At 67.1% G+C, this 52,921-nt stretch carries 48 protein-coding genes, 1 tRNA gene and 1 pseudogene; 27 read left to right on the forward strand and 23 right to left on the reverse strand.

What is annotated here, in order from left to right; translation table 11 throughout:
* Positions 1–194: 194 nt before the first annotated feature.
* Positions 195–1,340 carry a LuxR C-terminal-related transcriptional regulator gene (locus tag F3J14_RS12885; RefSeq protein ID WP_166723312.1) on the reverse strand — a complete coding sequence of 382 codons (1,146 nt, stop codon included), beginning with the start codon at positions 1,338–1,340 and terminating at the stop codon, positions 195–197.
* Positions 1,341–1,642: 302 nt separating this feature from the next.
* Between F3J14_RS12885 and F3J14_RS12890 the strand changes: the two genes are divergently transcribed.
* The 5 genes from F3J14_RS12890 to F3J14_RS12910 all read left to right on the forward strand — a co-directional run bounded on the left by F3J14_RS12890 (position 1,643) and on the right by F3J14_RS12910 (position 6,725).
* Positions 1,643–2,689 carry a porin gene (locus F3J14_RS12890; RefSeq protein ID WP_166723313.1) on the forward strand — a complete coding sequence of 349 codons (1,047 nt, stop codon included), beginning with the start codon at positions 1,643–1,645 and terminating at the stop codon, positions 2,687–2,689.
* 22 nt (positions 2,690–2,711) lie between these two features.
* Positions 2,712–3,929 (forward strand): MFS transporter, encoded by a 1,218-nt coding sequence (locus F3J14_RS12895; RefSeq protein WP_166723314.1) that lies wholly within the window; start codon positions 2,712–2,714, stop codon positions 3,927–3,929.
* Positions 3,930–3,945: 16 nt separating this feature from the next.
* Entirely contained in the window at positions 3,946–5,055 is a 1,110-nt protein-coding gene (locus tag F3J14_RS12900; protein WP_166723315.1) for a class II histone deacetylase, read from the forward strand.
* Between the two features lie 101 nt (positions 5,056–5,156).
* The gene (locus F3J14_RS12905; protein ID WP_006752038.1) at positions 5,157–5,387 is read left to right on the forward strand and encodes a hypothetical protein; all 231 of its coding nucleotides are present in this window, start codon (positions 5,157–5,159) and stop codon (positions 5,385–5,387) included.
* 231 nt (positions 5,388–5,618) lie between these two features.
* Positions 5,619–6,725 (forward strand): acyltransferase, encoded by a 1,107-nt coding sequence (locus tag F3J14_RS12910; RefSeq protein ID WP_166723316.1) that lies wholly within the window; start codon positions 5,619–5,621, stop codon positions 6,723–6,725.
* Between the two features lie 227 nt (positions 6,726–6,952).
* On the opposite strand, the gene F3J14_RS12915 is transcribed toward F3J14_RS12910, so the two are convergent.
* A tRNA-Leu gene (locus F3J14_RS12915) sits at positions 6,953–7,039 on the reverse strand.
* A gap of 237 nt (positions 7,040–7,276) precedes the next feature.
* Between F3J14_RS12915 and hpnD the strand changes: the two genes are divergently transcribed.
* The gene (hpnD, locus tag F3J14_RS12920; protein WP_166723317.1) at positions 7,277–8,110 is read left to right on the forward strand and encodes a presqualene diphosphate synthase HpnD; all 834 of its coding nucleotides are present in this window, start codon (positions 7,277–7,279) and stop codon (positions 8,108–8,110) included.
* Positions 8,111–8,135: 25 nt separating this feature from the next.
* Here hpnD and F3J14_RS12925 read toward each other — a convergent pair whose 3' ends face one another.
* From F3J14_RS12925 to F3J14_RS12935, 3 genes are all read right to left on the reverse strand, one after another.
* Positions 8,136–9,347, reverse strand: coding sequence for a DUF1501 domain-containing protein (locus F3J14_RS12925; protein ID WP_166723318.1), 1,212 nt, complete (start codon positions 9,345–9,347; stop codon positions 8,136–8,138).
* 67 nt (positions 9,348–9,414) lie between these two features.
* Positions 9,415–10,947 carry a DUF1800 domain-containing protein gene (locus F3J14_RS12930; protein WP_166723319.1) on the reverse strand — a complete coding sequence of 511 codons (1,533 nt, stop codon included), beginning with the start codon at positions 10,945–10,947 and terminating at the stop codon, positions 9,415–9,417.
* A 120-nt stretch (positions 10,948–11,067) separates the two neighbouring features.
* Positions 11,068–11,346, reverse strand: coding sequence for a hypothetical protein (locus F3J14_RS12935; protein ID WP_166723320.1), 279 nt, complete (start codon positions 11,344–11,346; stop codon positions 11,068–11,070).
* Positions 11,347–11,613: 267 nt separating this feature from the next.
* On the opposite strand from F3J14_RS12935, the gene ompR reads away from it, so the two are divergent.
* The 4 genes from ompR (at position 11,614) to F3J14_RS12955 (ending at position 15,082) form a co-directional block, all read left to right on the forward strand.
* Positions 11,614–12,339, forward strand: a complete 726-nt coding sequence (ompR, locus tag F3J14_RS12940) for a two-component system response regulator OmpR (protein WP_004199523.1) — start codon at positions 11,614–11,616, stop codon at positions 12,337–12,339.
* Positions 12,340–12,379: 40 nt separating this feature from the next.
* Positions 12,380–13,741 carry an ATP-binding protein gene (locus F3J14_RS12945; RefSeq protein ID WP_105785532.1) on the forward strand — a complete coding sequence of 454 codons (1,362 nt, stop codon included), beginning with the start codon at positions 12,380–12,382 and terminating at the stop codon, positions 13,739–13,741.
* 188 nt (positions 13,742–13,929) lie between these two features.
* Positions 13,930–14,478: a peroxiredoxin gene (locus tag F3J14_RS12950; RefSeq protein WP_006478563.1), complete on the forward strand. Its 549-nt coding sequence runs from the start codon at positions 13,930–13,932 to the stop codon at positions 14,476–14,478.
* A gap of 76 nt (positions 14,479–14,554) precedes the next feature.
* Positions 14,555–15,082 (forward strand): carboxymuconolactone decarboxylase family protein, encoded by a 528-nt coding sequence (locus F3J14_RS12955; RefSeq protein WP_006752031.1) that lies wholly within the window; start codon positions 14,555–14,557, stop codon positions 15,080–15,082.
* Positions 15,083–15,250: 168 nt separating this feature from the next.
* On the opposite strand, the gene ispF is transcribed toward F3J14_RS12955, so the two are convergent.
* Both ispF and ispD read right to left on the reverse strand, forming a co-directional pair.
* Positions 15,251–15,736 (reverse strand): 2-C-methyl-D-erythritol 2,4-cyclodiphosphate synthase, encoded by a 486-nt coding sequence (gene ispF, locus F3J14_RS12960; protein ID WP_166723321.1) that lies wholly within the window; start codon positions 15,734–15,736, stop codon positions 15,251–15,253.
* A 29-nt stretch (positions 15,737–15,765) separates the two neighbouring features.
* Complete coding sequence (gene ispD / locus F3J14_RS12965; protein ID WP_105785531.1) at positions 15,766–16,476, reverse strand: 2-C-methyl-D-erythritol 4-phosphate cytidylyltransferase; 711 nt, start codon at positions 16,474–16,476, stop codon at positions 15,766–15,768.
* A 108-nt stretch (positions 16,477–16,584) separates the two neighbouring features.
* On the opposite strand from ispD, the gene mfd reads away from it, so the two are divergent.
* The 4 genes and pseudogenes from mfd to F3J14_RS35655 form a co-directional block, all read left to right on the forward strand.
* Positions 16,585–20,055, forward strand: coding sequence for a transcription-repair coupling factor (gene mfd / locus F3J14_RS12970; RefSeq protein WP_166723322.1), 3,471 nt, complete (start codon positions 16,585–16,587; stop codon positions 20,053–20,055).
* Positions 20,056–20,151: 96 nt separating this feature from the next.
* Entirely contained in the window at positions 20,152–21,372 is a 1,221-nt protein-coding gene (gene argE / locus F3J14_RS12975) for an acetylornithine deacetylase (RefSeq protein WP_166723323.1), read from the forward strand.
* A 62-nt stretch (positions 21,373–21,434) separates the two neighbouring features.
* Positions 21,435–22,454 (forward strand): threonine/serine dehydratase, encoded by a 1,020-nt coding sequence (locus F3J14_RS12980; protein ID WP_166723324.1) that lies wholly within the window; start codon positions 21,435–21,437, stop codon positions 22,452–22,454.
* 190 nt (positions 22,455–22,644) lie between these two features.
* Positions 22,645–22,830, forward strand: a pseudogene (locus F3J14_RS35655) (DUF3574 domain-containing protein); the annotation flags it as partial.
* Positions 22,831–22,898: 68 nt separating this feature from the next.
* On the opposite strand, the gene F3J14_RS12990 reads toward F3J14_RS35655, so the two are convergent.
* Positions 22,899–25,418 carry a penicillin-binding protein 1A gene (locus F3J14_RS12990; RefSeq protein WP_166723326.1) on the reverse strand — a complete coding sequence of 840 codons (2,520 nt, stop codon included), beginning with the start codon at positions 25,416–25,418 and terminating at the stop codon, positions 22,899–22,901.
* Between the two features lie 437 nt (positions 25,419–25,855).
* On the opposite strand from F3J14_RS12990, the gene F3J14_RS12995 reads away from it, so the two are divergent.
* From F3J14_RS12995 to F3J14_RS13010, 4 genes are all read left to right on the forward strand, one after another.
* Positions 25,856–26,536: a PspA/IM30 family protein gene (locus F3J14_RS12995; protein WP_006752024.1), complete on the forward strand. Its 681-nt coding sequence runs from the start codon at positions 25,856–25,858 to the stop codon at positions 26,534–26,536.
* Between the two features lie 78 nt (positions 26,537–26,614).
* The gene (locus F3J14_RS13000; RefSeq protein WP_166723327.1) at positions 26,615–27,808 is read left to right on the forward strand and encodes a tetratricopeptide repeat protein; all 1,194 of its coding nucleotides are present in this window, start codon (positions 26,615–26,617) and stop codon (positions 27,806–27,808) included.
* Between the two features lie 249 nt (positions 27,809–28,057).
* Positions 28,058–28,489 carry a large conductance mechanosensitive channel protein MscL gene (mscL, locus tag F3J14_RS13005; RefSeq protein WP_006752022.1) on the forward strand — a complete coding sequence of 144 codons (432 nt, stop codon included), beginning with the start codon at positions 28,058–28,060 and terminating at the stop codon, positions 28,487–28,489.
* 346 nt (positions 28,490–28,835) lie between these two features.
* Positions 28,836–29,282: a hypothetical protein gene (locus F3J14_RS13010; RefSeq protein WP_027784713.1), complete on the forward strand. Its 447-nt coding sequence runs from the start codon at positions 28,836–28,838 to the stop codon at positions 29,280–29,282.
* A gap of 77 nt (positions 29,283–29,359) precedes the next feature.
* Here F3J14_RS13010 and F3J14_RS13015 read toward each other — a convergent pair whose 3' ends face one another.
* Entirely contained in the window at positions 29,360–30,253 is an 894-nt protein-coding gene (locus tag F3J14_RS13015; RefSeq protein WP_166723328.1) for an NAD(P)-dependent oxidoreductase, read from the reverse strand.
* A 142-nt stretch (positions 30,254–30,395) separates the two neighbouring features.
* On the opposite strand from F3J14_RS13015, the gene F3J14_RS13020 reads away from it, so the two are divergent.
* Both F3J14_RS13020 and F3J14_RS13025 read left to right on the forward strand, forming a co-directional pair.
* On the forward strand, positions 30,396–30,605 hold the full coding sequence (locus tag F3J14_RS13020) for a dodecin (protein WP_006755984.1): 210 nt from the start codon (positions 30,396–30,398) through the stop codon (positions 30,603–30,605).
* 215 nt (positions 30,606–30,820) lie between these two features.
* Positions 30,821–31,750, forward strand: coding sequence for a LysR substrate-binding domain-containing protein (locus F3J14_RS13025; RefSeq protein ID WP_006478550.1), 930 nt, complete (start codon positions 30,821–30,823; stop codon positions 31,748–31,750).
* 104 nt (positions 31,751–31,854) lie between these two features.
* On the opposite strand, the gene F3J14_RS13030 is transcribed toward F3J14_RS13025, so the two are convergent.
* On the reverse strand, positions 31,855–33,267 hold the full coding sequence (locus F3J14_RS13030) for an 8-oxoguanine deaminase (RefSeq protein WP_166723329.1): 1,413 nt from the start codon (positions 33,265–33,267) through the stop codon (positions 31,855–31,857).
* Between the two features lie 510 nt (positions 33,268–33,777).
* Here F3J14_RS13030 and uraH point away from each other — a divergent pair.
* Together uraH and F3J14_RS13040 are read left to right on the forward strand one after the other, a co-directional pair.
* Positions 33,778–34,131 carry a hydroxyisourate hydrolase gene (uraH, locus tag F3J14_RS13035; protein WP_012364099.1) on the forward strand — a complete coding sequence of 118 codons (354 nt, stop codon included), beginning with the start codon at positions 33,778–33,780 and terminating at the stop codon, positions 34,129–34,131.
* A 53-nt stretch (positions 34,132–34,184) separates the two neighbouring features.
* On the forward strand, positions 34,185–35,378 hold the full coding sequence (locus tag F3J14_RS13040) for a urate hydroxylase PuuD (RefSeq protein WP_006754395.1): 1,194 nt from the start codon (positions 34,185–34,187) through the stop codon (positions 35,376–35,378).
* Positions 35,379–35,475: 97 nt separating this feature from the next.
* On the opposite strand, the gene F3J14_RS13045 is transcribed toward F3J14_RS13040, so the two are convergent.
* The 12 genes from F3J14_RS13045 to F3J14_RS13100 form a co-directional block, all read right to left on the reverse strand.
* On the reverse strand, positions 35,476–35,886 hold the full coding sequence (locus F3J14_RS13045) for an ACT domain-containing protein (RefSeq protein ID WP_166723330.1): 411 nt from the start codon (positions 35,884–35,886) through the stop codon (positions 35,476–35,478).
* A 317-nt stretch (positions 35,887–36,203) separates the two neighbouring features.
* Positions 36,204–36,716 (reverse strand): ureidoglycolate lyase, encoded by a 513-nt coding sequence (locus tag F3J14_RS13050; RefSeq protein ID WP_166723331.1) that lies wholly within the window; start codon positions 36,714–36,716, stop codon positions 36,204–36,206.
* On the reverse strand, positions 36,713–37,726 hold the full coding sequence (gene alc, locus F3J14_RS13055) for an allantoicase (protein ID WP_166723332.1): 1,014 nt from the start codon (positions 37,724–37,726) through the stop codon (positions 36,713–36,715). Before alc ends, F3J14_RS13050 begins: the two co-directional genes overlap by 4 nt.
* Before the next feature lie 61 nt (positions 37,727–37,787).
* A complete protein-coding gene (uraD, locus tag F3J14_RS13060; RefSeq protein ID WP_166723333.1) occupies positions 37,788–38,309 on the reverse strand; it encodes a 2-oxo-4-hydroxy-4-carboxy-5-ureidoimidazoline decarboxylase in 522 nt (173 codons plus the stop codon).
* A complete protein-coding gene (puuE, locus tag F3J14_RS13065; RefSeq protein ID WP_166723334.1) occupies positions 38,306–39,259 on the reverse strand; it encodes an allantoinase PuuE in 954 nt (317 codons plus the stop codon). The genes uraD and puuE overlap by 4 nt, the downstream gene beginning before the upstream one ends.
* Before the next feature lie 150 nt (positions 39,260–39,409).
* Positions 39,410–40,237 (reverse strand): aspartate/glutamate racemase family protein, encoded by an 828-nt coding sequence (locus F3J14_RS13070; RefSeq protein ID WP_166723335.1) that lies wholly within the window; start codon positions 40,235–40,237, stop codon positions 39,410–39,412.
* 10 nt (positions 40,238–40,247) lie between these two features.
* A complete protein-coding gene (locus F3J14_RS13075; RefSeq protein WP_166723336.1) occupies positions 40,248–41,732 on the reverse strand; it encodes an NCS1 family nucleobase:cation symporter-1 in 1,485 nt (494 codons plus the stop codon).
* A gap of 149 nt (positions 41,733–41,881) precedes the next feature.
* Positions 41,882–42,586 carry a GntR family transcriptional regulator gene (locus tag F3J14_RS13080; RefSeq protein ID WP_166723337.1) on the reverse strand — a complete coding sequence of 235 codons (705 nt, stop codon included), beginning with the start codon at positions 42,584–42,586 and terminating at the stop codon, positions 41,882–41,884.
* A gap of 308 nt (positions 42,587–42,894) precedes the next feature.
* Positions 42,895–43,833, reverse strand: a complete 939-nt coding sequence (ldcA, locus tag F3J14_RS13085; protein WP_166723338.1) for a muramoyltetrapeptide carboxypeptidase — start codon at positions 43,831–43,833, stop codon at positions 42,895–42,897.
* Between the two features lie 109 nt (positions 43,834–43,942).
* Positions 43,943–44,524: a tRNA adenosine(34) deaminase TadA gene (gene tadA / locus F3J14_RS13090; protein ID WP_011657199.1), complete on the reverse strand. Its 582-nt coding sequence runs from the start codon at positions 44,522–44,524 to the stop codon at positions 43,943–43,945.
* Positions 44,521–44,922: a DnaJ family domain-containing protein gene (locus F3J14_RS13095; protein WP_006760552.1), complete on the reverse strand. Its 402-nt coding sequence runs from the start codon at positions 44,920–44,922 to the stop codon at positions 44,521–44,523. The genes tadA and F3J14_RS13095 overlap by 4 nt, the downstream gene beginning before the upstream one ends.
* 282 nt (positions 44,923–45,204) lie before the next feature.
* Entirely contained in the window at positions 45,205–46,434 is a 1,230-nt protein-coding gene (locus tag F3J14_RS13100; RefSeq protein ID WP_166723339.1) for an MFS transporter, read from the reverse strand.
* 307 nt (positions 46,435–46,741) lie between these two features.
* Between F3J14_RS13100 and F3J14_RS13105 the strand changes: the two genes are divergently transcribed.
* The 5 genes from F3J14_RS13105 (at position 46,742) to F3J14_RS13125 (ending at position 50,965) form a co-directional block, all read left to right on the forward strand.
* Positions 46,742–47,512 carry a GntR family transcriptional regulator gene (locus F3J14_RS13105; RefSeq protein ID WP_166723340.1) on the forward strand — a complete coding sequence of 257 codons (771 nt, stop codon included), beginning with the start codon at positions 46,742–46,744 and terminating at the stop codon, positions 47,510–47,512.
* Positions 47,509–49,248 carry a fumarate reductase/succinate dehydrogenase flavoprotein subunit gene (locus F3J14_RS13110; RefSeq protein WP_166723341.1) on the forward strand — a complete coding sequence of 580 codons (1,740 nt, stop codon included), beginning with the start codon at positions 47,509–47,511 and terminating at the stop codon, positions 49,246–49,248. The genes F3J14_RS13105 and F3J14_RS13110 overlap by 4 nt, the downstream gene beginning before the upstream one ends.
* A 16-nt stretch (positions 49,249–49,264) precedes the next feature.
* Positions 49,265–49,510 carry a ferredoxin family protein gene (locus tag F3J14_RS13115; protein WP_006755644.1) on the forward strand — a complete coding sequence of 82 codons (246 nt, stop codon included), beginning with the start codon at positions 49,265–49,267 and terminating at the stop codon, positions 49,508–49,510.
* Between the two features lie 142 nt (positions 49,511–49,652).
* Positions 49,653–50,648, forward strand: a complete 996-nt coding sequence (locus tag F3J14_RS13120; protein WP_166723342.1) for a HEAT repeat domain-containing protein — start codon at positions 49,653–49,655, stop codon at positions 50,646–50,648.
* On the forward strand, positions 50,645–50,965 hold the full coding sequence (locus tag F3J14_RS13125; protein ID WP_166723343.1) for a gamma-butyrobetaine hydroxylase-like domain-containing protein: 321 nt from the start codon (positions 50,645–50,647) through the stop codon (positions 50,963–50,965). Before F3J14_RS13120 ends, F3J14_RS13125 begins: the two co-directional genes overlap by 4 nt.
* Positions 50,966–51,074: 109 nt before the next feature.
* Here the strand turns inward: F3J14_RS13125 and guaA are convergent, their stop codons facing one another.
* Positions 51,075–52,694, reverse strand: coding sequence for a glutamine-hydrolyzing GMP synthase (gene guaA, locus F3J14_RS13130; protein ID WP_166723344.1), 1,620 nt, complete (start codon positions 52,692–52,694; stop codon positions 51,075–51,077).
* Between the last annotated feature and the right edge of the window lie 227 nt (positions 52,695–52,921).

Below are 52,921 nucleotides of genomic sequence, written 5' to 3' on the forward strand. Positions count from 1 at the left end.
TGCCGGCGCGCGACAGCGCAGCCGCGAGCAATCCGCCGATCGCGCCGACACCGACCACCGCGGCGCGCACCGACCCTGAATTTGTGTCGTTCATGATGGAATTCCGTCTCCTGGGAGCTGACGAGCATAACGCTCAATGGTTGCGGGAACAACCATTTGCGCAAGCACCCGCAGCATCGATTCGCCCGAGCGATTCAGCGCGCCGCGCCGCCCGCCTCCGGCGGCTCGTCGACGCTCGGGCCGCCGGCCGCGCCGAGCACGCCGGCGATCTGGCTCTTGTCGTGCATGCCGAGCTTGCGGTACGCGCAGCGCAGGTAGTGGCGCACGGTCGTCGGCGAAATCGCCATCTGCTGGGCGACCTCCTTGTGCGAGCGCCCGGTGCCGTAATAGCGGATCGCCGCCAGTTCGCGCGGACTCAGCCGGTCGAGCAGCGAGCGCGGCCGCGCCTCGATCTGGAACAGCCCCGCGACGGGCACGCACTGGATGCGCAACGCATCGCCGATGAACGGCTGGCCCGACTGGCGCCGCCCATGCGCGACCAGCGGCTCCGGGACGCGCGGGCCCGTCCACGTCGGCCATTCGGTGCGCAGCACGTCGTCGAAGCCGTGATCGGCGTGATGCAGCACGCCGAAGTTATCGCACAGCGCGCGTGCCGCCGGCGCAACCGCGTCGTCGCGCTCGCGCGTGAGCTGTGCTGCGCGGTTGATCGTCAGCGCGGCCGCCAGATGCGGGATCACTTCCTCGAAGCGGCTCGCGTCGTCGTCGCTGAACGGACGATTCAGGCCCTGGCGGTAGATCGACATGAAGGTCGTCAACCCGAAGCGGTGATCGAGCGTACACACGCACATCAACTGTGCCAGCCCGTACTTCACGCACCAGTCGCGAAACCGCGCGTCGAACCCAGGTTCGACGACCGACAGGCGCACCGCTCGACCGTGTGCGCCGAGCAGCGTGCGTTGCGCGAGCGGATCGCAGTCGCGCACGCGCTTCCAGTCGCTGAAGAACGCGTGCGGAAGGCGATACAGGAAGCTGTTGTGCATCACGGGGCCGGTCGGCACGTGCGTTGCGACGCCGGTCCACGCGGCGTCGAAGGGGATGAGCGCCTGCAGCAGCGAAAAGAAGCGGCACTCGAATTCGCCGATGCCCGACTGCGCGGCGACCGCGTACAGGTCGAGCAGCATCAGGCCGAGTTCGCGCTGCGCCGCATCGCCGCGCGTCACGCCGTCGAAATCGGCCCGCCGTGACGGCAACGCCGGCCATGCGGATTCGTCGAGCACGATCGCGGCCGGCACGTCGCGCAGCGCATCGAGATCCTGCCCGATATCCGTCGTGATCCTCACTTTCCGCTCCCCCGCCCGACCGGGCCGCTGATGCGCGCAACGCAGACCGGCCGATTATAGCGACCGGCATTTTTGGCGGGCGTCGCTGCCGGAACACACGCCAGCCCCATCCATTTGAACGGTACGCCACCCGTTGCTGCCTCGCAGCACGCCGCAGCGCGGCGTCGCGGCACGTCCACGCCGTGCACCGCGGGTTTTCCACACCGTTCATCTGCACGACTGTTCGCCCGCTTTCCCGCTACGGACACTGCGTCGCGACAACACCGGCGACACACGATGCAGGACGGTATGGAGAACCCCACGTGATGACACCCCGCTTCATCCGCACGGCCACGGCCGCCGCGGCGCTCGCCGCGTGCAGCGTTGCCGCGCACGCGCAATCGACCCTCACGCTGTACGGCGCGCTCGACGGCGGCGTGCAGTACCTGACGCATGCCGACGGACGGCACGCGGCCGTGCAACTGCAGAACTACGGGATCCTGCCTTCGCAGATCGGACTGAAGGGCCACGAGGATCTCGGCGGCGGCTGGCGCGCGCTGTTCAAGCTCGAACAGGGCCTCAACCTCAACGACGGCACCGCGACCGCCCCCGGCTATGCCTTCTTCCGCGGCGCGTACGTGGGTGTCGCGGGCCCGGCCGGCACCGTCACGCTCGGCCGGCAATTCAGCGTGCTGTTCGACAAGACGCTGTTCTACGACCCGCTGTGGTACGCGTCGTACAGCGGCCAGGGCGTGATCGTGCCGATGACGGCGAACTTCATCGACCACTCGATCAAGTATCAGTCGCCGACGTTCGCCGGCTTCGATGTCGAAGCCCTCGCGGCAACGGCCGGCGTCGCGGGCAACGCGCGCGCCGGGCGCGTGCTCGAACTCGGCGGCCAGTACACGAGCAACGGGTTGTCGGTCAGCGCGGTGCTGCATCAGGCGCACGGCGACGCATCCGCCGCGGACGACGCGTCCGCGCGCCGCCGCGAGCTCGGCACGCTCGCCGCACGTTATGCATTCGCGTCACTGCCGCTCACCGTCTATGCGGGCGTCGAACGCCTGAGCGGCGACCTCGATGCGGCGCGCACGATCGTCTGGGGCGGCGCGCGCTACCTGACCGCGAGCGGAATCGGACTGAACGCGGGCGTCTACCACACCGATTCGCACACGCCGGCGATCGGCCACCCGACGCTGTTCATCGCGAGCACCACCTACGCGCTGTCGAAACGCACCGTCGCCTACGTGAACCTCGGCTATGCGCGCAACAGCGGCCAGAGCTCGCAGACCGTCTACGAATACGACCCGACGCCGCTTGCCGGCGCATCGCAGTTCGGCGCGATGGTCGGCATGTACCACCTGTTCTGATTCCGTCCAGCGAGATCCCGCCATGAAAACCCTTTGCTCCGATGCCGCACCGCCGTCCGACGGCCGCGCAGCGCCCTTCGCGCGCTCGACACTCGTCGCACTCGTCGTGTTCGCGGACATCACGCCGCTGCTGCTGCTCGTCGCGCCGGCCGTCGCCGCTCAGTTGGCGACGCAGCTCGGGCTGTCCGCATCGCAGATCGGCACCTACTTCTTCGTCGAACTCGGCGCGTTCAGCCTCGCCACCGTACCGGCGTACCTGTGGCTCGGCCGCGTCGACGCGCGCCGCGTCGCTGCGTGCGCGATCGCCCTGTTCGGTATCGGCAACCTGCTGACCGCGCTGTGGATGCCGGGCTTCAGCGCGCTGCTCGCGCTGCGTGCCGTCACCGCGCTCGGCGGCGGCTCGCTGATGGTGCTCTGCATGACCAGCGCGGCCACGAGCGAGAACAGCGATCGCGTGTACGGGCTGTGGGTCGTCGGCCAGTTGACCGCCGGCGCGATCGGCCTGTTCGTGCTGCCTCACGTGTTCGCCGCGTTCGGGCTGCGCGCGCTGTATGTCGCGCTGGCCGTGCTTGCGCTGCTCGCAGCGCCGCTGTCGCGCGGCTTTCCGGCGACGCTCGGTGCACGGACCGCGTCGGCGCAGGCCGCGCGCGGCGCCGCGGCGGATGCGTCACGACGTTTCGTCGTGCTCGCGATCGGCGCGGTGCTGATGTTCTATCTCGCGATCGGCAGCGTGTGGACGTTCGCGAGCCGCGCGGCGGCGCAAGCCGGACTCGATCCGCAGTCGACCGGCAACGTGCTCGCGATCGCGAGCGTAATGGGGATTGCCGGCGCAGCGCTCGCATCGTGCGCGGGCGGGCGGCTTGCCCGGCGCGCGATGCTGGCCGCGGGTTATGCGCTGCTCGCGGCATCGCTCGTCGCACTCGCCGCGCTGCCGCATGCGAGCGGCTACAGCGCCGCGATCTTCGCGTTCAAGTTCGCATGGACGTTCGTGCTGCCGTTCATTCTCGCGACCGTCGCGCAGATCGATACGTCCGGGCGCCTCGTCGCGACGCTCAATTTCGTGATCGGTGCGGGCCTCGCAGCCGGCCCGCTGCTCGCCGGGCTGTTGCTCGATGCCGGCGGCACGATGCATGCGCTGTTCGCGGCCGCCACCGCCGGCGCGATCGCGTCGTTCGCCGCGCTGCGCCATATCGATCGCCGCGCGCGCACGCCCATGACTTCCGTTTCTTCCCAACCGTGACAGGTCAAGCTCATCCATGAACCGCACTGCCTTCTTCACCGACGAACGCACCTTCTGGCATACCGGCGGCACGCACGCGCTGTTCTTCCCGGTCGGCGGCTGGGTCCAGCCGCCATCGAGCGCCGGTTACGCGGAGTCTCCCGATTCGAAGCGCCGCTTTCTGTCGCTCGTGCAGGCGTCAGGCCTTGCCGCTCACCTCGACATGCGCAGCGCCGCGCCCGCCACCACCGGCGATCTGCTGCGCATCCATCCGGCGAGCTATCTCGACGCGTTCCGCGCGCTCAGCGATGCGCACGGCGGCGACCTCGGCGATCTCGCGCCGTTCGGCAAGGGCAGCTACGAGATCGCCACGCTGTCCGCGGGCCTCGCGATCGCGGCGATCGACACCGTCGTCGCCGAGCATGCGGCCAACGCGTTCTCGCTGTCGCGGCCGCCCGGCCATCACTGCCTGCGCGATCGCCCGATGGGCTTCTGCCTGCTCGCGAACATTCCGATCGCGATCGAGGCCGCGCGCGCGAAGCACGGCATCGGCCGCGTCGCGGTGATCGACTGGGACGTGCATCACGGCAACGGCACGCAGTCGATCTACTACGACGATCCGGACACGCTGACGATCTCGCTGCATCAGGACCGCTGCTTTCCGCCCGGCTACAGCGGCGGCGGCGACCGCGGCGAAGGCGCGGGCGTCGGGGCGAACCTGAACGTGCCGTTGCTGGCAGGCAGCGGCGACGACGCGTATCCGTATGCGTTCGAGCGGATCGTGCTGCCGGCGCTGGAACGGTTCCGGCCGGAACTGATCGTCGTCGCGAGCGGCCTCGATGCGAGCGCGGTCGATCCGCTCGCGCGCATGCTGCTGCATACCGACAGCTACCGGTTCATGACGCGGGCGGTGAAGGACGCAGCACAGCGCCACTGCGGCGGGCGGCTCGTGATCGTCCATGAAGGCGGGTATTCGGAGGCGTACGTGCCGTTCTGCGGGCTCGCGATCGTCGAGGAACTGGCCGGCATGCGCACCGAGGTCGCCGATCCGATGCTCGACCTCGCGATCGCGCAACAGCCGGGCGAGCGGTTCGTCGCGTTCCAGCGCGAGCTGCTCGACGAACTGGCGGCGTCGTTCGGGTTGTAACGGGCCTTCACACAAGATACGGGGCCGGCATGCGCCGGCCCTTGCGCGATCGGTGCGGATGGGGTTTCCTGTGCTTTTACACCTGCCAGGCCCCTCGTCAGATGAAATCGTCTCCGCGCGAACCCGACACCAACGACAAAGCGCGCCGCCAGCCTTCGAAGCTGGCTCTGAATATCGCCGCCGTGCTGGTCGGCCTCATTACGTTCGCGATCGGCGTGGCGTGGTTGATCTATAGCTGGATCGTCGATCGCGAAGCGCAGTATTTCGCGATTCCGCTGGTGTTTTCGGTGCCGGTGATCGTGGCGGTCGCGGTGCGGAGTTTCTGGGACTAGACGCGTCAAACGACAAAGCGCTGCGGTTGGGCGACGCGCGACGCTTTCTTTTGTCAGGTGCGGCGCGCTTATCGGGACAAGCAGCAAGCCGGTCGGTTCGGCCGGAAAGCGTTCACAGGCTCCGCGGGCGCATGGTTTCGGGATCGCACCCTGGTAGCCGCGGGTTTGCGCTCCAGAGATTAATCCTCTCTCGGATACAATCGCGCAAATTCAACATCAGTCCATAGTGCGATGAGCGGAAACGAACGGCTACACGAACTAGATAGCCTTAGGGCATTGGCAGCGATCGGCGTAATCGCCTGGCATTACACGAACCACTTTCATGCGTCTCCGTTTCCCAGCCTGATGGCCCCGTTCTATGGCCACGGGCTGCTGCTCGTCGACTTCTTCTTCGTGCTCTCCGGGTTCGTGCTCGCTCGCACCTACTGGAATGACAAGCGATCACCGAATTTCTCGTCGAATCTTCGTGATCGAATCGCTCGCCTGTATCCATTGCACTTCGTCATGCTGTGCCTTGTCGCGGTCATGCAATGGGCGTTGGTGCACCGCCTCAGCTCGCCACCTTTTACCTACATCTACAACGACAAGCGGGAATTTGTTCTCAACCTGCTGCTGCTCAACAGAACCGGACTCGAGCGGGGCTTCTCGTTCAACGCGCCATCGTGGTCAATTTCTGCCGAGTTCGTAGTGAACATCGCCTTCCTTGCGGCCATTTCGACCCGGAAAAGGCTGTCCGCCATTCTGGTGGGAACTGGATTCGTGGTCGCGCTCGCAGCCATCTTTCGCAACGGCCTGATCAGCGACACGACCCTGTTCGGCATCGACAATGACATTTTCCGCGCGACGTTCGGCTTCTGTATCGGCGTCGCACTGTTACGCATCAACGACGTGTTCGACAAGATCTCGATTCCGAAACCCGTCTATGACCTCCTTGCAGTTGCGTCGACCGCGTGCTTCCTTTACTACTGCGCCAGCTCCAGATTTTCGAGTGGTCTGGACATCGTGGTTACGCTGGTTTGCTTCCCGACATTGATTGTCGGGTCGATGCGAGGGACGGTCGTCAACAAGGTGCTCAAACTTGCTCCCCTCGTGTTCCTCGGCTCCATTTCATATTCGATCTATTTGGTGCATTTTCCGATGCAACTCGCTGTGCACATCCTGGGCGTCGCATCCGGACACGAGTTGCCATATAGCAGCCGCAGCTTCTTCGTCGCCTTTTTCGTCGCGACGATCGCGCTGTCGTGGTTGACATACAGGACGATCGAACTCCCCGGCAAGAATATCTTGAGGACGCTGATGGGCCACCGAAGCGCGTCTGCGCCGGCGCATCAACGTTAATGTACGAATCAGTTGCGATGGGTTGATAACGGATTCCCACGGCCATCCGTTTCTCCCTGCCGTGGATGCGATACCCCCCCAAGGGGCGTCCGGGCATGCGGGTATTTCGATGTCCCCGATTCCGTGGGCATCAATCGAACGCCAGGCAACGCTGGAAACAAAAAGCCCCGTCAGTACTTGACTGACGGGGCTTTCTTTCCAAACCTGAACCTGCTTGGGAGGATATGTGGTGCGTGAGGCCGGACTCGAACCGGCACACCCTTGCGGGCGTCAGGACCTAAACCTGGTGCGTCTACCAATTTCGCCACTCACGCGTATTGTCCGTCACCTGACCGCGCGGCACGCAAGATGCATTCTCCACGCGCCCCGGACTTCATGCCGGCCCGAAAACCGGCACGCCCGATCAGGCGAGCGCGAGATTCTACCCGATCTGTGCGGCGTTGTCTCGCCCCGCCGGCGCCCGCCGGACAGCGGTGCTAGAATGCCGCGCTCGACGTGCCGGCCACGCGCCGGCACGCGCCCCCGAACCCGCCTCCGCCACGATCCCACCCGTGAACTTCGACGACTACTGTCAGCAAAAGGCCGCCCCCGCGGGCTCCAGCGTCTACTACGCGCTGCGCCAGGCGCCGCTCGCCGCCGAACCGCGCCTGACCGCCCTGTTCGCGCTGCGCCGCGAACTCGAGGAAACCGTCAAGGAAACCAGCGACCCGACCGTCGGACACACGAAGCTCGCGTGGTGGCACAAGGAACTCGCGGCGCTCGCCGCCGGCGAACCGTCGCACCCGGTCACGAAGGCACTCGCGCAGCATCACCCGGCGATCGCGGCCGAAGCCGATGCGCTGCGCACGCTGGTCAACGGTTACGGGATGGATCTCGAACAGGCGCGCTACCTGGATTTCGCGAACCTGCAGCGCTACATCGCGCAGGTCGGCAGCACCTTCGCGTCGCTGGTCGCGCGCGCAAGCGCCGCGAATCCGGCCGAGCCGCAGCCGTGGGCCGCGGATGCCGGCCGCGCGCTGATGCTCGCGCAATTCGTGCAGGAGCTCGGCAACGATGCGCGCCATGGCCGCATCTATCTGCCGATCGACGAACTGCAACGCTACAACGTGACCGCGGCCGACCTGCTGAACCGCCGCTACAGCCCGGCCTTCACCGAGCTGCTGCAGTTTCAGACGGCCCGCGCGCGCGAAGCGCTCGCCGCCGCCGACGCAGCGATCCCCGCCTCCGAACGCCGCGCGCAACGCACGCTGCGTGCGCAGATCGCACTGGCCGGCGCGCTGCTCGACGAAATCGAGCGCGACGGCTACCAGGTGCTGCACCAGCGCATCGCGCTGACGCCGATCCGCAAGCTGTGGATCGCATGGCGCGCCGCGCGCCGCCGCTGACCCGCGCTGCAACGCACGACCCCCATCACACCTTCAGCAGCGGCAGCGTGTCGAAGCGCTGCTGCAGCACGCGCGTCGTATCGAGCCCCCACCACGGCCCGAGCACGGTCGCATACAGCTGACGGAAATCGACCGCGACCGGCAGGTTGCCGTTGCCGTCGAGGTGCCCGAGCGCGGGCGCCGCACCGTACAGCCCGCCGGCCACGCGGCCGCCCATCACGAAGTGCGGCGCGGCGGTACCGTGATCGGTGCCGTTACTCTGGTTCTCGCGCACGCGCCGCCCGAATTCCGCATACGTCATCACGAGCGTCTGGTTCCAGCGCCCGAGCTCGATCAGCGCGTCGCGCATCGCACCCATCCCTTCCGCGAACTGCTTGAGCAGCGCGGCGTGCTGTCCCGACTGGTTCTGGTGCGTGTCGAACCCGTTGAGCGTGAGCCGCAGCACCGCGACGCCGTCCTGCGCGCCGGGCCCCGACGCTTCGCATGCCGCGAGCACCTGCATGGCGGTCTTCACCGACGTACCGAACGTACCGGCCGGAAAGGCCGTCCTGAACTCGCGCATGCCGCCGCGCGGGCGCAGCCGGTCCGCTGCCTTCACGATGTCGTTCTCGACGTCGATGATGTGTGCGAGCGCCGGGTTCCGTTCGCGCAGCGACGACGGCTCGGCCAGCCGCGCCGCGCGAATGAACTGCGCGGGATTGACGAGCGCGATCGCGCGCGCGCCGTTCGCGAGCGGTCCCATCTCGGCGCTGCCGAGCACGACGCCGTCCGCCGCGAAGCCCGGCGGCACCGGCGCCTGCGCAAACGTGCGCGTGAGCCAGCCTTCATGCAGGTACTGGTCCGAGCGCGACGCGGTATCCCAGATCTCGATCGAACGGAAATGCGACAGGTTCGGCTGCGGATAGCCGACGCCCTGCACGATCGCGACCTGCCCGTCGCGCCACAGCGGCATCAACGGCGCGAGCGCCGGGTGCAGCCCCGTATGCGCATCGAGCTGGAGCACCTGGTCGCGCTTGATGCCGATGCCGCGGCGGAACTGGTAGTAGAGCGGATCCGCATACGGCACCACCGTGTTGAGGCCGTCGTTGCCACCCTTCAGCTCGACGAGGATCAGCACGTTCGCATAGCCGGCCCGCCCCGCCGCGGGCATCGAAGCCGCCTGCGCGGCCGGCTGCCACAACGACACGCCCGCCGCGGCCGCGGCGCCCGTGAGCGTCAGAAAATCACGTCGGTTCATCGTGCATCCTTCGGTTCGCCGCGCGGCATGGCCACCGCTGCAGCGCGCCTGTTCGTCGTCGTTTCGGTCATTTCAGTTGATAGGCCGGATCCATCAGCAATGCCTCGAGATACGCGCTGCCGGTCGAGTCCGTATCGATCGCCGCGACCGGCGACACCGCCAGAACCGCGTGCTGCAGTTGAAGCTCGGTGGACAAGCCGGCGCGCGCCTGGGGCCGCACACGATACTGCGCGAGCCAGCGCTCGAGGTCGAACCGCAGGCCGCCGCGTGCCGGCTTGACCGACGCACCGGGCGTACCGGCACCGGGCATACCGGCACCGGGCATGCTGGCGCCGGAGGCGGTGTCCGCAACCGGCATCGCATGCGCACGCGCATTCGGCAACGGCTGCGCCATCGCATGCGCGGGTGCCCGCATGCCGGCCGCCTCGGTCGCGCGGAACAGCTGTTCGACGAACTGCTTGCGCGCGAGCAGCGTGGTGCTGTTGATCCACATCGCGCCGCCCGGCCAGCCCTTCACGTTCGGCGGATAGAACAGGTTCTGCCCGAGCGTGCGCACGGTGTTCGCGAGCATCTGCGGATCGCCGTACGCGACGTCGAACAGCCGCACCGACCCGACGACGAACTCGGCCGGCGACTTGACGAGCACGCCGCGATTGTCCGGGTCCCAGAACGCGTCGGTCGACCATAGCGCGGCGAGCGCCGTGCGTATGTCGTAGCCGCTCGCGCGAAACCGTTCGGCCACGACCTCGAGCGCACCAGCGTCCGGCGTATCGGACACGAACTCGCGCCACAGCTTGCCCGCGATGAAGCGTGCGGTGTCGGGCCGCTTCAGCAGGATGTCGAGAAACCCGTCGCCGTCGAACGCACCGGTCTCGCCGAGTATCGTCTTGTCGCCCGTGTCGTGCCACTCGGGCCGCGCCACGAAGCGCAGCGTATCGGGATCGACACTCCAGCCGGTCATCGCACGCGCGGCTTCGGTCACGTCGTGCTGCGTGTAGTGCCCTTCGCCGAGCGTGAACAGCTCCATCACCTCGCGCGCGAAATTCTCGTTCGGGCGTCCCTTTCGATTGCTCGCGCCGTCGAGATACTGGAGCATCGCCGGATCCTTCGCGACCGCATGCAGCAACGTGTCGAAGCTGCCGAGCGCCTCGCGGCGAAACAGCGCATGCTGCGCGGCCATCGTCTGCGGATACGTGACCTTGTCCTGCCCGGACGTGAAGTGCCCGTGCCAGAACAGCGTCATGCGCTCGGTGAGCGGCGACGGCGTCGCGACCATCTCGTTGACCCACGCCGCGCGCAATGCATCGTAGCGGCGATTGCGTTCGCGCTGCTCGTCGCGTCGCATGTCGGGGGTCAGCGCCTGGCGCTGCGCGCGGGTCGGCGGCAACTCGGCGACCCAGTCGGGCCAGGGCGTCACGGGGTCGCGGCGCACGTTGCCGAGCGTATCGGCGACGACCTGCGCGCGCGTCATGCCGACGATGCGGGCGACCTCGGCCGGTGCGGGAGAAAAGCCGGTACGGCTCAGGAAGAACAGCGCATCGTCGGCGTCGAGCGGCGCCTGCATGGCGGGCGATGTCGGGGCGGCAGCGTTCGCTTTCATCGTCGTGGACTCCCGGAACGCACCGGCGGTGCGGATGGAGGTTCAACGGCAGCACGCATGCGAAAGTTGACGGGAAAATTGCTACGGAATCTTTCGTTGCCGTGCGAGCACGCGTGCGTGTCAGCGCTTGTACAGCTCGCGAACGGCGTCTTCGATGTGCTGGCGCAGCAGGTGGCGTTCCTCGGGCGTCATGTGCCCGTCGCGGCGGTGCTGATCGAGATCGGGAGGCACGGCGGACCGGACCGCCGTGTCGGCGGCGCGGTCGGACTGCGGCGCCTTGCCGCGCTGCAGCTTGCGCGACGATGCGCCCGGCTCGGGGCGCTGCGCATACGCGAAGTTCGACGCATATGGACCGGCAAGTGCGATCGTCAGCATCAGTGCAATCCGCGCAGATCGCATGACCGTCCTCGCTTCTCTGGTCGATTTGTTCGCTTCGTCACGCGGCAACCGGTTACCTCTGGTACTTGAAAAACCCTGCGGAATTCGGGTGTACAAAGATGAAAGATGGAGTGCAGGGGAGTATCTACCGAATTTCGGCTTCGAGTAAAGGAATCTCTATAGCCTGCCTTTACTCCGCGCGACACTACGGGTAAATTTTGTAACGGACTGTAACGCGCGAAATTACGCAACCGTGCGTGATTTCCCATTCGCGATAAGATGCCGCTCATGGAAACGAAAAACCCCTCCAAGATTCTCGTCGTCGACGACGACCCGCGCCTGCGCGATCTGCTGCGCCGATATCTCGGCGAGCAGGGTTTCAACGTATACGTCGCGGAGAACGCGACTGCGATGAACAAGCTCTGGGTGCGCGAGCGCTTCGACCTGCTCGTGCTCGACCTGATGCTGCCGGGCGAAGACGGCCTGTCGATCTGCCGCCGCCTGCGCGGCAGCAACGATCGCACGCCGATCATCATGCTCACCGCGAAGGGCGAGGATGTCGATCGCATCGTCGGCCTCGAGATGGGCGCCGATGACTACCTGCCGAAGCCGTTCAACCCGCGCGAACTCGTCGCGCGCATTCACGCGGTGCTGCGCCGCCAGGCGCCGGCCGAACTGCCGGGCGCGCCGTCGGAAACCACCGAGGTGTTCGAGTTCGGCGAGTTCTCGCTGAACCTCGCGACGCGCACGCTGACGAAGTCGGGCCAGGAAATTCCGCTGACCACCGGCGAATTCTCGGTGCTGAAGGTGTTCGCGCGTCATCCGCGCCAGCCGCTGTCGCGCGAGAAGCTGATGGAGCTCGCGCGCGGCCGTGAATACGAAGTGTTCGACCGCAGCCTCGACGTCCAGATCTCGCGCCTGCGCAAGCTGATCGAACCGGATCCGGGCAGCCCGCGTTTCATCCAGACTGTCTGGGGCCTCGGCTACGTGTTCATTCCGGACGGCGCCGCCTGATCTTTTTCCTTTCCGGTTTCGCCTGTCCTCGGCCCGTCCCATGCGTATCGACCGGCGCCTCCTGCAGCTCGCGTTCGGCGGGCTGTTCTGGCGCACCTTCCTGCTGATCGCGCTGCTGATCTCGGTCAGTCTCGCCGCGTGGTTCCAGAGCTTTCGCGTGATCGAGCGCGAGCCGCGTGCGCAGCGCGTCGCGCTCCAGCTCGTCGCGATCGTGAAGCTCACGCGCACCGCCCTGCTCTATTCCGATCCCGATTTGCGGCGCGCGCTGCTGCAGGATCTCGAGAGCAACGAGGGCGTGCGCGTCTACCCGCGCGAAAAAACCGACAAGTTCAAGCTGCAGCCCGACGAATCGCTGAACCGCCTGATCGAACACGATATCCGCAGCCGGCTGGGCGACGAGACCGTGATCGCGCAGTCGGTCAACGACATTCCCGGCGTGTGGATCAGCTTCAAGATCGACGACGACGACTACTGGGTCGCGCTCGACCGCGACCAGCTCGACAGCGTCACGGGCCTGCAGTGGGCGGGCTGGGGCCTGTTCGCGCTCGCGCTGTCGCTGTTCGGCTCCGCGTTCATCACGAGCCTCGTGAACCGGCCGTTCTCACGGCTCGCGCTCGCCGCACGCCAGATCGGCTCGGGCCAGACTCCCGAGCTGCTGCCCGAGCGCGGGATGGGTGTCGCGGCCGAGACCAACCGCAGCTTCAACCAGATGGTGCGCGACCTCGAACAGCTCGAGGCCGATCGCGCGCTGATGCTCGCGGGCATCTCGCATGACCTGCGCACGCCGCTCGCGCGGCTGCGGCTCGAGACCGAGATGAGTCCGTCCGACCAGGCGACCAAGGATGCGATGGTCGACGACATCGAGCAGATGGACCGCATCATCGCGGCCTTCATCGACTACGCGCGTCCGTCCCAGCGCAAGCCGGAGCCGGTCGACCTGTCGTCGATCGCGCACGAAGTCGCCGCGCGCGTATCGAGCGAGGACGGCGTCGAGATCCGCACGCGGCTCGCGCCGAGCGCCGTGATCGAAGCCGACGAGACCGACATGCGCCGCGTGATCGGCAACCTCGTCGAGAACGCCCGCAAATACGGCCAGAGCCGGCAGGACGGCGTGTCGCGCATCACGCTCGAGACGCGCGTGTCGCACGCACGGGTCGAGCTGTCGGTGAGCGACGAAGGTCCCGGCATCCCCGAGGACCAGCTGCCGCTCGTGATGCGGCCGTTCTACCGCGTCGACACGGCGCGCACCAAGGCGGACGGCACGGGGCTCGGCATGGCGATCGTGCTGCGCCTCGTCGGCCGCTATCGCGGCGCACTGCGCCTGCGCAACCGCAGCCCCGACGCAGGCCTCGAAGTCACGCTCGAATTCCCCGGCGCCGGCAAGGCGCGTGCGACGGCGTGACGCGTTCGCGCATGCCGCTTGGGCGTCACACTATCGCTGCGGTTGAAAAAAACTATGGGAATCGTTAGTCAAAATCTATTGAATCGCTCGTCTAATAGTGTTACAGTCTTCGCATGCTGTCACATCAACGTTGCAGCACCGAGGTAGCTTGACTCAGTCTTCTTCCCAACTCACACAGGAGTATCCGCATGAAAACCGTGGGCGATAAACTCGAAGCATTCACCGTCGTAGCCGCGAAGCCGGGCTTCAACAATCACGAGGAAAACGGCCAGTCGGCGTTCGAGACCGTCACCGAAGCGTCGTTCCCGGGCAAGTGGAAGATCATCTACTTCTATCCGAAGGATTTCACGTTCGTGTGCCCGACGGAAATCGTCGAGTTCGCGAAGCTGACGAAGCAGTTCGAAGAGCGCGACGCCGTCCTGCTCGGCGGCAGCTCGGACAACGAATTCGTGAAGCTTGCATGGCGCCGTGAGCACAAGGACCTCGACAAGCTGAACCACTACTCGTTCGGCGACGTCAAGGGCGAGCTGATCGACCAGCTCGGCGTGCGCGACAAGGAAGCCGGCGTGGCCCTGCGCGCGACGTTCATCGTCGATCCGGACAACACGATCCAGCACGTTTCGGTGAACAACCTGAACGTCGGCCGTAGCCCGGAAGAAGTCCTGCGCATTCTGGACGGCCTGCAAACGGACGAACTGTGCCCGTGCAACCGTGCAGTCGGCGGCGCAACGCTGTAAGCGCATCGATGCACGAAGCCCGCGGCGCACGTCCTGCCTGCGGGCTTTTTTAACGGCCAACCCATAGGAGATATCAATGGAATTCATCGACTCGATTAAGGCACGTATCCCCGACTACGCGAAGGACATTCGCCTGAACCTCGACGGCACGATCTCGCGCTCGTCGCTCGAAGGCAACGATGCGGTCGGCGTGGCGCTGGCGGCGGCGGTCGCGGCGAAGAGCACCGTGCTCGTGAAGACGATCCGTGAAGCCGGCGTGCTGTCGCCCGAAGAGACGAACGCCGTGCTGACGGCGGCCGCGCTGATGGGGATGAACAACACCTGGTATCCGTATGTCGAGATGGCCGACGACGCCGACCTGAAGACGCAGCGCGCCGAGCTGCGGATGGGCGCGTATGCGTCGCACGGCGGCGTCGACAAGCGCCGGTTCGAGATGTACGCGCTCGCCGCGTCGATCGTCGGCAAGTGCCACTTCTGCGTGAAGTCGCACTATGCGCTGCTGAAGAACGAGCAAGGGATGACGACGACGCAGCTGCGCGACGTCGGCCGCATCGCGTCGGTGATCAACGCCGCCGCGCAGGTGATCGCCGCCGAAGGCGAGTAAGCGCACCGCGCGGCCGGCAGCGCGGTGCGGCGGCCCGTCGATGCTGCATCCGCCGCATCCGCCGCCCCGGGCCAGAAACGAAAATGCCACGCAAACGCGTGGCATTTTTCATTGCGGCGGCGCAACCTGCGCGCCGCTTCGGGCCGGCGTCAAACCGGCATTAGGCGCTCACGCGCCCGCTTTCACCAGCAGCGCGGCGGCCTGCGCCTCGATGCCGTCGCCGCGGCCGAGGTAGCCGAGCTTCTCGTTGGTCTTCGCCTTCACGTTCACGCGCTCGAGCGGCAACCCGAGATCGGCCGCGATGTTCGCGCGCATCCCGTCGATATGCGGCGCGAGCTTCGGCGCCTGCGCGATCACGGTGCTGTCGACGTTCTGGATCGTGAAGCCGGCCGCCTTAATGCGGGCGACGCACTCGCGCAGCAGCACGCGGCTGTCCGCCCCCTTGAACGCGGCGTCGGTATCGGAGAAATGGCGGCCGATGTCGCCGAGCGCCGCCGCGCCGAACAGCGCGTCGGTAATCGCGTGCAGCAGCACGTCCGCGTCCGAATGGCCGAGCAGGCCGCGTTCGTACGGAATCGTCACGCCGCCGATGATGAGGGGGCGCCCCGGGACGAGCTGGTGCACGTCGTAGCCTTGTCCGATTCTGAAATCCATGCGTATTCCGGTGTGAGATGAGGTGAAAGTCAGGAAGCGTTCGTGGCGCGCGCGAGGATCGCTTCGGCGAGCGCGAAATCTTCCGGGTACGTGACCTTGAAGTTGCGCAGGCTGCCCTGCACGACGCGCGGGGTATGACCGGCCCATTCGATCGCGCTGGCCTCGTCGGTCAGGTCGTGCCCTTCCCGCTGCGCGCGCAGGATCGCGTCGCGCAGCATGCCGATGCGAAACATCTGCGGCGTCTGCGCCTGCCACAGCGCGTCGCGCGACTCGGTGCGGGCGATCGCGTCGCCGCCGGCCGGCACGCGCTTGAGCGTATCGGCCACCGGCAGCGCGACGATGCCGCCGACCGGATCGTCCTTCAGCGCCGCGACCAGCGTGCGGATCAGCTCCGGCGTGATGCCGGGGCGCGCGGCGTCGTGCACGAGCACCCAGTCCTGGTCGGTCGCGCCGAATTCGCCCAGCCCCAGCAGCCCGTTGAGCACCGACGCCTGCCGCGAGCCGCCGCCGCAGCGGCGCACCGCGAAGCGCAGGCCCGCGAAGCGGCGCGCGTCGAAGTGCGTGTCGTCGGGCGCGAGGACGACGAGCGTCTGCGCGAATTCGCTGCACGCGTCGAACGCGGCGAGCGTGTAATGCAGGAGCGCGCGGCCGGCCAGCGTGCGGTATTGCTTCGGCACGGCCGAACCGGAGCGGCTGCCCGTGCCGGCGCAAGGAATCAGGGCGAAAAGTCGGGGAGTCACGAAGTGGAAACGCCGGAAAGATGAAATCGAGAAGCGGATTTTATAATAGGTCTTTCGTCTCGACCGGCGCACCGCGCCGCGCCCGTGCCCGCCACCCCTGCCGTCCCTATGCCAGACAACGCTTCCATCCCGTTCGCCTCGCCCGTCGCCCGCGTCAAACCGGGCCAGCGGTTCGCCTTCGACGGCACGCACGGCTCCGCCGACGCACTCGCCATCGCCCGCTATCTCGCCGAGAACCGCGCCGCGGTCCCGCTCCTCGCGGTGATCTGCGCGAACGCGGTCGACGCGCAGCGGCTGTCGCAGGAACTCCGCTACTTCTCGCCCGATGCGCGCGTGCGCCTGCTGCCGGACTGGGAAACGCTGCCGTACGACACGTTCTCGCCGCACCAGGATCTCGTCTCCGAGCGCCTCGCGACGCTGCACGACCTCGGCGAGGGCCGCTGCGACATCCTGCTGGTGCCCGCGACCACCGCGCTGTACCGGATGCCGCCCGCGTCGTTCATGGCCGCGTACACCTTCGCGTTCGCGCAGGGCGAGCGGCTCGACGAGGCGAAGCTGAAGGCGCAGCTCACGCTGGCCGGCTACGAACACGTGAGCCAGGTCGTGCGGCCCGGCGAATACTGCGTGCGCGGCTCGCTGATCGACCTGTACCCGATGGGCTCGCCGCTGCCGTACCGGATCGACCTGTTCGACGACCAGGTCGACTCGATCCGCGCGTTCGATCCCGATACGCAGCGCAGCCTCTACCCGGTTCGCGACGTGCGCCTGTTGCCCGGCCGCGAGTTTCCGTTCGACGAAGCCGCGCGCACGGCTTTTCGCAGCCGCTGGCGCGAGACCTTCGAAGGCGACCCGAGCCGCGCGCCGATCTACAAGGACATCGGCAACGGCGTGCCGTCGGCCGGCATCGAGTACTACCTGCCGCTGTTCTTCGACGAGACGGCCACGCTGTTCCACTACCTGCCGCAGGACGCGCACCTCGTGTTCACCGGCGATCTCGAAGCGTCGATCCGCCGCTTCACGGCCGATACGAAGCAGCGCCACGCGTTCCTCGCGCACGACCGCGAGCGGCCGATCCTCGAGCCGCAGCGCCTGTTCCTGTCCGACGAGGATTTCTTCGCGTTCGCGAAGCCGTTCGCGCGCGTCGTGCTGCCCGCGCAGCCGGCCGGCGGCTGGGCGACGGGCCTGCCCGAGCTCACGGTCGATCGCCATGCCGACGATCCGCTCGCCGCGCTGCGCACGTTCGTCGAATCGTCAGGCAAGCGCGTGCTGCTGACGGTCGAATCGGCCGGCCGCCGCGAAACGATCCTGCAACTGCTCGCCGAGCATCACCTGCGCCCCGCGTCGAACGATCACTTCGCGGGCTGGCTCGAAAGCGATGCACCGTTCGCGCTCGGTGTCGCGCCGCTCGCGAGCGGCTTCGCGGTGCCGGGCGAAGGCTACGCGATCGTCACCGAAACCGAGCTGTACGGCGCGCTCGGCCGGCGCGCGGGCCGCCGCCGCCAGGAACAGGCGAGCAACGTCGACGCGATGGTGCGCGACCTGTCCGAGCTGAAGGTCGGCGACCCGGTCGTCCATGCGCAGCACGGAATCGGCCGCTACATGGGCCTCGTGTCGATGGATCTCGGCGAAGGCGAGACCGAATTCCTGCACCTCGAATACGCGGGCGACAGCAAGCTCTACGTGCCGGTCGCGCAATTGCACGTGATCTCGCGCTACAGCGGCGCCGATCCCGACAGCGCACCGCTGCACGCGCTCGGCTCGGGCCAGTGGGAGCGTGCTAAGCGCAAGGCCGCGCAGCAGATTCGCGACACGGCGGCCGAGCTGCTGAACCTGTACGCGCGCCGCGCGGCCCGCGAGGGCCATGCGTTCGCGCTCGAGCCGCGCGACTACGTGAAGTTCGCGGAGAGCTTCGGCTTCGAGGAAACGCCCGACCAGGCCGCGGCCATCGCGGCCGTGATCGGCGACATGACGAGCGGCAAGCCGATGGACCGCCTCGTGTGCGGCGACGTCGGCTTCGGCAAGACCGAGGTCGCGCTGCGCGCCGCGTTCATCGCGGTGATGGGCGGCAAGCAGGTCGCGCTGCTGTCGCCGACCACGCTGCTCGCCGAGCAGCACACGCAGACCTTCGTCGACCGCTTCGCGGACTGGCCGGTGCGCATCGTCGAGCTGTCGCGCTTCAAGACCACGAAGGAAGTGAATGCGGCGATCGCGCAAATCAACGAAGGCACCGTCGACATCGTGATCGGCACGCACAAGCTGCTGTCGTCGGACGTGCAGTTCAAGCGCCTCGGCCTCGTGATCATCGACGAGGAACACCGCTTCGGCGTGCGCCAGAAGGAAGCGCTGAAGGCGCTGCGCGCGGAAGTCGACGTGCTGACGCTGACCGCCACGCCGATCCCGCGCACGCTCGGGATGGCGCTCGAGGGGCTGCGCGACTTCTCGGTGATCGCGACCGCGCCGCAGAAGCGGCTCGCGATCAAGACCTTCGTGCGCCGCGAGGAAGAAAGCGTGATCCGCGAGGCGATGCTGCGCGAGTTGAAACGCGGCGGCCAGGTGTACTTCCTGCACAACGAGGTCGAGACGATCGAGAACCGCAGGGCGATGCTCGAGGAACTCGTGCCCGAAGCGCGCATCGTGATCGCGCACGGCCAGATGCACGAGCGCGAACTCGAACGCGTGATGCGCGATTTCGTCGCGCAGCGCGCGAACGTGCTGCTGTGCACGACCATCATCGAGACCGGCATCGACGTGCCGAGCGCGAACACGATCATCATGCACCGCGCGGACAAGTTCGGCCTCGCGCAGCTTCACCAGCTGCGCGGCCGCGTCGGCCGTTCGCACCACCAGGCGTATGCGTACCTGCTGGTCCACGATCCGCAGTCGCTGACCAAGCAGGCGCAGCGCCGGCTCGAGGCGATCCAGCAGATGGAGGAACTCGGTTCGGGCTTCTATCTCGCGATGCACGACCTCGAGATCCGCGGCACCGGCGAGGTGCTCGGCGACAAGCAGTCGGGCGAGATCCACGAGATCGGCTTCCAGCTGTACACCGACATGCTGAACGACGCGGTGAAGGCGCTGAAGAACGGCAAGGAGCCCGACCTCACCGCACCGCTCGCCGCGACGACGGAAATCAACCTGCATGCGCCCGCGATCCTGCCGGCCGACTACTGCGCGGACGTGCAGGAGCGGCTGTCGCTGTACAAGCGTCTCGCGAACTGCGAGCACGGCGACGCGATCGACGGCATCCAGGAAGAGCTGATCGACCGCTTCGGCAAGCTGCCGCCGCAGGCGCACGCACTCGTCGAGACGCATCGGCTGCGGCTGGCCGCGAAGCCGCTCGGCATCGTCAAGATCGACGCGAGCGAGGCCGCGATCGGGCTGCAGTTCGAGCCGAACCCGCCAATCGATCCGATGCGCATCATCGAAATGGTGCAGAAGCACCGGCACATCAAGCTCGCGGGCCAGGACAAGCTGCGCATCGAGACGCGCTCGCCCGATCTCGCGATCCGCGTGTCGACGATCAAGGAAACGCTGCGCGCGCTCGCGCCGCGCGCCGACGCGGCGAGCGCGGCACGCTGACGACGCGGCCGCGATGCTGCACCGCATCGCGGCCGGCGAAGGCGGGCCGACGCGTTTTTGAGTATGATTTTCCCATTCCTCAGACGGAGTTTTGCCATGTCCACTCTCGACGCGACGGCGCCGTCCGCCGCCGACCAAGGCGACGCTTCGCTCGTCAGCCTGCCCTGGATCAAGCAGCTGGTGTCGATGGACACGACGAGCCGCGTACCGAACCTCGGCCTGATCGAAGCGGTGCGCGACGCGCTTGCCGCGAAGGGCATCGTGTCGACGCTCACACACGATCCGCGCGAAGGCTGGGCCAACCTGTTCGCGACCGTGCCCGCGCACGACGGCTCGACCGACGGCGGCATCGTGCTGTCGGGGCACACCGACGTCGTGCCGGTCGACGGCCAGCAGTGGGACAGCAACCCGTTCGCGCCGGAAATCCGCGATGGCCGCCTGTACGGCCGCGGCACCTGCGACATGAAGGGCTTCATCGGCACGGCGCTCGCGCTGCTCCCCGAGATGCAGGCGATGAAGCTCGCGAAGCCGATTCATTTCGCGCTGTCCTACGATGAGGAAATCGGCTGCGCGGGCGCACCGCTGCTGATCGCCGATCTCGTCAAGCGCGGCGTGAAGCCGTCCGGCTGCATCGTCGGCGAGCCGACCAGCATGCGGCCGATCATCGCGCACAAGGGCATCAACGCGTACCGCTGCTGCGTGCGCGGTCACGCCGCGCACTCGTCGCTGACGCCGAAGGGCCTGAACGCGATCGAATACGCCGCGCGCCTCATCTGCCACATCCGCGACATCGCCGAGCGCTTCCGTGCCGAAGGCCCGTTCGACGAGCTGTACGACGTACCGTTCACGACCGCGCAGACGAGCACGATCCAGGGCGGCAACGCGATCAACACGGTGCCGGCCGAATGCCGGTTCGACTTCGAGTTCCGCAACCTGCCGACGCTCGATCCCGAGCAGATCTTCACGCGCATCGAAGCGTATGCACAGGAAACGCTGCTGCCGCAGATGCTGCGCGAACATCCGAACGCGGCGATCGAGTTCTCGAAGATCGCGGCAGCACCCGGCCTCGACGCAACGGAACAGGCCGCGATCACGCAGCTCGTGCGCGCGCTGACGGCCGACCAGGACAAGCGCAAGGTCGCATACGGCACCGAGGCCGGCCTGTTCGAACGCGCGGGCATCCCGAGCGTCGTGTGCGGGCCCGGCAACATCGAGCAGGCGCACAAGCCGAACGAATATGTCGAGCTCGCGCAGCTCGCCGCCTGCGAGCAGTTCCTGCGCAAGTTCATCCGCAGCATGTCGGTCGACGCACACTGACTGCCCCCCGCCACGCCGGCCTGCGTGTGCGGGCCGGCCCCACCCCCGCCACCCGCCACGTCATGTCGACTGAACAACAGGGCACTGCCCATACGACGATCGACGGCGAGCCGATTCCGACGCTCGACGAAATCGCCGCGCAACATTTCGCGCTGTCGCCGTGGGTCGCGCGCACGCCGGTGTTCGAGCGCGCCGACCTGCCGTCCCTCGAGGGCACGCACGTCAACTTCAAGTTCGAACTGTTGCAGGCGAGCGGCAGCTTCAAGGCGCGCGGTGCGTTCACGCACCTGCTGGCACTCGACGAAGCACGCAAGAACGCCGGCGTCACGTGTGTCTCGGCCGGCAATCATGCGGCGGCCGTCGCGTATGCGGCGATGCGGCTCGGCAGCAGTGCGAAGGTCGTGATGTTCCATACCGCGAGCCCGACGCGCATCGCGCAGTGCAAGCAGTACCGCGCGGAAGTCGTGCTGGCCGGCAGCGCGTCGCAGGCGTTCGACCTCGTGCGGCGGATCGAGGCCGAGGAAGGCCGCTTCTTCATCCATCCGTTCAACGGCTATCACACGATTCTCGGCACCGCGACGCTCGGCTACGAATGGGCGACGCAGACGCCCGATCTCGACGCGGTGATCGTGCCGATCGGCGGCGGCGGGCTCGCGGCCGGCATGGCGACCGCGCTGCGGCTCGCGAATCCGCGCGTGCACGTGTACGGCGTCGAGCCGGAAGGCGCCGACGCGATGTGCCGCAGCTTCGCGGCGAATCACACGATCAAGATGAGCGCGATGCAGACCATCGCCGATTCGCTGATGGCGCCGCACACCGAGGAATACAGCTACCAGCTGTGCCGGCGCCACATCGACCGCATCGTCACGGTGTCCGACGACGCGCTGCGCGCGGCGATGCTGTTCCTGTTCTCGCACCTGAAGCTGTCGGTCGAACCGGCGTGCGCAGCGGCGCTCGCGGCGCTGCTCGGCCCGCTGCGCGAGACCTTGCAGGGCAAGCGCGTCGGCGTGCTGCTGTCGGGCACGAATACCGACCCCGCGACACTCGGCATGCATCTCGCGCACGCGAAACTGCAGCACTGAACCTGCGCAAGGTGCTCCGGGTTATCCCCAGTTTATGTTGACAGCCCTGTTGATAACCCGCCAGACAAGCACGCAAGTGGTTGAGCGCGCAGCGTTTTACCCGCGCGAAGCGTGCCGGACGCGAAATAGGCAGACGACGACGCCGAGCACACGTGCCGCGGGGTGGCGCCGCCGCGGCCATCGCACGGCTCGCCGCACCGGCCGGATCATCCGCGAAGCGAGTTTCGTGGTCCGTATCGTCGCCGACGATACTGCCGATATGCACGTACGATTCACGGCGATCCGGCACGCGTACCGCGCGCGCCAACGGCAGGAATCGGTCGGCATCACGTGCGTCCCGGCCTGCGCGCCATTCCGAATCGCCCTCCCCGGCTGACCACGACGACAGGCAAAAAAAACGGGCGCCCGAAGGCGCCCGTCGCATGCGAAACATCCGCGTATCGCTTACTTGTTCTCGAACATGTCCATGATCTGCTGCTTCTCCTGCTGCGTGACGGGCGGCGGCGCAAGCCCGGCCGTGCCGGCCGAGCCAAGTGCGTCGTTCGCGCTGATCGCGTTCTCGGCCGGGTTGATGTCCACGCTCCCGACGAAGCCGTTGCCCGGCGTGCGATCGGCGTAGTACAGCTCGCCGTCGACCGTCGTCAGGCCGTCCGGCATCGGCATCTGCTGCTCGGGCACGCCGTTCAGCGCGGTGCGCATGTAGTTCACCCAGATCGGCAGCGCGAGCTGCGCGCCGAATTCGCGGCTGCCAAGGCTCTTCGGCTGGTCGAAGCCCATCCATGCCACCGCGACGAGCGACTGCTGGTAGCCGGCGAACCAGCCGTCCTTCGCATCGTTCGTCGTACCCGTCTTGCCCTGCAGGTCGCTGCGGCCGAGCGCGTTGGTGCCCGCGCCCGTGCCGGCCGTCGCGACCGTGTGCAGCAGGCTGTTCATCACGTACGCGTTGCGACCTTCGATCGTGCGCGGCGCCGTGCCGCCGGCCACCACCGGCTGCGACTTCTGCAGCGCCTGCCCGTGCGCGTCGTCGACTTCGGCGATCAGGTACGGATCGACCTTGTAGCCGCCGTTCGCGAACACCGCATAGCCGGTTGCGAGCTGCAGCGGCGTCACGAGGCCCGCACCGAGCGCCATCGGCAGGTACGGCGGCGTCTTCGCCGGATCGAAGCCGAAGCGCTGCGTCACGTACTGCTGCGCGTACTGCGTGCCGATCGACGCGAGGATCCGGATCGACACGAGGTTCTTCGAACGCTGCAGGCCGGTACGCATCGACATCGGGCCGTCCGGCTGGTCGTCGTCCTTCGGCTCCCACGCGGTGCCGCCCGGCACGCTCGGCGGGAAGTACAGCGGTGCATCGTTGATGATCGTCGCCGGTCCGAGGCCCTTGTCGAGCGAAGCCGAATAAATGAACGGCTTGAACGACGAGCCCGGCTGGCGCCACGCCTGCGTCACGTGGTTGAACTTGCTCTTGTTGAAGTCGAAGCCGCCGACGAGCGAGCGGATCGCACCGTCCTGCGGCGCGATCGCGACGAGCGCGCCTTCGACCTGCGGCAGCTGCACGACCTGCCAGCCCGTCTTGCCGTCCTTCAGCACGCGCACGATCGAACCCGGCTTGATCCGCAGCGTGGCATTCGCGCGCTGACTCAGCGCGGCCGACACGAAGCGCAGCCCGGCCGGGCCGATCGTCGTCGTCGCGCCGCCGACGAACTGCACCTCGACCGCATTCGGCGAGGCCGCCAGCACCACCGCCGACTGCAGATCTCCGTTGTCCGGATGATCGGCGAGCGCGTCGTCGATCGCCTCGTCGCGCTCGTCGCCGGCCGCCGGCAGGTTGATCGAGGCTTCCGGCCCGCGATAGCCGTGGCGGCGCTCGTAATCGAGAATGCCGCGACGCACGGCCTGGTACGCCGCTTCCTGGTCGGCCGAGTTGATCGTCGTCGTGACGGTCAGCCCGCGCGTATAGGTTTCGTCCTTGTACTGCTCGTACATCATCTGGCGCACCATCTCGGAGACGTATTCGCCGTGCACCGCATACTGGTTGCCCGGCGTGCGCACGTGGATCTCCTCCTTCACCGCCTGGTCGTACTGCGGCTGCGTGATGTAGCCGATCTCGAGCATGCGCTTCAGGATGTATTCCTGACGCACCTTCGCGCGCTTCGGGTTGACGACCGGGTTGTACGCGGACGGCGCCTTCGGCAGCCCCGCGAGCATCGCCGCTTCCGCCAGCGTGATGTCCTTCAGGTCCTTGCCGAAATACACGCGCGCGGCAGCCGCGAAGCCATACGAGCGCTGGCCCAGGTAGATCTGGTTCATGTACAGCTCGAGGATCTGGTCCTTCGTCAGCGCCTTCTCGATCTTGTACGCGAGCAGCATCTCGTAGATCTTGCGCGTATAGGTCTTCTCGCTCGACAGGAAGAAATTGCGCGCGACCTGCATCGTGATCGTGCTCGCGCCCTGGCGCGCGCCGCCGTGCATCAGGTCGGCCACGCCCGCGCGCAGGATGCCGAGGAAGTCGACGCCGCCGTGTTCGTAGAAGCGGTAGTCCTCGATTGCGAGCACGGCCTTCTTCATCACGTCGGGAATGTCCTGGAAGCGCACGAGGCTGCGGCGCTCCTCGCCGAACTCGCCGATCAGCACGTGATCGGCGGTGAACACACGCAACGGCACCTTCGGCTGGTAGTTGGTCAGCGCATCGAGCGACGGCAGTTGCGGCGCCATCACGACGAGTGCATAGCCGACGATCAGCGCGCCGACGATCGCGAGCGTCGCGAACAGCCCGACGAACCACAGCGCGACGCGCGAACCGAACGAGCGGCCGCCGCCGCCCCCGCCTCCACGGCGCTGCGTGCGGCGATCGTCGTCGCCGTTGTCGTCATCGGGGTAGTAGGCTCCCGACGGCGAACGGCGCAATGTGTAGTGGGGTTCGTTCCGGTCGGAAGAAGAAGACGGTCGTTTGATAATTGGCATGTCGGAATGGCAGGCGGCGTGGCGCCCTCGGACGCATGCGGAAATGCAAGCGGATGAATCAGAGTGGGTGCATCGTGGCAACTGTCACGTCGACAGACCGCGCCGCGCGGCGATCCGTTCCCGCGACGTGACAGCGCATTTTAATGAAATCGACCGATTGACTTCGCGATTTTTTGTAAAAATTCCCGCACGGTCGTGATTTGCAGAACGTATTGGCGGCATGCTCCGCCTATCATGGACACGCAGCCCGGCGCGTGCCGCGGCGTGGCTTTCAAACGCGAAAGGTTCGAATACGGCGCACGCATGGCGCTTGAACTCCAGCGCTTAAGCCGTATTTAAGGAGGCGGCGGTGTAATATCCGCCGGCTCACGCGGGTCGGAACCGATTCGCGACGGGTACTGCCGCTCACGCGGCACCTTTCAACCACGGAGGATTTCATGTCGCTTTTCGACTCTATTTCGCGCACGATCAAAGGCCTGCTGAACGATGCGGCCGACTCGGTACAGGATCCGTCGCGCGACGCACGGCAGATCGTGCGGGAGCTCGACGACAGCATCGGCCGTGCCGAGAATTCGCTGATCGAGATCGAGGCACAAGTCGCGACCCAGCGCAGCAAGCGCGATGCGGCCGACGACAAGGTGAAGAAGTACGAAGACGGCGCGAAGCGCGCGCTGCAGGCCGGCGACGAAGCACTCGCACGCGAGGCGCTCGCGGCGCAATCGAACGCGGAAGCCGAGCGCGATGCACTCGCGGCCGAGCTGACGACGCTCGAACCGTCGGTCGACAAGCTGAAGGGGCAGATCGCCGACATGCGCCAGCGCCGCAACGACCTGAACTCACGCTCGAACATCCTGCAGGCGAAGCACGAAATCGCGCAGGCGAAGGATGTCGCGGCAAGCGCACTCGGCGGCATCGGCGGCAAGAACCTGTCCGAGGATTTCCAGAAGCTCGAGGACAAGGTCGCGCTGCAGAACGCGCGCTCGGACGCCCGCCTGAACTCGGCCGACACGTCAAGCGGCAAGGCGCTCGAGGACAAGCTCGCCGCGCTGAACAAGGGCCCGTCGGTGGAAGACCGCCTCGCCGCGCTGAAGAAGCAGCTCGACACGCCCGCGCAGTAACGGCAACCGCGCCGCGGCCCGCCCGGCTCGCGGCGCGCATCGATCGTCAGGAGACGGGCGTTCGCGCCCGGTTCGACCATGAAGAAATCTCTCGCCGCACTCGGCTTCTCGCTGCTGCTGCTGCTGTCGTCCGCCGCATTTGCAGTCCCGTCGCTGCAGCAAGTCGAGCAGTCGATCGCACAGCGCGACTGGCAGCGCGCCGACACGCAGCTGTCGCAAGTCATCGACGCCCATCCGAACAACGCGCATGCGCGCTACCTGTACGCACAGGTGCTGGACCGCGAAGGCCGCGCGTCGGACGCGCTCGCGCAACTGCAGCAGGCGAAATCGCTCGATCCGCAACTGCGCTTCACTGATGCGTCGCACTTCGCGCAGACCGAATCGCGCATCCGCGCGGACGCCGCGCGCGTGAGCGGCAACACACCGTCGGCCACGCAGACCGGTTCGTTGCAGTCATCGCTCGCACCGGCGGCGCCGGTCGCGAAACACGGTCCGTCGACCGGCATGTGGATCGGCATCGCGCTGATCATCGCGATCATCGCGCTGGTGCTGCGCTGGACGCTGCGGCGCGCGCGCTCGGCCGACGACGGTCGCGCCGACGACGAACGCCGCACGCAATTGAAGCGCGCGACCGACGTGCTGAACGACATTCGTCCGCTGAAACTCGACGCGAAGCTGTCGACGGCGCCCGGCGCCGCAGCGCTCACCGGCGAGCTCGAAGGCATCGAGACCGATGCACGCACGCTCGTCGAAACACTGTCGAATGGCAAGAACCCGGTGCCGCCATATCGCATCGACGAACTCGAGCAGCGGCATGCGAGCGTGAAGGCGCGCGTCGAAGGCCGCCCCGATCCTGGCGCGCAGCCCGCGGCGCCGGCGAACGGCAGCGGCTCGGTGTATGCGCAGGAAGCCGATCGCATGACCGGCATGCAAGGTCAGCCGTATCAGCAACAGCCATACCCGCAACAGCCGTATCCCCCGCAACCGTATCCGCAACAGCAGCCGCCCGTCGTGGTCCAGCAAGGCGGTGGTTTCGGCGGCGGGATGGGCGGGCTGTTGACCGGCGTGCTGCTCGGCGAAGCGATGTCGGGCGGCCGCGAGCGCGTGGTCGAGCGCGACGTGATCGTCGACGACCAGCGCCGGCGCCAGGAGAACAACGATCCGGGCTTCGACTTCGGTCGCGGCGACAATTCGAACTGGAGCGACGGCAACGGCGGCGGCGGTGTCGATCTCGGCAGCAACGACGACGGCTGGACCGACGACAACACCTGAGCATTCGCACGCGGGCGTCGACACATCGCGCGACGCCCGCCTCTCACGCCGCGCCTCCTTTCATTGCCACTCGCGCCGGCCGCCGGATCGCCGGCCGCGGATTTGTCAATCATTTCAAGATGGGCTACCGGCAATGGGGCACGTTCGCTATCATGCGGCCATCGGCGTGCCTCCGATCCCATCCGACGTTTCGCAGCCCTGCGCGTCGCGGCACGCCTTCCCCTCGCCCCAACCAGGAGAAAGCCGCTCATGAGCATAATCAAGGAATTCAAGGAGTTCGCCGTCAAAGGCAATGTGATGGATCTCGCCGTCGGCGTGATCATCGGCGGCGCGTTCTCGAAGATCGTCGACTCGGTCGTGAAAGACCTCATCATGCCGGTCATCGGCGTGCTGACCGGCGGTCTGGATTTCTCGAACAAGTTCGTTCTGCTCGGCACCATCCCCCCGTCGTTCAAGGGTAATCCCGATTCGTTCAAGGACCTGCAGGCCGCGGGCGTCGCCGCATTCGGCTACGGCTCGTTCATCACCGTGGCGATCAACTTCGTGATCCTCGCGTTCATCATTTTCCTGATGGTGAAATTCATCAACAAGCTGCGCAAGCCGGAAGAAGCCGCGCCGGCCGCGACGCCGGAAGACATCGTGTTGCTGCGCGAGATCCGCGATTCGCTCAAGCAACGCTGAGCACCGCGCCACGCTGCGTCTGCCGGGCCCGCACAATGCGGGCCTTTTTCATGCGCGTGCCACACGTCGGACGCCGCCGCGCGAGGCTTATCTCATTTTTTTGTGACGCACGAATGCACGCGCGGGAAAAGCAGGTCTATGATGGAGACTAAACGACAGTACGGGCGCCAAGACGCTGGCTGTGTCGATCATCGTGGCAAGCGGGTCGACGGGAGACATTGATCGTCGTACCGCACGAGTGCAGCATTTTCGTGTGCTATAAAGGATCGACATGCGGCGTACATAGCCGGGAGTGGGTCGCATGAAAGTGCCGCATTTCTTGCAATTGTTTTTGAGGCGAGTGTTTATGTCCTTCCCGAAAAAACGTCGACGGGCGCAGCAGGATGGCCAGGAGTCATTCCTCGCGGTATTGCGCCACTCGAAACCGTTTGCGCAGCTCGACACCAAGATTGCCCGCGCTCGTGCGCAGGACGAACCCGTCCTCTACGCGCATGTGCTGCCCGGTCTCGACGTGCTCCTGTGCAGTGTGCGCGGCGCACAGCCGCCCTATCCGGCCATCGCCGAACTGCGCAAGCGCTGCATCGAATCGATCGCCAACGCGCTCGAACAGCCGCTCGACGGACTCGAGAACGGCGGATATTGGTACGAGGCGAACGGCTTCGGGTTCCTCGTGTTCGCGAGCCGCGCCCGCGCGCGCATCCTGCCCGAATTTGGTGCGGGCACGAAGGCGAGCCTGCGCGGCGGCCTCGGACGCCAGAACGCCGGCGACACGACACCGCGCTCCCTCGGCTGAACCGACACCGACACGATGGGCCGCCTCCGGGCGGCCCATCGGCCATTCAGGCTTCCCGCTTCACGGCCGCCGCGCAATCACTGTGCCGTCCCGCGCCCATTGCCGGGCCGGACGATGTCGATAAACGCGGCGAAATCGGCGCCGGCGAGCCCCTGCGCGGCGCCCAGCCGCAGCACCTGCTGCACCGTGGCCGATACGGGCATCACCGCGCCCGTGTCGCGCGCGGCGTCGGCGATCGCATCGACATCCTTCTGGAACGTGCTCAGCGCACCCATGGGTGGATGCCCGCCTGACGTCATGCGCGGCACGAAGGTCTGCAGCAGCACCGAGTCGGCCCACCCGCCCGCCAGCGCATCGGCCAGACGCGCGGCGTCGATGCCGCTCGCCTGCGCCAGGCCGACGGCTTCCGCGATCGCGGTCACCGTCGCGGTGACGATCGCCTGGTTGCACAGCTTCGCGGTCTGGCCCGCGCCCGCGTCGCCCATGTGCGTGATGCGCGACGCGTAGGCGTCGATCAGCGGCCGCACCGCGTCGAGGTCGGCCGCGCCGCCGCCCGCCATCACCGCGAGCGTACCGGCCTGCGCGCCGGGCACGCCGCCCGATACGGGCGCGTCGATCCAGCCGACGCCGAGCGCGGCCGCGCGCGCCGCGTAGTCGCGCGTCGTGGCAGGCGGAATGCTCGAATGATCGACGATGCGCTTCAAGCGGCGCGCCTTCGCATCGCCGGCAAGGAGCCCGTGCTCGCCGAACACGACGTCGCCGACCGCACGGCCGTCGAGCACGCACATGAACACCGTGTCGACGCGCTGGGCCAGTTCGCGCGGCGTGTCGACCACCTGCGCGCCGTCTTTTTCAAGCGCCTCGGCCTTGCCGCGCGTCCGGTTCCATACGCTGACCCGGTGGCCCGCCGCCAGCAAATGCCGAATCATCGGCGCGCCCATCAATCCCGGTCCGCAAAATCCGACTTCCACGATGTTCCCCGTCTCCAATTGAGGTTGCACTTGCCGCCCATCATACCTATCACTCAAGAAGCCGGACACGCGCGGTGCCGCTTCGGGCCCGCCGCTCGCGCCGGCCATACCGACCACATACGGACATACCAGGGAGCGCATCATGAGCGACCACGTCTACAAGCTGATCGAACTGACCGGCTCGTCGCGGCAATCGTGCGACGACGCCATCCGCAACGCGATCTCGAAAGCCGGCAAGACGCTGCACAACCTGCACTGGTTCCAGGTGACCGAAACACGCGGCCACATCGAAGGCGATCAGGTCATCCACTGGCAGGTCACGCTGAAAGTCGGCATGCGCATCGACGACTGACGCACCGCGCGCGGTGCCCCTGACCACCGGATGCGTGCAATGCGCATCCGCGCGGCGCCGCGCCCGCCTGCATTGCGCTCCGTTCGGGCCCCGTGTCGAGGCCCGGCCGGCGGGCGTCTGCGGGTATCCATCTCTTGACGCTGGTTTTCGTTCATATTAAAAACCATATACCCCTACGCCCCCTCGATCAGCCCGGACATATAAACGGAGATATCATGAGTCAGCAACGCGAGGCGATCGACACGTACCTCTTGCGCGTCTTGCACACCTTGTTGATGGAACGCAGCGTCACGCGCGCGGCCGTCAAACTGAACCAGTCGCAACCGGCGATCAGCGCCGCGCTGCGGCGCTTGCGCGACATCACCGGCGACCCGCTCCTCGTGCGCGGCAAGTCCGGCATGGTCCCGACCGAATACGGGCTGCGCCTGCTCGAACCGGTGCAGAACGCACTGCGTGAAATCGAGCGCATCAAGTTCCAGCAGCACAATTTCGACCCGGCCACGTCGATCCGCTGCTACCGGATCGGCTGCCCCGACTACCTGAACGTGCTGTTCGTGCCGACCGTCGTCGAACGCTTCCGCCTGGCCGCGCCGAATGCGACGCTCGAGTTCCACTCGCTCGGCCCCGCGTTCGACTACGAGCTCGCGCTGGAAGACGGCAAGCTCGACATCGTCGTCGGCAACTGGCCCGAGCCGCCCGAACAGCTGCACCTGTCGAACTTGTTCGTCGACGAAATCGTCTGCCTGATGAGCAACACGCACCCGTTCGCGAAGCGCGGCGGGCTCACGCTCGACCAGTACCTGAACGCGCCGCATCTCGCGCCGACGCCGTACTCGGTCGGCCAGCGCGGCGCGATCGACGTGCACCTCGCGCGCGAGCGGCTCAAGCGCCACGTGGTCGTCACGCTGCCGTACTTCAACCTCGCACCGTACGTGCTGGTGAAGTCCGACCTGATCTTCACGACGACGCGCCTGTTCGCCGATCATTACGCGAAGTTCCTGCCGCTGTCGGTCGTGCCGGCGCCGCTCGACTTCCCGCCGATGCAGTACTACCAGCTGTGGCACGAACGCTGCCACTATTCCGACGAAGTGCGCTGGCTGCGCAGCCTCGTCGCCGAAGCGACCCGCACGCTGATCGAGGCTTGATGGCGCCCAGCGCGCGCCGGCCGTGCCGTGGCGGTACGGCCTGGCGGCCGTAACCACCGCCGCGCCTAATCCGCCGCGCGCGGCGTGAGCCCCGCGCCCGTGCGTCAGCGCGACGCCTCCACGAGGGCGTGCGCAAGGGCGTTGTGGCGCTCGATGACGGGCGGCAGGTCGAGCGTCGCGAGCCGGCCTTCCCGCACCACCACCTTCCCGTTCACCACCGTGTACGCCGTCTGCGACGGCGCGCAGAACACGAGCGCCGCGACCGGATCGTGCAGCGCACCCGCGAACAGCGGCTGGCGCAGGTCGAACGCGGCGAAGTCCGCGGCCATGCCGGGTTTCAGCGCGCCGATATCGTCGCGGTTCAGCACCTTCGCGCCACCCAGCGTCGCGATCTCGAGCGCTTCTCGCGCGGTCATCGCGTCGGGCCCGAAGCCGACCCGCTGCAGCAGCAGCGCCTGCCGCACTTCCGCAACCATCTGCGCGCCGTCGTTCGACGCGGAACCGTCGACGCCGATCCCGACCGGCACGCCCGCGAGACGCATCTTCTTCACCGGCGCGATGCCCGACGCGAGCCGCATGTTCGAACACGGACAGTGCGCGACGCCGGTGCCGGTGCGCGCGAACAGGGCGATGCCCGCATCGTCGAGCTGCACGCAGTGCGCGTGCCACACGTCGTGGCCGACCCAGCCGAGATCTTCCGCGTATTCGGCGGGCGTCATGCCGAACTTCTCGCGGCTGTACGCGATGTCGTTGACGTTCTCGGCCAGGTGCGTGTGCAGCGACACGCCGTAGTCGCGGGCCAGCACGGCCGCGTCGCGCATCAGGCCGCGGCTCACCGAGAACGGCGAGCACGGCGCGACGACCACGCGCAGCATCGCGTAGCGGCCTTCGTCGTGATAGGTCTCGATCAGGCGCTGCGCGTCGCGCAGGATGTCGGGCTCGCGCTCGACGACCGAGTCGGGCGGCAGCCCGCCGTCGCGCTGGCCGACGCTCATCGCGCCGCGGCTCGCGTGAAACCGCATGCCGATCCGCTGTGCGGCGCCGATGCTGTCGTCGAGCCGGCTGCCGTTCGGGTAGATGTACAGGTGGTCGCTCGACGTCGTGCAGCCCGACTGCAGCAGCTCGGCCATCGCGGTCAGCGTCGACACCTCGATCATCTCGGGCGTCAGGTGCGCCCAGATCCGGTACAGGTTCGTGAGCCAGCCGAACAGTTCGGCGTTCTGCGCGGCCGGCACCGCGCGCGTGAGGCTCTGGTACATGTGATGGTGCGTGTTCACGAGCCCCGGGATCACCAGGTGGCCACGCAGGTCGAGCACTTCGTCGGCGCGATCGGGCAGCTCGGCGCTCGGGCCGACCGCGACGATCCGGTTGTCTTCGATATAGAGCCCCGCGTCGCGCAGTTCGCGGCGCGTGTCGTCCATGGTCACGAGCACGTCGGCGTGCTTGACCAGCAGGGTTTTCGGGCGGGATGAGGATGGCTGTGGCGCGCGTGCGCCGGCGTGCTGCTCGAGATTCATGCGTTCTCCGCGTCGTTCTGCCCCGGGAGCCGCTCCCGGTGACGTTCACAAAGCCGTTCGAACGCTGATTCGCGGCACGCCCCGGTGCCTGCGTCCGTTCGAACGCGCTGGCCCGGTTACCCGGCGTGCATGCCGTCTTCGGGGTGCGCGCGGGCTCACGGCCCGACGCGCACGGCGGCAGCATCGCCCAAGCGCGCGCGGCGCACAATGCGCGATCCCGAATACCGCGCTTCACGGTTTCGATATGGTACGCCGCGCACGGGGCGCGAGGCCCCGGAATCGCGGGCCGCCGGCCGCTCCCGGCGTGCCGTCGACAGCGGTTCATGCGCGGCGCATTATCTTTGATATCGCGCCCGTATTTGCGCGGGGAACCTTTTTACAATGCCTGCACGGCGCTCGCTTCAATCTCGCCGACGGGTATGTAGCCACGTGACGTGGAGCCTCGATCCGCCGCACAGTCAATGGATCGAGTCGCCGCCGAACCTCGCATTCACACAAGGACAATTGCGAATGGGAAAGCTCACTACCCACGTACTCGATACGGCGCACGGTCGTCCCGGCGCTGCCATCAAGGTGGACCTCTACGCGCTGGACGGCGAATCGCGCCGCGCGATCAAGACCGTGCTGACCAATAGCGACGGCCGCTGCGACGCACCGCTGCTCGAAGGCGCCGCGCTCGCCGCCGGCGAATACGAACTCGTATTCCACGCCGGCGACTACTTCGCGTCGCTCGGCGTGAAGGTGCCCGAGCCCCGCTTCGTCGACCGCGTCGTGCTGCGCTTCGGCATCGCCGACACCGCATCGCACTACCACGTGCCGCTGCTCGTGTCGCCGTGGTCGTACAGCACCTATCGCGGCAGCTGACACACGCATCGGCGCCCGCATCAAAGATAACGATCTGAGTCTGGAGGAGTTTCATGGAAGGCTTCATCACCGACTGGCTGAACCTCGCGCTGCGATGGCTGCACGTCATCGTCGCCATTGCGTGGATCGGCGAGTCCTTCTATTTCGTCGCGCTCGATAACAGCCTGAAACCGCCTACCGACGCGAACCAGCGCAAGCGCGGCGTGTTCGGCGAGCTGTGGCACGTCCACGGGGGCGGTTTCTACAACATGCAGAAGTACACGGTCGCCCCGCCGGAAATGCCGGATGACCTGCACTGGTCGAAGTGGCCGTCGTACACGACCTGGCTGTCGGGCTTCTCGCTGTTCTTCGTGCTGTACCTGCTCGCACCGAACACGTACCTGATCGACAAGAGCGTGCTCGACATGGGCCCGGTGGTCGCCGTCGCATCCGCGCTGGGTTTCCTCGCGGCCGGCTGGATCGTCTACGACTCGCTGTGCCGCATCCTCGGCACCAACGATCGCGTGCTCGGCATCTGCGTGGGCCTCTACGTCGTCGTCGCCGCGTACCTCGCGTGCCACATCTTCGCGGGCCGTGCAGCGTACCTGATCGTCGGCGCGATGCTCGCGACGATCATGTCGGCGAACGTGTTCTTCGTGATCATCCCGGGTCAGCGCAAGATGGTCGACAAGATGCTCAAGGGCGAAGAGCCGAACCCGATCTACGGCAAGCGCGGCAAGCAGCGCTCGGTGCACAACACGTATTTCACGCTGCCGGTCGTGTTCGCGATGCTGTCGAACCACTATGCAATGACGTACACGAACAAGTTCAACTGGGTCGTGCTCGTGCTGATCATGCTGGCCGGCGCGCTGATCCGTCAGTTCTTCGTGATGCGTCACCGCGGCAAGCAGCTGTGGTACCTGCCGATCGGCGGCGTCGCACTGCTGTCGGGCGCGCTCGTGTGGACGATGCCGAAGCCGGTCGCACCGGAAGCGCAGGCGGCGAACGCACCGAAGATCGTGATCAACGACATCATGCCGATCCTGCAGCAGCGCTGCGTCGAGTGCCACTCGGCCAAGCCGACGCTGATGGGCAGCGCGCCCGCCGGCGTGATGTTCGACACGCCAGACGAAGTGTCGAAGAACGCGCAGCGGATCTACGAACAGGCCGTGCGCCTGAAGGCGATGCCGATCGGCAACGTCACGCACATGACCGACGACGAGCGCGTGAAGCTCGCCGCATGGTTCGAGGGCGGCGCGGTCAAGTAAGCCGCCGTGCGCCGGCGGTCGGTTGCCGGCACATCCTCTCCGTTCGCGGGCCCGGAAACGGGCCCGTTTTTTTTGCCTGTATGAAACGCGTCGCCCGCTAGCCGCGCATCGCGTCACGCTGCAGCGCGACGAGCGCATCGAGCGCGCGCGGGCCGTCGTCGAACGGCACGAAGATGTGATCATGATACGCAGCGGCCATCACGTTGCAGCTGATGCCGGCCGCGCCCAATGCTCGCGCGAACGCGGCCGTCAGGCCGACCGCCGCGAGATCCGAATGCACGGTCAGCGTGATCCACGCGGCGCGAAACAGCACGGGCCAGCCGTGACGTGCCGCAGTCTCCTCGTCGACCACGACCGTCATGCCTTCCGCTTCGCGGAACGTCGCGATCGCTTCGGATAACGATATTTCCGCATCGGCCGGCAGCGCGACGAATGCGAAGGCACCACGGTGCAGCTCGGGCTGCATCGTGCGCAGCAGGACCGCGAGGTCGTTTTCAGGTTGACTCATCGGGGACGGGTCCGGAACCGGACTTCGGGCGGTGGCGATATGGGCACGATAGCATGCGGCCAATGCCCCGGCGCCCCACCACGTCATGTCCGTGTCGTCGCAACTTCGTCCGCGGGCCGGCCGCGAAACGCGACGATGCGCGAATCGTCATGCGCATGCCAAGGCGCCACGACGTCGTGCGCGTACGCGACATCAGGCGCAAGCGCGACACCCACGTCGAAGAGGCCCCGGCCGCGACGTGATGCACGCGCGCCACGCATAAAAAAACCCGCGCGAATCGCGCGGGTTGCTTCGAACGGCAACGACAGCAATCCGGCTCAGGCCGTCAGCGCATCGAGCGCGTCCTCGGTGAGCCACAGCGATTCCTGCAGATCCTGCTCGTTCAGGTTCAGGCCTTCACCGCCGCGATCGACGACAATGAAGTCGCTGACGCCGCCGAGTGCGATCAGCGGGTGATGCCACACGCCCTTCGCATAGTTGACGCCCTGCCACCCGCTCGTCACGAACGCGCGGATCTTCGACGCATCGAGATCGCCCGCCGGCGCGACGACGACGAGATACGGCTGGTCGTTCAGCGGCACGAACGCCTGGCTGCCGAGCGGATGGCGCTCAAGCATCTTCACCTCGAACGGCAGCGTGCGCGGCTGACCGCGGAACAGGTTGACGAGCGTGCGGCCGTCTTCGTCCGCCACGTCGACTTTCGCGAGATCGTGAAAGCGGATCGTCGTGCCGAGGTTGATCGGAATCTGCTTCGCGCCCTCCGTTTCGATCACGTCGCCGAACGGCGCGAACGCTTCCTTGGTCAGCGGTTCGATTGCAAGCGTCTTCATTTGTCGAGCGTCCCCCACAGACGCACGCGCGATACGCCACCGTCCGGAATGATGTTCAGGCGTACGTGGGTTACCGGGCCCAACGAGGCGATTTCGTGTTCGAAGTAATGCTGCTTGTCCATCTGCAGCTTCTGTTCGCCGAGCAGCACCGGCCAGAACATCGACTGCGTGATCAGCGAGCTGTCGGTGCCGCCTGACACGTACGCAGCCTGGATCGAGCAGCGGTCCGGGTAGTTGCCCTTGAAGAACGCGGTATCGACTTCGATCTTGCGGATCACGCCCGGCTGCGCGAGCGCGATGATCGCCCAGTCGTTGCCCGGTTCGCGGCGGCGCCGGGTTTCCCAGCCGTCGCCCATGTTCACGCCGCGGCCCGGCAGCAGCAGGTTCGACGCGACGCCGAAGTGCTGGTTGTTCGCGGCCACCACGTAGCCGCCGTTTTCCATCGCCGCGAGGTCGAACTGCTCGGTCGCGCTCGCGCCGGCCCAGTCGAGCTGCGGCTGGCCGTACACGCGCAGGCGCGCGATGCCGCCGTCCGGATAGATGTTCACGCGCAGATGCGTGAACGCACGGGCATCGCTCGCTTCGACGTAGTGATGGCTGTTGCCCTGAAGCGTCGTCGACGGCACGATCTCGACCCACTCGGTCGCATGCGTCGGCGCGCCATTGGCCACGTACGCGGCCTCGATCGACGCGGCCGGCGGGAAGTTGCCGGTGAAGTGGCTCGTGTCGATGTCGAAACCCTTGATCACGCCCGGCCGCGCGAGCTTGACGATGCACCAGTCATAGCCCGTCGTGCGCTTGCGGCGCGTCTCCCAGCCGTCCATCCACTTGCCGTGATCGTCGTACTTGCCGGGGATGAACACCGCCGGCTCGGGGTTCAGCATCCGGTCCTTCGGCGCGAAGAAGTCGTCGCTGGCCTCGAGCGCCTGCGCACCGAGACGCGGGTCGGCAAGGTTCACGTAGCGCCGCGTGAAATCGGGTGCGTTGGGATCGAGAAGCGGAACAGCCATGATGTTTCCTTGTTTCAGTGAGGCGATCAGGCCGCTGCGACGCAGCAGGCCGTGTGCGGTGTCAGGCGTCGATCAGGTCGTCGAGGCGAAAGCGCGCGATCCGGTAGATCTGGTCGAGGCTCGCGCGCAGTTCCTCGGTGCGCGAATGATTCACGCGCGACTCGAAGTTCGCGATGATGCCGTGCCGGTCATAGCCGCGCACCGCGAGGATGAACGGGAAACCGAACTTCTCGCGATACGTGCGGTTCAGCGTCAGCAGCTTGTCGAACTCTTCCTGCGTGCACTGGTCGAGACCCGCGCCGCTCTGCTCGCGCGTCGACTCGGCCGTCAGCTCGCCGCGCACGGCGGCCTTGCCGGCCAGCTCCGGGTGAGCGTTGATCAGGGCGAGCTGGCGCGCTTCGCCGCCCGTCTCGACCGCATCCGACATCGTCTTGTGCAGCGCGTCGATGCTCGCGAACGGCCGCTCGGCCGCGGCGACCTCGGCCACCCACGGCGAATGTTCGAAGATCCCCGACAGCGCCGCGACGAATGCGCTCGGCGCCATCGTGTTGAGTTGATCCAACGTGTAACGCATCGCCTTCATGCTTTCCCTTCGTTTCGATGATTGGGCTGATACGGATGATGTTCACGCCAATGACGCGCGATATCGACACGGCGCGTCACCCATACGCGATCGTGCTGCTCGATGTGGTCGAGGAAACGCTGCAGCCCGCGAAAACGCCCCGGCCGGCCCAGCAACCGGCAGTGCATGCCGATCGACAGCATCTTCGGCGCTTCGTCGCCCTCGGCGTACAGCACGTCGAATGCGTCGCGCAGGTAGTCGAAGAAGTGATCGCCGGTGTTGAAGCCCTGCGGCGTCGCGAAGCGCATGTCGTTCGTATCGAGCGTGTACGGGACGATCAGCTGCGGCGACGTACCGCCGCCCGACACGGCGACATCCATCCAGAACGGCAGGTCGTCGCCATAGTTGTCGGAGTCGTACAGGAAGCCGCCGTATTCCGCGACGAGACGGTGCGTGTTCGGGCTGTCGCGGCCGGTATACCAGCCAAGCGGACGCTCGCCCGTCACGCGTTCGATCGCTTCCATCCCGAGGCGCATGTGCTCGGCCTCGAGCTCGGGCGTCATGCTCTGGTAGTGGATCCAGCGCCAGCCGTGGCACGCGATCTCATGACCGAGCTCGACGAATGCGCGCGCGAGTTCCGGATGGCGCTCGATCGCCATGCCGACGCCGAACACCGTCAGCGGCAGCCCGCGCTTCTCGAATTCGCGCAGGATGCGCCATACGCCGGCACGCGAACCGTATTCGTAGATCGATTCCATGCTCATGTGGCGGTCCGGATACGCGGCCGCGCCGACGATTTCGGACAGGAACTGCTCGGAGCCCGGATCGCCGTGCAGCACGCAGTTCTCGCCGCCCTCCTCGTAGTTCAGGACGAATTGCACGGCGACGCGGGCGCGCCCGGGCCAGTTCGCCTGCACGGGATAGCGGCCGTAGCCGATCAGGTCGCGAGGATAGTTGGGATCGAGTGACATGGGTTCGAAGTGCGGCGAAAGCTTGCCGGAATAATGGGTTCGCATCGACCCGCGCGTGTGCCGGAGGCCGGCCGCGCGGGCCGATGCGATGACGGCCCAGTGTAGCGAAAAGGTGCAGACGCGCCCATACAGCGGCGCAGATAGTGCATGTCAGACGGTGTGTATGTGCGGTTGCGGCAAATTCGGCGCCCGTTCCGGCTCGGCGGTCCCGCTGCGCACGGTGGCGGCGGCCGGCGACGCGTCCTCCGCCGGGCTGAAGCGCGCGAATTCGCCGTCATAGCGCTTCGGCAGCGGCCGCGCATAGTCGCCGCGCTTCGCGGTCGCGAGGCGCAGCGCGACGAGCGCCTCGGCCCACTTCACGGCCGCCGTCACGCCTTCCACGACCGGCGCACCGATCTGCTGCTCGATCTCGTGCGCGAATTCGGCCATTCCCGCACAGCCGAGCACGATCGCGTCGGCGCCGTCCTCGTCGAGCGCGCGCCGGCATTCGTCGACGATGATCCGCCGCGCGGCCGAGCCTGGCCGGTCGAGCTCGAGCACCGCGACGTCGGTCGCGCGCACATTGCGGCAGAACCGCTTCATCCCGTAGCGCTCGGCGAGATGCCATGCCATCCCGCAGGTGCGCGCGAGCGTCGTGACGACCGAGAAGCCCGGCGCGAGCACGCTCGCCGCGTGCATCGCCGCCTCGGCGATCCCGACCACCGGCCCGCGCGCGACCTCGCGCGCCGCATACAGGCCCGGATCGCCGAAACACGCGATCACGTACGCGTCGCAGCCGTCGCGCTCGCCTTGCGCGATCTCGGCGAGGAGCCCGGGCGTCGCGAGCGCCTCGTCGTAATAACCTTCGATCGACGGCGGCCCCATCGGCGGGCTCACCGCGACGATCTCGGTGCCCGCGGCCGCGACTTCACGCGCGCAGCGGCCCATCGCATCCGTCATCCGCTGCGTCGTATTCGGATTGATCAGCTTGATCTTCATCGCGCGCTCCTCAGGCCTTCGTGCTCACGAGCAGTCGGTAGAACACGAAGCCGAGCCCCGCGCCGATGAACCACGAGAAGTTCGCGGCGGCCTGCCAGCCCGGCATCATCACGCAGACAACCGCGATCACCGCGGCCGGCAGCAGCGCGGCGAGCGCGCGGCGGTTCACGCCGCCCGTGTACCAGTAGGTGCCGCTCTCCGACATCGTGTACAGGTCGTCGCGCACGAGGCGGCCGCGCTTGACGAGGTAGAAGTCGGCGATCAGCACGCCGTACAGCGGACCGATGAAGGCGCCGAGCACGTCGAGCGTGTAGTGGATCACGGCCGGGTTGTTGAACAGGTTCCACGGCGTGATGAAGATCGACGCGACGGCGGCGAGCATCCCGCCCGCGCGCCAGCTGATCAGCCGCGGCGCGACGTTCGAGAAGTCGAACGCGGGCGACACGAAGTTCGCGACGATGTTGATGCCGATCGTCGCGATCGTGAAGGTCAGCGCGCCGAGGATCACCGCGGTCGGATGATCGATGCGGCCGACCGTCGCGACAGGATCGGTGATGAGTTCGCCGAACACCGGCAGCGTCGCGGCCGTCGTGATCACCGTCACGAGCGAGAACGCGAGGAAGTTGACCGGCAGCCCCCAGAAGTTGCCGCGCTTCACGTCGCCGAACGAGCGGCAGTAGCGCGAGAAGTCGCCGAAGTTCAGCATCGGCCCCGAGAAGTACGACACGACGAGCGACACGGCCGTGATCATCACCGGAATCACTTCCGCGCCGTGATACTTGACGCCGCCGAGGTTCAGGCCGATGTTGCGCCAACCCGCGCGCCACACCATGTAGCCGGCCAGGATGAACATCACGACGTAGACGGCCGGGCCCGCGAAGTCGATGAACTTCTTGATCGTCTCCATCCCGTTCCAGAACACGAACGCCTGCAGCACCCACAGCAGCATGAAGCCGGCCCAGCCGACCGCGGACAGCCCGAGGAAGCCGTAACGATGGACGTCCGCGTACGGCAGCCATTGCGGGAAAAACTTCAGCACGACGATCACGAGCGCGCTGGACGCGAGATAGGTCTGGATGCCATACCACGCGATCGCGATCAGCCCGCGGATCACGGCCGGCACGTTCGCGCCGAGGACGCCGAACGTCGCACGGCACGCGACTGGATACGGCACGCCGATCTGCTGGCTCGGGCGCGCGATCAGGTTGCACAGCCGGTTCACGATCGTGATGCCGACGATCAGTGCGATCAGCACCTGCCAGCTCGTCAGCCCGAGCGCGAACAGGCTGCCCGCGAACACGTAGCCGCCGACGCTGTGCACGTCCGACATCCAGAACGCGAAGATGTTGTACGAACCCCATGTCTGATTCTTGAGGGGTGCTAAATCTTCGTTGTACAAACGTTGACTGTAACCGTCCGGCAACGGCGAACCACCGCCCTCGCCGCCTTCTTCCGCCGGATACGCGCTGTCGTGCGCCACACTGAACTGAGCCATGACTTCTCCTTGACGCGGCCGCCCGGCCGCTCCACCGTCATCGATATCGCTCCGGATCGTCGCCCGGAGTCGGACTGGCGGCCGGCGGCGCAAACCGCCGGCCTGCATTGCTCTCGTCGTGTGGCGCGCGGGCCGGTTCGCGTCGCCGCTCAGGCGCCGCCGAACACTTCGCGCAAATCGACCTGCCCTTGCGCGGGCCGGTCCAGCATCTTCAGTTCGACATGCTGCAGGTGGTGCGCCATCAGCGTCACCGCCCGCTTCGGATCCCCCGCTTCCAGCGCGGTCAGGATCTCATCGTGGTCATCGCACGAGCACGGGCTGCGCCCGTGCGATTCGTACAGCGCCGACATCAGCGTCGAGCGTGCAACGAGCCCGTCGAGGCACTCGCAGAGCGTCGCATTGCCCGTCAGCGCCGCGAGCGCCGTATGGAATTCGCCCGACAGGCGGATCCACGCCGCGAAATCGTGCCGCTCGAACGCCTTGCGTTCCTTGTCGATCAGCGCGGCGACGCCCTTCAGCCGCTTCGCGCCCGGCCCCGTCGCGAGCCGCTCGACGACGGCCAGCTCGATGATCCGGCGCATCTCGAACACCTCGTGCACGTCCTGCAGCGTCGGACTCGCGACGAACGCACCGCGGTTCGGCTCGAGATCGACCAGCTTGTCGGCCGCGAGCAGCGCGAGCGCCTGCCGGATCGTCCCGCGCTTCACGCTGAACACGTCGCAGAGCTGCGCCTCCGTCAGCTTCGAGCCAGGCGCGAGCCGATGCTCGAGGATCGCCGTGCGGATCCGCTCGGCGATCGCTTCGGGGCCGGCCGTACCGGACGAATAGGAATCGGGCTCGTTCATGATCTGCATCGTGTGATGGTCCTCATCCTAGGATGGACATAAAGATTGTCAACAATTCTTTTCCTGAAATGCGCACAACCGGTGTGCACGCCGTCGCGCCAGATCCGTGCGCGGCGCACGAAATTCAGACAACCCAAGCGTCTCAGGCTTATTCAAGGCAGTTCGCGGTGTATACCCTTCCGGCTATTTTGTTGACAAAAATGGTGCACGCCATGAGACAAACCCGATCGGCGGTGATGAAAATTTATGACCGTTAGTTGCACGCTTACCTAAAGAAAAGGCGGGGAATCCCCGCCTTTCGAGAGTGCCTGCCCGGCTTAGCCGAGATGCGGATAGTCCGAAAGCGTAAGCCGGAAACCGTGCGCATTCGCGACGAGCTGCGCCTGCGCGCCGAACGGCAGCGTCAGCAGGTCGGGCACGTGACCGAACTGCAGCCCCGTGACAACCGGGATGCCGACCACCGAGCGCACCTGATCGATCATCGCCTGCATGTCGTAGCCGTTGTCGTACTCGAACGGCCGCGCGCCCGTGAACTGCCCGAGCACGAGCGCCTGCTGGCGCGCGAGCAGCCCCGACAGATGCAGCTGGTAGATCATCCGTTCGATCCGGAACGGCTGCTCGTTGACGTCCTCGATGAACAGGATGCCGCCTTCGATATCGGGCATGTACGGCGTGCCGACGAGCGACGTGAGGATCGCGAGATTGCCGCCCCACAGCGTGCCCGTCACGTTCACGGTCTGCACCTGCGGCGCTTCGGCGATGATCGTCGTGGTCGGCTGCGACAGCGTCTGCCAGAAGTGTTGCATCGTGAAGTCGCTCAGTGTTTCCGCGCCGAAGTCGGCCGACAGCATCGGGCCGCCGAAGGTCTTGATGCGCGCCTTCGCGTACAGCGCGAGCTGGACCGCAGTGAAGTCGCTGTGGCCCACGAGCGCGATCGGCTGGTCGCGCAGGCGGCGCTCGAGCCCGCGATAGTCGAGCCCGTGCAGGATGCGGGCGGCACCATAGCCGCCGCGCACCGCGAGCCCGATGTCCGGCAGCGCGCGCTCCGGATCCGCCAGGCGATTCAGGTCGCCTGCCCGCTCGCCGTCAGTCCCGCCGAAACGCTGAAAGCGGCGCTGCGGCGCCTCGATGTTCTCGATGCGCTGCTGCGCGCCGCTCAGGCGTTCGAGCGCGCGATTGATCGCGTCCGGATCATGCGGATAACCGGACGGCGCCAGCAGGCGGATGGTGTAGGACGCGGCGGGCTGGAAGGACATGGCGGAAGGGTTCAGGGTCGTCAAACCTGCTTAGAGGGTCCGAACCGTCTCGGGTTCACGGAACCGGGCAGCCCGCCCCGCTTCGGGGGACGGGCGCGTTCGGGGGCGCTTACGACGCGCCGGCTTCGGCGTCGCGGGCGAGCCGCGCTTCACGCAGCGCGCGGCGGCGTTCCGCGAAGAACGACTTCAGCGCGGCGCCGCACTCGTCGGCGAGCACGCCGCCGGTCACCTCGGTATGGTGGTTGAGCTGCGGATTCGCGAACGCGTCGATCACGCTGCCGCACGCGCCCGTCTTCGGATCGGCGGCGCCGTAGACGACCCGTGCGATGCGTGCGTGCATGATCGCGCCCGCACACATCAGGCATGGCTCGAGCGTCACGTACAGCTCGCAGCCGGGCATCCGGTAATTCTGCAGATGCTGCGCGGCCATGCGCAGCGCGGCCATTTCCGCATGGGCCGACGGGTCGTGCCCGCCGATCGGATGGTTGAAGCCACGCGCGATCACCTCGTCGCCGCATACCAGCACCGCGCCGACCGGCACTTCACCGGCCGCGCGCGCCTCTTCGGCGGCAGCCTGCGCGAGACGCATGAAATGCAGGTCGCGCGCCGACACGGGGGCGGCTTCGGGAACGGGAGAATCGGTAGAGGCTGCGGATCCGGCTGCCGCGTCATGCAGCGCGTCGGTGCTCACATCGGCCCCGCTTCGGCGGGCATGTCGTCGAGCCCGCGTTCGCACAGACGCTCCGCGATGCGCCGGCAATAGTCGCGCGGCATCACCATCGGGCCGCCGCGCAGCGATTCGAGCGCCATGTCGAGCGCGAGGATCTTCGCCTGCAGCCGGCAGCGCGCGGCGCGGTCGCTGACCGCCTGCAGTTCGTCCTGCAGGTTGCGCAGCGCGCGCAGTTGCTCGACGGCCGGCGGCACGAAGCCCGCGTTCTTCAGGATACGGTTGGCCACCCGCACCTCCTCGGGTACGAGCAGGTCGTCATCCAGCGCCTGCGGCGCGCCGGTACCCGGCAAATCGTCGAACTCGCCCCGCGCGGCGGCGGCGGCGATTCGTTGTTCGACTAGTGCGTCAAGCAGTCTCATCAGTCAATCGGAACAATGCGGCAGCCGAATTCTAGCAGGGTGACGCGCGTATGACAGGCCATTCGAACGGATGCTCGATATTGCGTTTTTAGGGGCCGAATCTGCGTGCATGCGTGCCGATCGCCGCGACTTCCCGCTGTGCTGCGCCGCAGCAGGCTCCGCGCGAATTTGGCGTGGTCTTGGCGTGATTTGTGCAGGCGACGCCGCCCCCGTTTTTTTTATTTTCGTCCGGGGAACCCGCGTTCGTCATTCCGCCGAAATCGCCGGTTCGGGGCCGCCGGGTCATGCGGCGACCGTCTGCGACCGCTCCTTGGGAAACGGCCGGAACATCATCGCGACGAGGAACGCGCCGAGGCCGATCGCGAACGATCCGAGGTACAGCCAGCCGTAGCTGCCCAGCGCATCGACGATCAGGCCGCCGGCGACCGGCCCCGCCGCCATCCCGAGGCTGCCGGCCATCGCGCAGCCGCCGATCACGGTGCCCATCATCCGCAGCGGGAAGTTCTCGCGCGCGAGCACCGCATAGAGCGGCATCACGCCCGCATAGATGAAGCCGAACAGCGTCGCGACCGCGTAGAACCCGTCCAGCGTGCGCACGAAGTAATAGCCGAGCGCACCCAGCGCCTGCGCGAGCAGCCCCGCCACCAGCATGCGCTTCGCGCCGAGGCGGTCGCCCAGCAGCCCGAACGCGATGCGTCCGCCCATGCCGGCGAGCCCCTCGACGCTGTAGATCGACACCGCGGCGATCAGCGGAATCCCGCAGGTCACCGCGTAGCTGACCGTATGGAAGATCGGGCCGGAGTGCGTCGCGCAGCAGAAGAAGTTGGTCAGCAGCAGCACGAGGAACTGCGGCGAGCGCAGCGCGCCGCCGACCGACAGCGGCACGGTCGGGGGCTCGCCTGCCGGCCTAGGCCCGTCGAGTGGCCCGGCGTACGGCCCATCGAGCGCGGGCGCACGGCGCACGAGCAGCGACGCCGGAATCATCACGACGGCGGCCAGCGCGGCGATCGCCAGCATCGACGTGCGCCAGCCGTGGCTCGACACGAGCCAGGCCGCGAGCGGCGCCATCGTCATCGGCGCCATGCCCATGCCGGCCGACACCAGCGATACCGCGAGGCTGCGGTGCGTGTCGAACCAGCCGGTCACGCATGCCATCATCGGCGCGAACACCGCGGCCGTCGCACTGCCGACGGCCAGCCCGAAAATCAGCTGGAACGCGAGCAGCGACGGCGCACGGCTCGCGAGCGCCAGGCTCGCCGACAGCAGCACGGCGCCCGTCACGACCACCGCGCGCGTGCCGATGCGGTCCGACAGGCTGCCCCAACCGATGCTCGCGAAGGCCATTGCGATGAAGCCGAGCGTCATCGCGGCGGAAATGCCGGTCATCGACCAGCCGGTGTCGCGTGCAATGGCCCGCAGGAACACGGGCAGCGAGAACATCGCGCCGATCGCGATGCAGCCCATCAGGCCGCCCGCGGCGACGATCACCCAGCGATAGCGGGAATCAGGCATCTGGTCTCTCCTTTCGCTCCGTCGTACAGGCATCGATGAGGAACCGGACCGCGGCCGCCCGGCCCGCCCGGTCGATATCAACACGACGAACGGCGTACCGGAAAATCGACACGCACGACGCCGGCCAGCGCGAATGTCCGATCGTCGGCCGATATTCGGGCGACCGACAAGGGGCAGATCCCGACGCGCATCGGCCGCGCCGCCGCCCCCCTTTTCCGGAATCGGAAAGTCGAAATCAGAAATCGTTGGTTTGGGCGCGCGAGCGCGCTCACTACACTCGAGCCATCTTGTCATAACAAGCTGATCGATGACCCCACCCAACGTCGTGCCGCTGTCGGCGGTCCCGCTCTACGTGCAGATCAAGGACACGCTGCGCGCACGGATCCTCGACGGCACCCATGCGCCGCACAGCCGGATGCCGTCCGAGCACGAACTGTGCGCGATGTTCGACGTGAGCCGCATCACGGTGCGCCAGGCGCTCGGCGACCTGCAGAAGGAAGGCCTGCTGTTCAGGCTGCACGGCAAGGGCACCTTCGTGTCGAAGCCGAAGGCGTTCCAGAACGTGACGTCGCTGCAGGGCTTCGCCGAGGCGATGTCTTCGATGGGCTACGAGATCGTCAACCAGCTGCGCAGCGTTCGCACCGTGAAGGCCGACCGCCATCTCGCGACGAAGCTGAACGTGCCGGAAGGCGCGCCGCTCGTCGAGATCCACCGCGTGCGGCTGCTCAACCGCGAGCCCGTATCGCTCGAACAGACCTGGGTGCCCGAGGCGCTCGGGAAGCGGCTCGCGGGCGCGGATCTCGCGACCCGCGACATCTTCCTGATCCTCGAGAACGACTGCGGCGTGCCACTCGGTCACGCCGACGTGTCGATCGACGCGATCCTCGCCGACGATGAAATCGTCGATGCGCTGCGCGTCGAGGAAAGCAGCCCGGTGCTGCGGATCGAGCGCCTGACGCACGACGCGTCGGGTACGCCGGTCGACTACGAACACCTGTACTTCCGCGGCGACGCCTTCCAGTACCGGTTGCGCATCGATCGGCAGAAGGCGCGTCAACCTGCGAGGAACCCGCAATGAATACTCATGTACTCGAATACGACATCGTCGTGGTTGGCGGCGGCACGGCCGGCCCGATGGCCGCGATCAAGGCCAAGGAGCGCGACCCGTCGCTGCGCGTGCTGCTGCTGGAGAAGGCCAACGTGAAACGCAGCGGCGCGATCTCGATGGGGATGGACGGCCTGAACAACGCGGTGATCCCCGGCCATGCGACGCCCGAGCAGTACACGCGCGAGATCACGATCGCCAACGACGGGATCGTCGACCAGGAAGCCGTCTACGCGTATGCGACGCACAGCTTCGCGACGATCGAGCAGCTCGACCGCTGGGGCGTGAAGTTCGAAAAGGACGGCACCGGCGACTACGCGGTGAAGAAGGTCCACCACATGGGTTCGTACGTGCTGCCGATGCCGGAAGGACACGACATCAAGAAGGTGCTGTACCGGCAGCTGAAGCGCGCGCGCATCGCCATCACGAACCGCATCGTCGCGACGCGCGTGCTGACCGACGCGCAGGGCCGCGCGAGCGGCGTGCTCGGCTTCGACTGCCGTACCGCCGATTTTCACGTGATCCGCGCGAAGGCCGTGATCCTGTGCTGCGGCGCGGCCGGCCGTCTCGGGCTGCCCGCGTCCGGCTACCTGATGGGCACGTACGAGAACCCGACCAACGCGGGCGACGGCTACGCGATGGCGTATCACGCGGGCGCGGCGCTCGCGAACCTCGAGTGCTTCCAGATCAACCCGCTGATCAAGGACTACAACGGCCCGGCCTGCGCGTACGTGACGGGGCCGCTCGGCGGCTTCACCGCGAACGGCAAGGGCGAGCGCTTCATCGAGTGCGACTACTGGAGCGGCCAGATGATGTGGGAGTTCTACCAGGAACTGCAAAGCGGCAACGGTCCGGTGTTCCTGAAGCTCGACCACCTCGCCGAGGAAACGATCCAGACCATCGAACAAATCCTGCACACGAACGAGCGGCCGAGCCGCGGCCGCTTCCATGCGGGACGAGGCACCGACTACCGGCGCCAGATGGTCGAGATGCACATCTCCGAGATCGGTTTGTGCAGCGGCCACAGCGCGTCCGGCGTGTACGTGAATGCGCGCGCGGAAACGACCGTGCCGGGGCTCTATGCGGCTGGCGACATGGCGGCCGTCCCGCACAACTACATGCTCGGCGCGTTCACCTACGGCTGGTTCGCCGGGCAGAACGCCGCCGACTATGTGGCCGGCCGCGATCACGCGCCGGTGGACGACGAACAGGTCGCCGCCGAACGCACCCGCGTGCTCGCGCCGCTCACGCGCGAGCGCGGCCTCGCGCCGGCGCAGGTCGAATACAAGCTGCGCCGCATGGTGAACGACTATCTTCAACCACCGAAGGTGACGCGCAAGATGGAAATCGGCTTGCAACGTTTTGACGGAATTATTGAGGATATCGAACAAATAAACGCGAATCACCCGCATGAACTGATGCGCGCGGCCGAAGTACGCGCGATCCGCGACTGCGCCGAAATGGCCGCGCGTGCTTCGCTGTTCCGCACCGAGAGCCGCTGGGGGCTGTACCACCATCGCGTCGACTTCCCGCAGCGCAACGACGCCGAATGGTTCTGCCACACCTGGCTGCGCAAAAGCGCCGACGGCACGATGCGCAGCGAGAAGCGGCCAGTCGAACCCTACGTCGTGCCGCTTGCCGACGACGAACGCAGCGCGTACGCGCACTTGCGCATCCGCGAACCGGCCGCACGCGCGGCCGTACTCTGACTCCGAGGAGCCTTACGTGCCCCATACCCCGCACGACATCTTCCTGCGCAGCAGCGCGCCCGTGACGATCGACGAGGACCGCTGCATCGCCGACAAGGGCTGCACCGTCTGCGTCGACGTGTGCCCGCTCGACCTGCTCGCGATCGACGTGACCAAGGGCAAGGCGTACATGCAGTTCGACGAATGCTGGTACTGCATGCCATGCGAACGCGATTGCCCGACCGGCGCGGTCAAGGTCGACATTCCGTACCTGCTGCGCTGATCCCGCGCGCCGCCGGGGCGGCGCTTTCCCACTACCGTGCTCACGACACATGAAACCTGCGCTGCGCGTTCGTCGACATCAAGCGCCGCTGCCTGGCGCTGCTGCGCGACCGCACGCGCCTGACTGCTCCGAGTTTTCGCCCATGACCGCTTCTTCCCCTGCTTTCCCGCTGCCCGGCGCACCCGATTCCGACCATGCCGCGCTCGTCTCACGCGTTGCCGCAGCCGATGCATCGGTGCGCCGCATTGCGCTGCTCGAACTCGCCGATCTCGAGGATCCCGAGCTCGTGCCGACCTTCGTTGCGGCGCTGCGCGACGATCCGTCCGCCGACGTGCGCGGCGAAGCCGCGCGCGTGCTTGCCGCCTGGGAACAACCCGATGTCGTCGACGCGCTGTGCCGTGCGCTGCTCGATCCCGACGACGACGTGCGCGCGATCGCCGCACAAAGCCTGTCCGAACTGAAGGACGTCGCGTCCGGCGCCGTGTTGTGCCGCTGGGCCGAACACGCCGAACCGTTCGTACGCGTCGCCGTGCTGCGCGGGTTGCGCGAACTGCGCGATCCCGACGCATTCGCGCCGGCGCTGCGCGCGCTCGACGCGCCGGTGTCGGCCGTGCGCGCCGAGGCCGTCGCCGTGCTCGGCTGGCTTAAGGACGCCTGCGCGCTGCCGCCGCTCGCGCGCATCGCAACGACCGACACGCATGCGGACGTGCGGCGCATCGCGATCGGAGCGGTCGGATTCGCGACGCCCGACGACGCGGCCGTCGTCACCGCGTTGCTGACGGCGTTGCGCGACGCCGAATGGCAGGTACGCGAGGAAGCCGCCGCGACGCTCGGCAAGCTGCGCGTCGCGGCCGCACGCGCACCGCTCGTCGCCGCGCTCGACGACGATTACTGGCAGGTGCGCTTGCGTGCGGTGCGCGCACTCGGGCAATTGCGCGACGCGGCCGCGGCGCCGGCCGTCGTCGGACTGCTGTCGCATGCGATCAGCAACCTGCGCAAGGAGGCGGCACTCGCGCTGGGCGAACTGCGCGATCCGGCGACGCTGCCCGCGCTGCACGGCGCCCTGGAGGATCGCGATCCCGAGGTGCGCAAAGCCGTGCGGATCGCGATCGCGCAGCTCGGAGATGACGCACGATGATGATGCCGACCGAGATTCGCGTCGATCATGCGGCGCGTGCCTTGGTGCTGCGCTGGCCGGACGGCGACATGCAACGCATCGGCTATGCGCGGTTGCGCAGCGAGTGCCCGTGCGCCGCATGCCGGAAGATCCGTCTCGGTGGCGGCCGCGTCGACGCGCAACCCGGCCTGACGCTGGACGGCGTGGAAGCGGCCGGCTACGGCATCCGCCTGCTGTTCGGCGACGGTCATGCGCGCGGCATTTATCCGTGGCCGTATCTGGCGGAACTCGGCAGAGATCGGGCGGATGCGACCGCCTGCTTGTCGAAGCAGCCCTGAGATGCCATTCGGCCCGCGCGGCACAAAAAAACGCCCGGCAGGTTCCCCTGCCGGGCGTTCGCATCATCCGATGCCGTGATTGGCTACCGAGGCACGCCTCGGCGCCGCATCACTCCCACTCGATCGTCGCCGGCGGCTTGCCTGAGATGTCGTACACCACACGGTTGATCCCGCGCACCTCGTTGATGATCCGGTTCGACGCACGGCCGAGCAGCGCGTACGGCAGGTGCGCCCAATGCGCGGTCATGAAATCGGTGGTCTGCACCGCGCGCAGCGAAGTCACGTAGTCGTACGTGCGGCCATCGCCCATCACGCCGACCGACTTCACCGGCAGGAACACCGCGAATGCCTGGCTCGTCAGGTCGTACCAGGTCTTGCCGACGTCGGCTTCGCCGCACAGGCCGGCTGCCGCGTCATGCGCCGTCGCGGTCGTGCCGCGCAGTTCCTCGATGAAGATCGCATCCGCGCGACGCAGCAAGTCCGCGTATTCGCGCTTCACTTCGCCGAGAATCCGCACGCCGAGGCCCGGGCCCGGGAACGGATGGCGGTACACCATCTCCGGCGGCAGGCCGAGCGCGACACCCAGTTCGCGCACTTCGTCCTTGAACAGGTCGCGCAGCGGTTCGAGCAGCTTCAGGCCGAGCGTTTCCGGCAGGCCGCCGACGTTGTGGTGGCTCTTGATCGTCGTCGCCTTCTTCGTCTTCGTGCCGCCCGACTCGACCACGTCCGGATAGATCGTGCCCTGTGCGAGCCACTTCGCCTTCGACAGCTTCTTCGCTTCGGCCTGGAACACCTCGACGAATTCGCGGCCGATGATCTTGCGCTTCGCTTCCGGATCGGTCACGCCGGTCAGGTGGCCGAGGAACTGCTCGGATGCGTCGACGTGCACGACCTTCGCATGCAGGCGGCCCTCGAACATGTCGAGCACCATCTTGCCCTCGTTCAGGCGCAGCAGGCCGTGGTCGACGAACACGCAGGTCAGCTGGTCACCGATCGCGCGATGGATCAGCGCGGCCGCGACGCTCGAATCGACGCCGCCCGACAGCCCGAGAATCACTTCCTCGTCACCGACCTGCTCGCGAATCTTCGCGACGGCTTCCTCGATGTGGTTGCTCATGATCCAGTCGGGCTTCGCGCCGGCGATCTGCAGCACGAAGCGTTCGATGATCTGGCGGCCCTTCACCGTGTGCGTGACTTCCGGATGGAACTGCACCGCGTAGTAGCCGCGCGCCTCGTCGGCCATGCCGGCAATCGGGCAGCTCGGCGTCGACGCCATCAGCGCGAAGCCCGGCGGCAGTTCGGCAACCTTGTCGCCGTGGCTCATCCAGACCTTCAGCATGCCGTGGCCTTCGGCCGTCGCGAAATCCTCGATGCCGTCGAGCAGGCGCGTATGGCCGTGCGCGCGCATTTCCGCGTAGCCGAATTCGCGGTGGTCGCTCCACTCGACCTTGCCGCCGAGCTGCACGGCCATCGTCTGCATGCCGTAGCAGATGCCGAGCACCGGCACGCCGAGATCCCACACGGCCTGCGGCGCGCGCAGCTGGTGGTCTTCGTACGTGCTGGCGTGGCTGCCCGACAGGATCACCGCCTTCGGCGCGAACTCGCGGACGAAGTCGTCGGACACGTCGTTCGGGTGGATTTCGCAGTAGACGTGCGCTTCGCGCACGCGGCGCGCGATCAGTTGGGTGACTTGCGAACCGAAGTCGAGAATCAGGATTTTGTCGTGCATGGCTGCGGACGGGATGAAGAGAATAAGAAAAGCAGCGCATGAAGCGCTGCGTCAATAACATGGACAACGGCGTCGGGCGGCAGGCGGCTCGCGCGACGCATCGCCGGTCAATCCCGCGACGGCGGGCGCGCGTCGAATGCGACGCTGCCTGACAATCGGTCGGATGCGGCCGGCGTGGCTGCCGCAGCCGGCGCCGCAGGCGCGACCGGACGGCCGACGACCGGTTC

It is taken from the genome of Burkholderia sp. Tr-862 (genome assembly GCF_011753085.1).
Taxonomy (GTDB): domain Bacteria; phylum Pseudomonadota; class Gammaproteobacteria; order Burkholderiales; family Burkholderiaceae; genus Burkholderia; species Burkholderia ambifaria.

Bases quoted from the DNA above. Each gene is read 5' to 3' on its own strand.
- F3J14_RS12895 (WP_166723314.1), top strand. From the start codon at position 2,712: ATGAAAACCCTTTGCTCCGATGCCGCACCGCCGTCCGACGGCCGCGCA.
- F3J14_RS12900 (WP_166723315.1), top strand. From the start codon at position 3,946: ATGAACCGCACTGCCTTCTTCACCGACGAACGCACCTTCTGGCATACC.
- F3J14_RS12905 (WP_006752038.1), top strand. From the start codon at position 5,157: ATGAAATCGTCTCCGCGCGAACCCGACACCAACGACAAAGCGCGCCGC.
- F3J14_RS12910 (WP_166723316.1), top strand. From the start codon at position 5,619: ATGAGCGGAAACGAACGGCTACACGAACTAGATAGCCTTAGGGCATTG.
- F3J14_RS12925 (WP_166723318.1), bottom strand. From the start codon at position 9,347: ATGAACCGACGTGATTTTCTGACGCTCACGGGCGCCGCGGCCGCGGCG.
- F3J14_RS12930 (WP_166723319.1), bottom strand. From the start codon at position 10,947: ATGAAAGCGAACGCTGCCGCCCCGACATCGCCCGCCATGCAGGCGCCG.
- F3J14_RS12935 (WP_166723320.1), bottom strand. From the start codon at position 11,346: ATGCGATCTGCGCGGATTGCACTGATGCTGACGATCGCACTTGCCGGT.
- ompR (WP_004199523.1), top strand. From the start codon at position 11,614: ATGGAAACGAAAAACCCCTCCAAGATTCTCGTCGTCGACGACGACCCG.
- F3J14_RS12945 (WP_105785532.1), top strand. From the start codon at position 12,380: ATGCGTATCGACCGGCGCCTCCTGCAGCTCGCGTTCGGCGGGCTGTTC.
- F3J14_RS12950 (WP_006478563.1), top strand. From the start codon at position 13,930: ATGAAAACCGTGGGCGATAAACTCGAAGCATTCACCGTCGTAGCCGCG.
- F3J14_RS12955 (WP_006752031.1), top strand. From the start codon at position 14,555: ATGGAATTCATCGACTCGATTAAGGCACGTATCCCCGACTACGCGAAG.
- ispF (WP_166723321.1), bottom strand. From the start codon at position 15,736: ATGGATTTCAGAATCGGACAAGGCTACGACGTGCACCAGCTCGTCCCG.
- mfd (WP_166723322.1), top strand. From the start codon at position 16,585: ATGCCAGACAACGCTTCCATCCCGTTCGCCTCGCCCGTCGCCCGCGTC.
- argE (WP_166723323.1), top strand. From the start codon at position 20,152: ATGTCCACTCTCGACGCGACGGCGCCGTCCGCCGCCGACCAAGGCGAC.
- F3J14_RS12980 (WP_166723324.1), top strand. From the start codon at position 21,435: ATGTCGACTGAACAACAGGGCACTGCCCATACGACGATCGACGGCGAG.
- F3J14_RS12990 (WP_166723326.1), bottom strand. From the start codon at position 25,418: ATGCCAATTATCAAACGACCGTCTTCTTCTTCCGACCGGAACGAACCC.
- F3J14_RS12995 (WP_006752024.1), top strand. From the start codon at position 25,856: ATGTCGCTTTTCGACTCTATTTCGCGCACGATCAAAGGCCTGCTGAAC.
- F3J14_RS13000 (WP_166723327.1), top strand. From the start codon at position 26,615: ATGAAGAAATCTCTCGCCGCACTCGGCTTCTCGCTGCTGCTGCTGCTG.
- mscL (WP_006752022.1), top strand. From the start codon at position 28,058: ATGAGCATAATCAAGGAATTCAAGGAGTTCGCCGTCAAAGGCAATGTG.
- F3J14_RS13010 (WP_027784713.1), top strand. From the start codon at position 28,836: ATGTCCTTCCCGAAAAAACGTCGACGGGCGCAGCAGGATGGCCAGGAG.
- F3J14_RS13020 (WP_006755984.1), top strand. From the start codon at position 30,396: ATGAGCGACCACGTCTACAAGCTGATCGAACTGACCGGCTCGTCGCGG.
- F3J14_RS13025 (WP_006478550.1), top strand. From the start codon at position 30,821: ATGAGTCAGCAACGCGAGGCGATCGACACGTACCTCTTGCGCGTCTTG.
- F3J14_RS13030 (WP_166723329.1), bottom strand. From the start codon at position 33,267: ATGAATCTCGAGCAGCACGCCGGCGCACGCGCGCCACAGCCATCCTCA.
- uraH (WP_012364099.1), top strand. From the start codon at position 33,778: ATGGGAAAGCTCACTACCCACGTACTCGATACGGCGCACGGTCGTCCC.
- F3J14_RS13040 (WP_006754395.1), top strand. From the start codon at position 34,185: ATGGAAGGCTTCATCACCGACTGGCTGAACCTCGCGCTGCGATGGCTG.
- F3J14_RS13045 (WP_166723330.1), bottom strand. From the start codon at position 35,886: ATGAGTCAACCTGAAAACGACCTCGCGGTCCTGCTGCGCACGATGCAG.
- F3J14_RS13050 (WP_166723331.1), bottom strand. From the start codon at position 36,716: ATGAAGACGCTTGCAATCGAACCGCTGACCAAGGAAGCGTTCGCGCCG.
- alc (WP_166723332.1), bottom strand. From the start codon at position 37,726: ATGGCTGTTCCGCTTCTCGATCCCAACGCACCCGATTTCACGCGGCGC.
- uraD (WP_166723333.1), bottom strand. From the start codon at position 38,309: ATGAAGGCGATGCGTTACACGTTGGATCAACTCAACACGATGGCGCCG.
- puuE (WP_166723334.1), bottom strand. From the start codon at position 39,259: ATGTCACTCGATCCCAACTATCCTCGCGACCTGATCGGCTACGGCCGC.
- F3J14_RS13070 (WP_166723335.1), bottom strand. From the start codon at position 40,237: ATGAAGATCAAGCTGATCAATCCGAATACGACGCAGCGGATGACGGAT.
- F3J14_RS13075 (WP_166723336.1), bottom strand. From the start codon at position 41,732: ATGGCTCAGTTCAGTGTGGCGCACGACAGCGCGTATCCGGCGGAAGAA.
- F3J14_RS13080 (WP_166723337.1), bottom strand. From the start codon at position 42,586: ATGCAGATCATGAACGAGCCCGATTCCTATTCGTCCGGTACGGCCGGC.
- ldcA (WP_166723338.1), bottom strand. From the start codon at position 43,833: ATGTCCTTCCAGCCCGCCGCGTCCTACACCATCCGCCTGCTGGCGCCG.
- F3J14_RS13095 (WP_006760552.1), bottom strand. From the start codon at position 44,922: ATGAGACTGCTTGACGCACTAGTCGAACAACGAATCGCCGCCGCCGCC.
- F3J14_RS13100 (WP_166723339.1), bottom strand. From the start codon at position 46,434: ATGCCTGATTCCCGCTATCGCTGGGTGATCGTCGCCGCGGGCGGCCTG.
- F3J14_RS13105 (WP_166723340.1), top strand. From the start codon at position 46,742: ATGACCCCACCCAACGTCGTGCCGCTGTCGGCGGTCCCGCTCTACGTG.
- F3J14_RS13110 (WP_166723341.1), top strand. From the start codon at position 47,509: ATGAATACTCATGTACTCGAATACGACATCGTCGTGGTTGGCGGCGGC.
- F3J14_RS13120 (WP_166723342.1), top strand. From the start codon at position 49,653: ATGACCGCTTCTTCCCCTGCTTTCCCGCTGCCCGGCGCACCCGATTCC.
- F3J14_RS13125 (WP_166723343.1), top strand. From the start codon at position 50,645: ATGATGATGCCGACCGAGATTCGCGTCGATCATGCGGCGCGTGCCTTG.
- guaA (WP_166723344.1), bottom strand. From the start codon at position 52,694: ATGCACGACAAAATCCTGATTCTCGACTTCGGTTCGCAAGTCACCCAA.